A 53,172-nucleotide genomic window follows, 5' to 3' on the forward strand; every position below is an offset into this window, starting at 1 on the left:
CGTTCGAGCGAGGTGCGCTGCCCAGCGTCGACGGCGACTTCGCCCGCGTCGTTGATCGCGCAGCCGAGCGCCTGGGCAAGCGTGACGTTCGGCAGCAGTCCGTAGCCGCACGCGACGCGCTCGCAATCGAGCGTCACGTCGCGCTCGCCGCGCCGGATCGTCACCTGCTCAACGCGCTCGGCGCCGCGGGCTTCGCGCACGATGCTGCCGCTCCAGTAGCGCAGTCCCGCGAAGCCGCGCGTGAGACTGATCGCCTGACGCAGCTTCGCAGGCTCGCGCAGCAGCGACACGCCGAACCGCGCGACCTTCGCCGCCGATGCCTGCTCGACCACCGCGATCACATGCGCGCCGGCCTCTCGCGCGGTGGCAAGCGCCGCCATCAGCAGCGGGCCGCTGCCGGCGATTACGATGCGTTCGCCGCGCACCGGCATGCCGCCTTTGATCAGCGCCTGCAATGCGCCCGCGCCGGTCACGCCGGGCAACGTCCAGCCGGGAAATGGCAGAAGACGCTCGCGCGCGCCGGTCGCAAGAATCAGCCTGTCGTAAGTGATCGACACGCCGCCTTGTTCGGCGGATTCGAGCAGCAAAGCTTGAGCGCCGAGCGGCGCGATCACGCGCGTCGCTGGCCAGTAAGTGAAGTTTCGCTGCGATAGCAACGCCGCGAGCAACGCATGCAGCGGCGCTTGCGGCGGATAGCCGGGCCCCTGGCGCCAGATCTGGCCGCCGGCGCGCGGGTTGTCATCGATCTGCGCGACCGTCGCGCCTGCCTGCGCCGCCGCTCGCGCGGCATTGAGCCCGGCCGGACCACCGCCGATCACCACGATGTCGAAGTGCCGCGTCATGCGTGTACTGTCCCGTTTCGTGTCTGCACGCGCTGGCCGTCGCGGCACAGCGTCTGGCACGCGAGCGCATGCGCGCGACCGTCGATCGTCACGCGGCACTCCTGGCACACGCCCATCCCGCACAGCGCGGCGCGCGGCTCGCCTTTGACCGACAGACGCGAGCCGCGGATACCCGCCATAGCGAGCGCCGCGGCCACGATCGTGCCGGGTTTCACTTCGATGCTGCAACCGTCGACCGTCAATCGGATGCTAGCCGCGTCAGGGTCAGTCATGGGCCACCTGTTCAGCAAAACGGACCGGCAGATAAGGTTCGAACGGAATCGGCGCGGCGTGGCCCGCGATCTGCGCGGCGAGCAGTTTCGCGGTCGCGAGCGAGGTCGTTACGCCAAGCCCTTCGTGACCGACCGCAAGCCACACGCGGGACGTGGAACCAGAGCCAACTTCGGGCGCAAACTCGCCGGCCGGTCCGATCAGCGGCAGGCCGTCCGGCGACGCCGCACGAAACCCCGTCCACGCGCGGATGCCGCTGAGCGTCGGCAACGCCGGCAGATACAGCGCTGCGCGTTGCAGCATCTGCGCGAGCACGGGCATCTCGACGGCGGGATCGGTCGTTTCGAATTGGCGCGACGAGCCAATCAGCAATTGCCCGGTCGGACGCGGCTGCGCGTTGAACGCGACCGACGTGCCGGTCGCGTGATGTGCGCTCTTGATATAGCCGAGTTCGAGGAGTTGATGCTGGATCAGCTCCGGGTAGCGGTCGGTGATGAGCAGATGGCCTTTCTTCGGCTGCATCGGCAGCGACGGCAGCAATTGCGCCGCGCCGAGGCCGTTCGCGACGACCACGTGCGCCGCGCTGATGCACTCGCCGCTCGCCAGCGTCACACCGCCTGCATCGATCGACATGACCTGCGCACCGAGCCGCACGCTGATATTCGCCGCGTGCGGCGATTGGGTGAGCAGCCATTCGGCAGTGGTCGGCGCATACACGATGCTGTCGTGCACGATGCGCAAGCCGCCGGCCATCGATGGTGCGAGCGCCGGTTCGCAGGCGCGCAACCCGGCCGGGTCCACCAGTTGCGCGGCAACGCCTTGGCTTCCAAACGCCGCATGCATTGCGCGCGCGGCTTGCCATTCTTCGTCGTCGGCCGCGACCCACAGTGTGCCGCAGCGCGCGAACGCGTCACGCGCGCGCAGCTGCGGCGCGAGTTCGAGCCACAGCTCGCGCGAGTAGCGGCTCAGTGCGAATTCGGCGGGCGAGTCGTTCATCACGACGATGTGGCCCATGCCGGCCGCCGTCGCGCCGCCGCCGATGCGCTGCGCGTCGAGCACGTCGACGCGCATGCCGAGCGCGGCCAGTTCCGCCGCGCACGCGGCACCGACGATACCCGCTCCGATGATCAGCGCGTCCGGGCTCATGCGGTCCGGATACCCCACGCGAACGGATCGCGCTCATCGAAACACAGACGCCCCTCGGCCATGACGTGCGCGTGACCGGTGATGGTCGGAATCACATGGACGCCGTCGCCCGCGGCGCGATAGCTCGCCTCGAACACGCTGCCGATGATGCTCTCCTGGCGCCACACCGCGCCTTCGGCGAGCTTGCCGTCGGCCGCGAGACACGCGACCTTCGCGCTCGTGCCGGTGCCACACGGCGAGCGGTCGTACGCATTGCCCGGACACAGCACGAAGCTGCGGCTGTCGAGGCCCTTGCGCGAGCCCGGTCCGAACAGCTCGATATGGTCGATCAGCGCGCCGTTCGCGCCGGTGATGTTCTGTGCGATCAGCGCGTCGCGAATCGTCGAGCTGAACGCCGTCAGGCTCGCGATGTTCGCGGCTTCGAGCTCGTGGCCATGCTCGGCGACGAGGAAAAACCAGTTGCCGCCCCAGCCGATGTCGCCGGTCAGCACGCCATAGCCAGGCACGTCGACCTGCACGGCCTTGCGGTGGCGATAAGCGGGCACGTTGCGCACCCCGACTGCGCCGTCTTCGTTCAGCGTCGCCTCGACCACGCCGACCGGCGTTTCAATCCGGTGCCGTCCCGGCCCGATCCGCCCCATGTGCGCGAGCGACACGACGAGCCCGATCGTGCCGTGCCCGCACATGCCGAGATAGCCGACGTTGTTGAAGAAGATCACGCCGGCCGCGCAGCTCGGATCGCCGGGCTCGCAGAGCAGCGCACCGACCACCACGTCCGAGCCGCGCGGTTCGGTGACGATGCCGGCGCGCCAGTCGTCGAAGCGGGTGCGGAAAACGTCGAGCCGTTGCGCGAGCGTGCCGCCGCCCAGGTCCGGGCCACCCGACACCACGAGGCGGGTAGGCTCACCGCCGGTGTGCGAGTCGATGATGTTGAGGGTTTTCATGTCGCCCATGGTAGGAATCGCGGGCGGGTGGGTCTTGGTGCGCGTGCGCGCGGATTGAGACGATTTCGGCATACCGGCACGTTGCGTGATCCGCCGCGCGCGCGGCGCGCGGAACGTCCCGCTATTCGGTATCGGCGTCGACAAACATCACTCCGGACACGGGCACCGAACGCCACTGGCCAGCCCAACGGCCTACAACGCGGATTTCAGCATATACCCGACCGACTGCAAATCTTCACGCCCCGAGCACAGGGTCGCCGACCCGCAGCAACCGGTAGCCACTCCTGTATACAGGTTGCAGCCGGAAACCATTACGCGGCTCGATCGCGAGCGACAGACGCAGCCGCGACACGTGACTGTCGATGGTCCGCGTGTATTCGCGCAGCTCGCGGCCCCACACCGTCGCGAAGATATGGTCGCGCGACATCACGCGATCGATGTTGGAAAAGAGCAGCACCGCGATCCGGTACTGCGTGGGTGACAACGGCACGGGCTTGCCGCGCAGCGCGACGGCCCGGCGGACCGTGTCGAAACGGTAAGGGCCGATCTCGAAGCAGGTCGCGGCGCTGAAGCTCACCAGGTAAGCGCGCCGCAGCAGCGCCGCGACTCGCGCGCGAAACTCGGCGTCCCGCAACGGCAACGCGAGGTATTCGTCGGCACCGCCAGCGAGCGCGCGCACCATGCTTTCCTCCGATCTGTCGTTCGACACGAACATGATCGGCACGTGCTCGCCTGCCACGAGGCGCATCGAGCGCAACAGGTCCGCGCCGGCGGGCCGCGTTTCCTGCCAGTCGAGCACCAGCAGATCCATCGTGGAGTGCACGAGCGATTTCGACATCGCGCGGCCGTCGTCATACGCCGCGCAGAAATGGCCGGCTCTCACCAGCATTGATTCAATGGACCGACGCATGACCGGGTCACGCTGAAGGACAGCAACGCGCATGGAATGAACTCTTGATAAGGACTCGCGGGCCATTCTCCGGGACGCACCCCGATCTCTCCCTTCGGAGCATTCCTAATTTCCGCGCTTTCTTCGCTCAATTGGGCGCTTCCGCGGCACTTCCCCTTTCATCCTGTAAAATCCGCGCCGGCCTCAGTCGTCAGCGCGCCCGCCCTATCCGGACGGCGCGCCCGTGTTCCGTGCTCTACCCAGCGCTTGCCACACTTCTCGTCCGACGACCGCCGTATGTCCACGCGTGACCCGCGTGGCTCCCAATTCAACAAAAGACATGGCAATGCAAGCAACAAATCTGGGTGGAGCGCAGGCTGTCACCCCACGCCCGCTTGGGCACAGCGATTACAAGACACTCGGTCTCGCCGCGCTCGGCGGAGCGCTCGAGTTCTACGACTTCATCATCTTCGTTTTCTTCGCGCCGGCGATCGGCCAGCTGTTCTTCCCGGCGGCGATGCCGGACTGGCTGCGTCAAGTGCAGACCTTCGGCATTTTCGCGGCCGGTTATCTGGCGCGGCCGCTCGGCGGCATCATCATGGCGCACTTCGGCGACCTGTTCGGCCGCAAGCGCATGTTCACGCTGAGCGTGCTGCTGATGTCGGTGCCGACGCTGCTGATGGGCCTGATGCCCACCTACGCGAGCATCGGCGTGCTCGCGCCGGTGCTGCTGCTGCTGTTCCGCGTGATGCAGGGCGCGGCGGTCGGCGGCGAAGTGCCGGGCGCATGGGTGTTCGTGTCCGAGCATGTGCCCGGGCGGCACGTCGGCTATGCGTGCGGCACGCTGACGGCCGGCCTCACGGCCGGCATTCTGCTCGGCTCGCTGATCGCGTCGGCAGTCAATCGCCATTTCACGCCCGCCGATATTTCCGAGTTTGCGTGGCGTATTCCGTTCCTCATCGGCGGCGTGTTCGGCATGTTCTCGGTGTATCTGCGCCGCTGGCTGCACGAGACGCCGGTATTCGCCGAGCTGAAGCAGCGCAAGGCGATCGCCGCGGAAGTGCCGCTGAAGGCCGTACTGCGCGATCACGGCCGCGCGGTGATCGTGTCGATGCTGCTCACGTGGATGCTGTCGGCGGCGATCGTCGTCGTGATCCTGATGACGCCGACGCTGCTGCAAAAGCAATTCCACATCGAGCCGGCCACCGCGCTGCTCGCGAACTGTGTCGCGACGCTGTGCCTGACGATCGGCTGCGTGATGGCGGGCTCGATCGCCGGACGGATTGGCGCGGGTCGCACCATTTTCGTCGGCGGCGTTGCGCTTGCAATCACGTACTACGTGATGTTTCGCCAGTTGGCCGTCGACACGTCCCTGCTCGTACCGCTGTATGCACTGGCCGGGCTGTTCGTCGGCGTGATCGGCGCGATTCCCCTCGTGATGGTCCGCGGATTCCCGCCGGTGGTGCGCTTCTCGGGCATTTCGTTCTCGTACAACGTCGCGTACGCGGTGTTCGGCGGTCTGACGCCGATCGCCGTGTCGCTGATGATGAAGTCGAACCCGCTGGCCGCGCCGCTGTATGTCGCGGCGATCTGCGTGCTGGGCGCGCTGACCACGCTGTTCATCAAGGACGCGCCGCAGGGGCGTTGAGCCGACGCCGGAGCTCGCCTCGTCGATCCGCATCCAGCGCGTCGACGAGGCGCTCCGCGACGGCGCGGCCTTCGGGGCGCCGTCGCTCGCACGGGCGACATCCATACTTCACGCCACACCGAAACGTGGCACGCTGCATCGGGCATACGATGCAGTCATGAACTCATCCACACCCTCCTTTTCGCCCGCCCTCGGCCGCGTTCTCGCGACCGTCAGCGTCGGCTTCGTGGTCACGCAACTCGACGTGACCATCGTCAATATCGCGCTGCCACGAATCGGCGCGGATCTGCACGCGAACGTCGCGGGACTGCAATGGGTCGTCGATGCGTACACGCTCGGGTTCGCCGTACTGATGCTCTCGGCCGGCGCGCTCGGCGACCGCTTCGGCGCGCGGCGCATGTATGCGTGCGGAATCGTGCTGTTCGCGCTCGCGTCGCTGGCCTGCGGGCTCGCGCTCGACGCCCCGATGCTCGTCGCCGCACGCGCGGTGCAAGGCATCGGCGCGGCCGCGATGCTGCCGAATTCGCTCGCGCTGCTCAATCAGTCGTTCGGCCACGAACCGAAGCTGCGGGCGCGCGCGGTCGGCCTGTGGACCGCGTCCGGCGCGATTTCGATCGCGGCCGGGCCGGTGGCCGGCGGTCTGCTGATCGCCGCGTTCGGCTGGCGCAGCATCTTTCTCGTCAATCTGCCGTTCTGCGCGGCGGGCCTGCTGGCGACGCTGCTGTGGATTCCGCATCCGCAAACCGCGCAGCGCGGAGCGCCCGCCGCCGCTTGCGGCAACATCGGCGCGATACCGCGCGGCATCGATCTCGGCGGCCAGTGTCTCGCGATCGTCGCACTGACCGCGTTCGTCGCCGCGGTGATCGAATGGCGGCCGCTCGGGCTTGCGCATCCGCTGGTCGCCGGCGGCTTCGTGCTGGCGCTGCTGGCGGCGGTCGCGTTCGTGTTCGTCGAAGCGCGTGTCGCGAGCCCGATGCTGCCGCTGTCGCTGTTCGGCACGCGCACGTTCAGCGCCGCGGTGCTGTTCGGCATCTGCGTGAACCTGACGTATTACGGCATGGTGTTCGTGCTGAGCCTCTACCTGCAGCGTGTGCGCGGCTACACGCCGCTGCAGGCGGGCCTCGCGTTCCTGCCGCTGACGGGCGGCTTCCTGATCTCGAACGTCGCGAGCGGCTGGGTGATCGGCCGCCTCGGGGTGCGCGTGCCGATGATCCTCGGTGCGATCACGGCCGGTCTCGGCTACGGCCTGCTGCATCTGGTCGATGCCGACACGCCGCTGATTGGCCTGCTGCTGCCGTTTTTGCTGATTCCGTCGGGCATGGGACTCGCGGTGCCCGCGATGACCACGGCGGTGCTCGCATCGACCGAAGCGCGGCGCGCGGGCACAGCGTCGGCGGTATTGAACACGGCGCGCCAGGCCGGCGGCGCAGTGGGCGTGGCGGCGTTCGGTGCGCTCGCGGGCGGCGCCGCCGCGACCGAGATCGTGCCGGGGATGCAGGCGGCGACGGCCATTTCGGTGGGATTGCTGGTGCTGGGTCTCGTGCTTGCGTGTTTCGTGCATCCTGAGCCGCACGCGACGGCATCGTCTGGGCGCGGGGCGAGAGCCGCGAGTAAGTAAATGGCGTGTGTAACGCAGTCGCCTACAGCGACGCCTCCTGAATCGTGCCGGTATCGATTGCACGCTCGATCAGGCCTTCGTCGCGCGCCTTGACGATCGCATCGGCGACCAGTTTCTCCGGGTCCTCGATCTCCGCCTTCAGCGTGCCGATGAATCCGGACGCATCCAGAACCACCAGCGTCTTCGCAGAATCGGCGAGGCTGATGATCACGCGATGCGGCGTCGCCCCTTCGCCGAGACTCGCGCACAGTTGTGTCATCTTGCCGCCGATCATTTGCTCGAAGTTCTGAATCATCATCTGCTCCCTTGATTGGCGCCGACCGGAAACCCTGCTGGTAGCAGGATGCGGGCCGCGCCCTACAGCCCGCCGAGTCCGCTGCGCGGCGCGCGCGCGTTGTCGATGCTCAGACGCCCCGCGCCGGTGACGAACAGCAGCAGAAAACCGCCCGCGATTCCGATGTTCTTCCAGAAATGAATCACCATGTCGTGCTGCAACGCAGGGTCGGTGATATTCCAGAAGTCGTGGCCGAGCACCGCCGTCGCGACCGTATACACCGCCATGATCAGCGCGAGCGGTCGCACCTTGAAGCCGACCACGAGCAGCAGGCCGCCGAGCACCTCGACCGCGGTTGCGATCGGCGCGGCGATCTGCACGAACGGCACGCCCTTCGAATGCAGGTAGCCGACGAAGCCCGCATAGCCCAGCAGCTTCATCACCCCGCTCCACAGGAACAGCACGGAAAGCGCAAGACGGGCGATGAAAATAATGCCGAAATCGACGGGACGCGACATGGGGGGACTCCTGTAATGAATAAGCAGCAGACCCGAATAGACGGGCTCAGTTCCCCGCCTCGCCCCTGAGCATATGTGCAATGGCGACGATTTCCAAGCCCGTTCAGGCTGGTGGATAGGTGGCGACCTCGATCAGGTTGCCGTCCGGGTCGCGGCAATACACCGAGGTCATCTTGCCGCGCGCGCCTTCGCGCTCCACCGGCCCCGCCTCGATCGCTACGCCTTGCGCGAGCCAGTGCGCCTTGACTTCGTCCGGGCTCGCGGTGGTCACGAAGCACAGGTCCGCCGTGCCCGGCACCGCCTCGCGCGACGTGAACCAGGCGACGGTATCGGCCGACGCGGGACGCAGGTTGATCTTCTGGTTGCGGTAGGTCATCGCCACGCGCGTGCCGCTGCGCGACGCGAACTCGGTGCGCCGCATGCCGAGCATCCGCGCGTACCACGCCGCGCTCACTTCGACGTCCGCGACGTTCAGAACGAGATGATCGAGACTGACTAGCTGGAAGCTCATGGTTTTGTGTGCGGTGCGTCCGGCGCGAGCAACACGCCCTTCGTGAACACGAAGCAACCATAGCCGCGCTCTTCGCCTGTCGCGATCACGCAGTATGCGCGGCGCGCACGCTCGTAAAACGCGAAGCGCTCGATCGACACGAAGGGCACCTCGCGCCCCTCGCCCGCATTGACTTCGGCTTGCGCTTCGCGCTGCACCGCGGGAATCGCGTGCGGCTCGCCCACCACTTCCATGCGCGAGGCGGGATGCTCGATGAAGGTGTCGAGCGGCAGCACCGACAGCACCGCGCGGATCGCGCGCGGCGAACTGACGCCGTCGAGGCGCAGCGGCCTGCCGAGCACGGTCTCGCGCGCGACCGCGTCGGCCGGGAAGTTGGCGTCGCAGATCACGAGCTCGTCGCCGTGGCCCATCGAGCGCAGCGCGTGCAGGATATCGGCGTTCAGCAGCGGGTCCAGATTTTTCAGCACGGGGTCTCCTGGTCGTTCGGTTGGGAACATGCCGCGGCGGTGAGGTCGTGCGTGTCACGCAATCATCCGCACGACGATCGATTGTAGCAAGCGCGTCGCGGGTCTTGCGGCGCTGCGCTCGCACCGCATTGCCAGCGCAGCCATCCGACCACGGCGAGCAGTACGAGCCCCGCGCCGCCGAGCACCGGCTCGCGCCAACCGAACAGTGCGATGAACATGAACGCCCGCGCGCCGCCGAGCAGCGCAAAACCGGCGATCGCGCTCGATACCGCATCGAACGCGGCCGCGACGCGCAGCAACGCGAGAGGGACTTGTGCGGGCCTGGCGGCGGCGGGGTCGTGCATGATCGTCTCCGTGAAAAGCGCCTCAGGCGGCGCCGGGTGTTTCGTCGAGGAAACCGGTGACCGCTTGCAAGCGTCCATGCGCATCCACCACGCCGAAGTCCGAGCCCTTCACGATCGCCTCGCCGGCGGGCGTCGTCAGTGCCCACGAGAAGCGCAGACGATTCGCGAAGCCGTCGACGTCGGTCGTGCGGCGAAACGTGTGATGCGGAAAACGCTCGTGCACCGCGCGGATCATCGCGTCGATGCCATCGTGGCCCGCCCCCGCCAGCAGCGGGTCGCGATAGTCGGCGTCGGCGCTCCACGTGGCCGCGATCAACTCGCGACGACGCGCGCCATCGGTTTCGTTCCAGGTATCGAAATAACGGTCGATCAGATCGGTATGTGCATTCATCTCAAACTCCTCGATTGGCAGGACTGAGCACTTCGCGCGTCATACGCATCGCATGCGGCGGGCTCGGAGTGAAGATTGACGGTTCGCGTGCATTGCGTCGATTACGTGAGAGGTAATCAAGCGGATGCAGCGTCTTTCACTGTCGTTCACGCCAAATAGGCCATTCGGCCGAGTCGTCAAGAAACCTTCGCATCGCTAACCTCACGAAGCCTGCCGATGACATCGCGAGGCGGGCAATGCAATGAACAGGAGGACGGTTTGGACCGCTTTATCGAGACACTTTTTTCGCTTGCACGACCGTATCCTCGGGGATACAATCATCCGCAGATCGAAACACCGCGCGTGTACACGATCAACTGCACCGAGGAGTTCGATCGTTTGCTTCACGGCCTCACCGACCTCAAGGCGAAGGCGCAAATTCTCGTGCGAATCCGGCGCGCGGAGCGCGGGCTTTTCGGCGACGCGAAGTTGCTGGAAAACGGCGTGTTCGAGATGCGCATCGATTGCGGCCCGGGTTACAGGGTCTACTACGCGCGCGAGGGGCGCATGATGTATCTGCTGCTGGGCGGAGGTAACAAGTCCACGCAGGAGGCCGATATCAGGCATGCCGGAACAATGTGGGCAACCATCAGAAAGGAACGGTCATGAGCAAGATCAAAACCGCACGCTTCGACGCATCGAAGTACCTCGACAACGACGAAATGGTCGCGGCCTATCTGAACGCCGCGCTCGACCAGGGCGACTCCGATCTCCTGCTCGCCGCCATTGCGGACATCGCCAAAGCACGCGGCATCACGAAGATCGCCGCGGCAGCGGGCCTGGGCCGCGAAAGCCTGTACAAGACACTCGCGCCCGGCTCCAAGCCACGCATGGACACGGTCCTCAAGCTGGCGAGTGCGATCGGCGTCAAATTCACCGCCGTGCCGCTGCGCATTGCCGCCGCCTGAGCCGGGCGCGGCGCTGCCACGGTGTCGCGCGAGTTCGCGTGTGGCGGCCGAGGCCGGCGCAATCGTTGGTGTGAATCGACGGTATCGGCCGCGCGTCGCGTTGGTTGAAATTGGCGGGGCATTACCTCTCAGGTAATCGATTGCTTGCACGCTTTGGCTATCATCGGTGGCATGCACACACTCTCCATCGCACAAACAGCTCCGTCATCCCCGTCGAGAGGCACTCGGGCGGTCGGCGAACTTCTCCGCGAATGGCGGCAACGGCGGCGCATGAGTCAGCTGCTGCTCGCCACGGAGGCCGACATTTCGACGCGCCATCTGAGCTTTGTCGAATCGGGGCGCGCGCTACCGAGCCGGGAAATGGTCATGCATCTCGCCGAGCGTCTCGAGGTGCCATTGCGCGCGCGCAACGCCCTGCTCGTCGCGGCCGGCTACGCGCCGCTGTTTCGCGAACGTCCGCTCTCCGACCCGCAGCTCTCCGCCGCGCGCGAAGCCGTCGAACTGGTGCTCAAGGGACACGAGCCCTACCCGGCCCTCGCGATCGACCGGCATTGGACCATCGTCGCGACCAACAATGCGCTTGCGCCGTTGTTGAGCGGCGCGAGTCCCGAACTGCTGAAGCCGCCGGTCAACGCGCTGCGACTGAGCCTGCATCCGCAAGGCATTGCGACGTCGATCGTCAACTGGCATGCATGGCGCGAGCATGTGCTGGCCCGGCTGCAACGGCAGATCGACGTCAGCGGCGACGACACGCTGAGCGCCCTGCGCGACGAGTTGGCCGGCTATCCCGCGCCGCCTGATGCAGACGCCTCGATGCCGGACGATGCAGTCCTCAACCAGATCGCCGTGCCATTGCGGCTGCGCACGCCGCTTGGCGTGCTGTCGTTTTTCAGCACCACCACGGTGTTCGGCACGCCGGTGGACGTTACGCTGTCGGAACTCGCTATCGAGGCGTTCTTTCCGGCGGATCAGCAAACCGCGGCCGCGCTGCGCGAGTTTGCCGAACACCAGCGCGGCTAGTCCCCCGCAGGCCCGGTCCCCCGACTCACCACGAACAAGTGATATGTCCGTCAATGCCGACACCCTGCTCATACGCCAACTCGGACCCGCCGACCGGGACGCCTATTTCCAGTTTCGTCTGCGCGGGCTGAAGGCGCACCCCGCTTCGTTCGGACAAAGCTACGACGAAGCGCTCGCGAAAGGCGCCGCGCAGCATGACGCGACGTTGCTGGGCTCGGAGGCGGAAGGCTCGTTCCTACTCGGCGCGTATGCATCGGCGGATGCTCCGCTGATCGGCGTCGTCGGTCTGCTGCGCAACCAGGCCCACAAGGAACGGCACAAGGCGAACGTCGTCGGCATGTATGTCGCACAGGAAGCGGCTGGTCGTGGGGTCGGGCGTGCGCTGCTCAGCGAGTTGTTGACGCGCGCCGCACGCGTCGACGGTTTGCGGCAGGTGCAACTGACGGTGGGTAGCCGAAACGACGCGGCGCGCAAACTGTATGAATCGCTCGGCTTTCGCAAATATGGATGCGAAGTCGGCGCGTTGGACGTCGACGGCGAACTCCATGACGAGGATCTGATGGCGAGATTCCTCGCATAGCGGCCCGGACGCATTGACAGCGCCCCCTGAGGCCGATTCCGGTGCCTCGGCAAGGTTGTAAATATCGGCGCCCATTGCAGCAACATATCTGTCAGGCATCCTTCACGGCTCTGGCTCCTCGCCATCCTCAACGGCAATGTAATCGGCACACGTTTGCGATCGCTTTTCGGTCGCGGGGCCGAACGAACCCGCCCGTCCGCCTGCCGACCCGCGCCGAGCCGTTACAAATCCCGCCCTAGTTTGCGCAGTTGTAACTGGGGGCGCATCTTGCCGTTACACCCCTCATCCGTCCCTCGCCCGAGGCGCAAGACGCGTATTTATTACCGTCTATTCCATCGCTTCTATATCCTTTCCAATTCAAAACGAATTTACCGATCGCCGCGCGGTGGCGGATGCGTGGCGCGAACAAGTACGCTCGGTGCCCACCCAGCAAGGGTTTCCATGGATTAGAGGTGACTCTCGAAGGGCTAAAAATTCACTGGGCATCATTCATTACAACGGCGTGAAAAACTTACCGAAAAATGGTGTGGTTTTTTGAGATATTTTTTTGTGAAGGGATTGATTTCTGGTTTTACCCTTCATACAATTCGTCCCAGCTGTTACGAAATGTAACGGCTTGTATCAAATGTTCGCTGTCTGTAGCAGGTAGCAACATGTAGCCGGAGGCAGCGTTTCCGGCGAGGCAGAAAAGACATAACGGCGCAAAGCCGACATAGAAATTCGGGGCTTCGGAAACAGAGAAAATGGACCGTAGCAGCGAGACGCTGGATTCAATCCGCGAGATCAATTTGTCTTACATCATGCTCGCGCAACGCATGTTGCGCGAGGACAAACCGGTCGGAATGTTCCGGCTGGGACTGTCGTCGGAACTGGCTGATTTGCTTGCCGGGCTGTCGCTCGCGCAAATCGTCAAACTGGCCTCTTCCGACCAGCTTTTGTGCTTCTTCCGTTTCAACGACCACGCGATGCTGTCGGCGTTGACGCAAACGACGAAGCACGCCGCAGTTGCACCGACCCACACGGCGATCCTGCTCGCAGGCCAGCCCGCCGAGCAATTTGCCTGATCGAGATGACTGCAATGCTCAAGCGAAGCCTGACCGAAGATGCACAGGAAGTATTTCGCGCGATCGCACTGATCGAGCTCGGCGCCCGCATGCAGGTGCTCGAGAGCGAGCTGACGCTGTCGCGCGACCGTATGATCCGCCTGTATCGCGAGGTCAAGGGCGTATCGCCGCCCAAGGGCATGCTGCCGTTTTCGGCGGACTGGTATATGACGTGGCTCGCGAACATTCACGCGTCGCTGTTCTACAACACGTACCTGTTCCTGAAGAACGAAGCGCGCTGCTCGCATCTCGATGCGCTGACCAAGGGATATCGGTTGTATCTCGAACATTGTCAGCACAGCGAAACCGAGCCGGTGCTCGATCTGACGCGCGCGTGGACGCTCGTGCGTTTCTTCGACGCGGAGATCCTGCAGCTGACCAGGTGCTGCCGCTGTACCGGCAAGTTCGTCGCGCACAAGCACGACCTGCAGCACAACGTCGTATGCGGCGCGTGCCAGCCGCCGTCGCGTGCCGGCAAGACGAAGAAGGCAGCCGCCGCGCGCCGGGAAGCGCTCGGTGCGGCGCAGGCCGCGCAGGCCGCCTGACCGTTCGAGGCGCCCGTCGCGAGACGCGGCCAAGCCGATTCCGATTCAAACCGAAGCTCACGTGGATCCGCGCAGTGATTGAACTGCGCGGATTTTTTTTGCCTGCGCGCCGGGCCAACCGGCGTTCCGAATGAGTCCTCGCCGCCGGTCAGATCAACCGACCAGCCCCACCGTCTGGACCACGAGCCACAGATTCGCGGCACTAATCACAACAAACAGCGTCCACACGAGCAGGCGCGTCGGCAGTGTGTTGGCGAATTCGCCCATCAGCGAACGGTCGCTCGTCATGCGGATCAGCGGATAAAGCGCGAACGGCAGTTGCAGGCTCAGCACGACCTGACTCGCGACGAGCAGTTGACCGACCGCGCCATTGCCGAGCATCCGCACGCCGATCAGCGCCGGAATCAGCGCGAGCGCTCGGGTGATGAAGCGCCGCTGCCAGCACGGAAACTTCATCTTCAGGAAGCCTTCCATGATGACCTGCCCCGCCACCGTGCCAGTGAACGTCGAGCTTTGTCCCGACGCGAGCAGCGTGATCGCGAACAGGACCGCGGCGAAGCCGGTGCCGACAATCGGCGCTAGCAGCCGGTAGGCGTCCTCGATCTGCGTGACCTGGTCGTGGCCCGTCGCATGAAACGCGGCGGCCGCGAGAATCAGGATCGCCATGTTGATCAGCGCCGCGAGCACGAGCGATGCGATCGTGTCGATACGCGACATGCCGATCGCCGAGCGGATGCTGGCCGGATCGCGCTTCACCGCGCGGGTCTGCACGATCGACGAGTGCAGATACAGGTTATGCGGCATCACCGTGGCGCCGAGAATGCCGATTGCGAGGTACATCGGCTCGCGCGAATTCAACGCCTGCCACGACGGAATCAACCCCTGCGCGACCGATGGCCAATGCGGCCTGACGAGCGCAAGCTCGATGATGTAGCCGACGCCGATCGTCGCGATCAGGCCGAGCATGATCGCTTCGAGGTCGCGGAAGTTCTTGCCCTTGAGACCGAGCACGATCAGTGTGTCGAACGCGGTGAGCAACACGCCGGTGGTCAGCGAGCAGTTGAACAGCAGATGAAACGCGAGCGCGCCGCCGAGCACTTCGGCGAGATCGCAGGCGATGATCGACAGCTCCGCGAGCAGCCACCGCGCACGCGCGACGCCCGGCGAATAGCGCGTACTCGACAGTTGCGCGAGGTCGCGCCCGGTCGCGATGCCGAGCCGCATGCTCAGGCATTGCAGCGCCATCGCCGCGAGGCTCGACAGCAGCACGACGAACAGCAGACTGTAGCCGAAGCGCGAACCGGCTTCGATCGCGGTGGCCCAGTTGCCCGGGTCCATATAGCCGATCGATACCAGCAGGCCGGGCCCCGCGAATTGCAGGATCTTCTTCCAGAACGGCGCGCCCGCGGAGACGGCCACCGAACCCTGTACCTCGGCCGGGCAGAACGGCGCTGTGGCGGTTGTAGGTAGTTTGAACAGCAAGCCGGAACTCTCTCGGGAGGAATCGACGCGACGCCTCGGGCGGGCGTCGCAAACGGCCTCAAGTGTACAGAGAAACTTCCGGCAATGTCCCGCTAAGCGCGTAGCGGCCGACGTCGCGCACGCGGTAGTCGAGCGGATCGTGCAGCGTGTGCACGCGCGCGTTGCGCCAGAATCGATCGAGAGCGAGCGGCGCATGAGTCGCGCGCGCGCCGCAGGCGTCGAAGAGTTTTTCGCCGATCTCGAGCGCCGCCCGATGCGCGACGATCTTCGCTTCCGAGGTCGCGAGCGCGACCCGCGCACGGCTCTCGGCATCGAGCGTTGCGCGCTGCTGCCACGCTTCGTCGAGCGCGTTCGCGGCGCGCGCAGCCAGCGCCGCGGCGCTGACCGTCTGGATATGCATCTCGCCGAAGCGCTGGATCAGGTAGGGGTCGTCGGTCGCTTTGGCGACGCCGGACGCGATCCACGGCCGGCCATGTTCGTGCACGTAGGCTCGCGCCTCTTCCAGCGCACCCTGTGCGATCCCGACGAACAGATTGGTCAGCACCTGTTGCGAGATCAGTGTGCGCAAGCTCGCGTGCGGCGTGTCGGGTCGTTCGAGCACCTCGTGCGGCTCGACCCTGACGCGCGCGAACGACACGCTGCCGCTGTCGGTCTGCCGCTGGCCGATCGGGTCCCAGTCGTCGTGAACGGTGATGCCTTCGCGCGTGGTCGGCACCGCCGCGAATAGGGGTTTGCCGGTCGATGGATCGTGAGCGGACACGGTCATCATCTGCGAGCCGCGCGTACCGGAACAGAAGCCTTTCTGGCCGTCGAGCAGGTAGCCGCCGTCGTGCGTCGAAGTAGCGATGAGGCGCGTATCCAGCGGATTCACCGCATTGCCCCACCACCAGCGATGCTCGACGGTGCCGCGCAGATATTTCTCGCGCTGCCGTGAATTGCCCCACAGGTCGATGCTGACCACCTGCAGACAGGTGAAGCCGACCAGATGCGCGAGCGCGCTATCGACGCGCGCCAGTTCACGCACCACGTCGTAAATCGCGGACCAGCGCGCGCCAGCACCGCCGAATTCGCGCGGCACGGCGAGCGTCAGCAGGCCCGCGTCGGCGATCCACTGCTTTTGCTGCGCGGCATGACCGCCTTCGCGATCGCGCTGCGCGGCGCTCGCGCGCAACGCGGCTAGCAGTGTGGTGAGGTCGCGCGCGCAATCCATATGCTGCTGCTCGCTAATCTGCGCGATGCCGTCATGCACGAAAGTCACTGGTTTGCCCTAGGGTCGTCATTGGCTGGATCGGACGATGATAGGGAGCCGCGCGCACGTGGTCTACGAAGCGATTTGCACAAGGAAAGCGCGAAAAACGATTTGCATGAAAAACGCCGGGCGGCGCTTGCGCGGCCCGGCGTGGTTGATGAGGCTGATGAAGCGCTTGCTACAGGGTTAGGTATTCAGCGCTTCGCCACTTGCTGTTGCGCCGAAACGGCTGCAGCTTCAGCCGCGGAACCGGAAGCACCAATCGGCACCGGCACCGCCCCCACCGCCGTACCCCCCGCCGTCAGATCGCCCCAACCGCCGCCGAGCGCGCGAATCAGATTAACAGTTGCAACAGCCTGCGTGCCCGCCAGATGGCTCGCCTGCAATTGCGACTGCAGCACCTGCCGCTCGCCATCGATCACGTCGAGATAGCTGACCGCGCCCTCCGTGTACTGCGTGCGCGACAGATGCGCGGCGCGCTGCGACGCATCGACCGCGTCGTTCTGCTCGCGCATCTGATCGTCGAGCAAACGCAGATCGGCGAGATTGTCTTCGACTTCACGGAACGCCACGAGCACCTGCTGGCGATATTGCGCGACGTCCTCGTCGTACTTCGAACGCGCCTGCGCCAGATTGGCCTTGCGACGGCCGCCGTCGAAGATCGGCATCGTCAGCGCGGTACCCACGGCCGGACCGAGGATGAACGCGCGGCTCGACCACATGAACAGATCGCCGAGTGTCGCCGATTCAAAGCCGAACGCACCGGTGATATCGAGCTTCGGGAAGAACGCCGACTTCGCGAGCCCGACGCGCGCGTTCGCTGCCTGCATCGCGCGCTCGGCTGCCGCGATGTCAGGCCTGCGTTCGAGCAGCGCCGACGGCAAACCGGCCGGCACGCGCACCGTCACCAGCGCGAGCGGCTGTTCCGCGAACGTGAAATCCGCGGGCGGCTTGCCGAGCAGAATCGCGAGGCTATGCTCGGAGGCCGCCCGCTGCCGCGCGACGCCGACTGCATCGGCACGCGCGCTGGCGAGCTCGTTACGCGAACGCGACAGATCCAGCTCGCTGATATCGCCTTCCTTGAAGCGCCGCTGGACGAGCTTCAGCGTGTCCTCGCGCAACGCGACGGTGCGACGGTACAGATCCTGGTCCGTGTCGAGCTCGCGCAACTGGAAGTAGTTCTGCGCGACGTCGGCCTGCAACGACAGCTGCACTGAACGGAACAGCGCTTCGCTCTGCTGCTCGTCCGAGCGCGCCGCGTTCACGTTCGAGCTAACGCGCCCGAAAAGATCCGCTTCATACGACGCGCCGACCTGCGCGCGCCAGATCGTGCCGGTCGTGCCGCCCGCGCTGTCCGGCTGGAATTGCGATGCCGCCGACGCGCGTTCGCGCGTCGGGCCAAAGCCCGCGTCGAGCTTCGGGAACCAGTCGGACTTCGCGGCCTGCGTGACCGCGCGTGCCTGCTGCACGCGCGCGGCCGCGGCCTTCAGGTCCTGGTTCGCGGCGGCGGCCTGCTCTTCGAGCGCGTCGAGTTGCGGGTCGCCGAACACCTTCCACCATTCGCCGCGCAGCGCGTTGTCGGCGGGCTCGGCCGGCTTCCACGTGCCGTTGTTTTGTGTCGCCCCGGCCGAACCAGCCGCCGCGCCCGACGCCGCCGCAGCCGACGTCTTCACCGCGGGCGCTTCCTTGAACGCCGCCGGCGTATCGACATCGGGACGCTTGTACGTCGGCTCCACCGAGCAAGCGGCCAGCAGCGCAATCAGCAAACCGCTCGCGGCGGCGCGGCCCCATCCGCGCAAGGATACAAAGCGAGATTCAAAGCGTTTCATTGTTGTTTTCTCCTCAGGCGTCCGTAACGGGCGCGCCATAGCGCGGCGCATCCTTCTGCGCGACGTGTATCGTCCCGCCCGCGAGCGAACGCAGCACCACATAGAACACCGGCGTCAGCATCAGCCCGAACAGCGTGACGCCCAGCATGCCGAAGAACACCGCGACGCCCATCGCGTGACGCATTTCCGAGCCCGCGCCGCTCGACAGCACCAGCGGCACCACGCCCATGATGAAGGCGATCGACGTCATCAGAATCGGCCGCAGACGCAGACGGCTCGCTTCGATTGCCGCCTGCAGCGGACTGCGTCCATCGTGTTCGAGCTCACGCGCGAACTCGACGATCAGAATCGCGTTCTTCGCCGACAAGCCCACCAGCACCATCAAACCGATCTGCGTGAAGATGTTGTTGTCGCCACCGGTGAGCCATACGCCGGTCAGCGCCGACAGCACGCTCATCGGCACGATCAGGATCACCGCGAGCGGCAGCGTCAGGCTTTCGTACAACGCTGCGAGCACGAGGAACACGAGCAGCACGCTGATCGGGAACACCCACAGGCCCGCGTTGCCGGCGAGGATCTGCTGATACGTGAGGTCGGTCCACTCGAGCTTCACCCCGCGCGGCAGCACTTCGGCAGCCACGCGTTCGGCCGCGGCCTGCGCCTGTCCCGACGAGAAGCCGGGCGCCGGGCCGCCGTTGATGTCGGCCGCCGTGTAGCCGTTGTAGCGCACCACCATCTCCGGCCCATAGGTCGGCGTCACCGTGACGAGCGACGACAACGGCACCATCTCGCCCGCCGCGTTGCGCGTCTTCAGTTGCAGAATGTCGTCGGCGCGCTGACGGAATGGCGCATCCGCCTGCACACGCACCTGATACACGCGGCCGAAGCGGTTGAAGTCGTTCACGTACAGCGAGCCCAGGTAGATCTGCATCGTGTCGAACACGTCCGTGACCGGCACGCCGAGCTGCTTCGCCTTCACGCGATCGAGATCGACGTTCAGTTGCGGCACGTTGATCTGATAGCTGGAGAAGGTCGGCCCGAGTTCGCGCGTTTGCGCCGCGCGCTTCACGAAGGCTTCGGCTGCCTTGTTCAGTTCGGCGTAGCCGACCGCGCCGTGATCCTCGAGCTGCAACTTGAAGCCGCCGAGCGTGCCGAGCCCGAGCACCGGCGGCGGCGGGAACACCGCGACGAACGAGTCCTTGATCGCGCCGTACTGCTGGTTCAATGCACCGGCAATCGCGCCCGCCGACAGCTTCTTGTCGCCGCGCTCCTTGAACGGCTTCAGCGTGACGAACACGATGCCCGCGCTCGAACTATTCGTGAAGCCATTCACCGACAGACCCGGGAACGCCACCGCGCTTTCGACGCCCTGTTGCTTCAGTGCGATCGAACTCATATCGCGGATCACCTTCTCCGTGCGATCGAGCGACGCACCGTTCGGCAACTGCGCGAACGCGATCAGATACTCCTTGTCCTGCGCGGGCACGAAGCCGCCCGGCACGATCCGCACCATCAATACGGTTGCACCGACGAGGATCGCGTACACCGCGAGCATCGCGCCCTTGCGACGCAGCACGCCGGTCACGCCGCGGCCATAGGCTTCCGAACCACGATGAAAGACCTTGTTGAAACGCTTGAAGAAGCCGCCGAGCACACGGTTCATCACCCGCGTCAGCCAGTCTTCCTTCTCGCCGTGGCTGCGCAACAGCAACGCGGACAATGCCGGCGACAGCGTCAGCGAATTGAACGCCGAGATCACCGTCGAGATCGCGATGGTCATCGCGAATTGCTTGTAGAACTGGCCCGTGAGACCCGTCATGAACGCGAGCGGCACGAACACGGCGACGAGCGTCAGCGCAATCGCGATGATCGGCCCGCTCACTTCGCGCATCGCCTTGTAGGTCGCATCGCGCGCACTGAGCCCGCTTTCGATGTTGCGCTCGACGTTCTCCACCACGACGATCGCATCGTCGACGACGATACCGATCGCGAGCACCATGCCGAACAAGGACAACGCATTGATCGAAAAGCCGAATGCCAGCAGCAGCGAGAACGTACCGACGATCGACACCGGCACCGCGATCAACGGAATGATCGACGCGCGCCACGTCTGCAGGAACACGATCACGACGATCACGACCAGCGCGATCGCTTCGAGCAGCGTGTGGATCACCGCCTCGATGCTCGAACGCACGAACTGCGTCGGGTCGTAGACGATCCGGTATTCGACGCCGGCCGGCATGTCTACGGCGAGTTCCTTCATCGCCGCGCGCACTTGCTCCGAAATCGCGAGCGAGTTCGCGCCCGGCGCCTGATTGATGGCGAGCGCAACCGCGGGCTTGTTGTCGAGCAGCGAACGCAGGCCGTATTCCGACGCCGCGAGTTCGATCCGCGCGATATCGCGCAGATAGGTCACCCCGCCATCGGGCGCGGTCTTCACGATGATGTCGCCGAATTCGCTCTCGGTCTTCAATCGGCCGCGCGCATTCACCGACAACTGCAACTGCGTGCCGGGCACCGACGGCGATGCGCCGATCACACCGGCCGCCACCTGGATGTTCTGCTCGCGAATCGCGTTGACGACTTCAGTCGCGGTGAGACCGCGCTGCGCGACCTTCTGCGGATCGAGCCAGATCCGCATCGCGTAGTCGCCCGAGCCCCACAGCTGCACTTCGCCGACGCCCTGAATCCGCGCGAGCCGATCCTTCACGTTCAGCAGCGCGTAATTGCGCAGATACGTCATGTCATAGCGATCGTTCGGCGAGATCAGGTGCACGACCATCGTCAGCGTCGGCGAACTCTTGATCGTCGTCACGCCGAGTCGCTGCACGTCTTCAGGCAGACGCGGCAGCGCCTGATTGACGCGGTTTTGCACGAGCTGCGTCGCGAGGTCGGGATCGGTGCCGAGCTTGAAGGTGACCGTCAGCGTCAGATTGCCGTCGCTATTCGCCTGCGACTGCATGTACAGCATGTTCTCGACGCCATTGATCTGTTCTTCGAGCGGAGCTGCGACCGCCTCGGCGATCACCTTCGGATTCGCGCCAGGATACTGCGCGTGCACCACCACCGAAGGCGGCACGACTTCCGGGTACTCGGAGATGGGCAGCTTGAACAGCGAGATGATGCCCCCAAGCAGGATCAATACCGATAGCACGCCTGCAAAGATCGGGCGATCGATGAAGAATTTGGATATGTTCATTGGAAGCTCTTAACTTTGGAACATGCGCGTTGGAACACGCGGCTCACGAATTGCCTTTCGCGCCGGTGTCCGCCGCCTTGCCGTGCGACTGTGCGAGCGCGGCGCTGTTCGGGTCATCGTCGGTAGTCATCGGCACCATGTGTGCGCGCACCGCGTCGCCGGGGCGCACACGCTGAACGCCGTTGACGACGATGCGGTCGCCCGCCTTCAAACCGTCCTTGACGACGCGCAGATTGCCCTGCATCGAACCCGTCGTGATCTCGCGATAAATCACGTGGTTGCCTTGATCGACGACCAGCACGAACTTCTTGTCCTGGTCGGTGCCGACCGCGGCATCGTCGATCAGTAGCGCCGGATGCGGGGCGCTACCGCCCACCTTGACGCGCGCGTAGAGGCCCGGAATCAGCGCCCCGTCCGCGTTGTCGAACTTCGCACGCACGCGGATGGTGCCCGACGACGTGTCGAGCCGGTTGTCGACCGACTCGATCGTGCCGCTGCGCGAATAGCCGGATTCATCGGCGAGACCGAGTTCCACCGGCACCTTGCCGCCGTCCTTCGCGCGGCTCAGGTATTGCAGATAGGTCTGTTCGTCCGCGTCGAACGATGCGTAGATCGGCGACACCGACACAAGCGTCGTCAGCGGCGCCGAGCTGGCGCCGGCCGACACGACGTTGCCGACCGTGATCTCCGCGCGCGACACGCGGCCCGATACCGGCGCGACGATCTTCGTGTAGCCGAGATTGATGCGCGCCGTTTCGAGCGCGGCTTGCGCGGCCTTCAGGTTCGCGCTCGCCTCGCGCGCGGCGTTCTGCTTCTCGTCGTAGTCGCGCTTGGCGATCGCGTTGTCGACGATCAGCCGTTGCGCGCGTTCCCAGTCGCTCTGCGTGTAACCGGTACGCGCCTGCGCGGCCGCGAGCTGGGCTTCCGCGCGATCGACTTCGGCCGCGTACGGACGCGGATCGATGACGAACAGCGTGTCGCCCTGCTTGACCAGCGCGCCGTCCTTGAAGTTGACCGACACGATCGTGCCTGGCACCTGCGAACGCACGTCCACTTTCTGGACGGCTTCGAGACGGCCCGAATAGGATTGCCAGTCGGTTATCGTCTTCTGCACGACGGTCGCCACGTCGACTTCCGGCACGATGGTCGGCGCGGCCGGCGAGCTTGCATCCACGCGGATCGCGCCGAACGTGCCGAGCCCGGCAAGAACGACGACCACTAGCGCGGCAAGCGCCACGCGGCGGCGGGAAAGAGGAAGGATAGTCATGTGTAGCTCCCGGTATCGTTGATTGAATTTCTGTTTATCGATGAGCGCGCGCATCGAAGCGCCACTGGAAAAAGCGCACCGCTTCCTGCAAAGCGGGCGGATGATCGGCGAGCGCCGCGTGCGACACGCTCGGAAAGCGCACCACCTGGGTCTGTACGCCCGCGTCGATCAGATTGCTTGCATACTTTTCGGCCTCGACATGCAGCACGTCGTTCTGCGCGGTCGCGATCAGCGTGGCCGGTAAGCCGGCGAGCCGCGACGATTCGAGCGGCGCCGCATATGGATGCATGCGCTGCGACGCTTGCGGCAGATACGCGCGATAACATGCGGCGCACTCGCGCGCGGTGATGTCCGAACCGAGCCGCTTCTCGTCGCCAAGCCGCGTCAGGCTCGGGTCGAGCATCGGACCGAACAGCGCCTGCGCGCTGATCTGCACGTCGCCACGATCGCGCGCGATGAACGCGAGACAATTGGCGAGTTGGCCGCCCGCGTCATGCCCCGCCACACCGATCTTTCTGCTATTGCCACCAAACGCTCGCGCCCGCGTCTGCACCCACAGCGCCGCGCGATGCGCATCTTCCGGCGCGGCTGGAAACGGAAACCGCGGCGCGAGCGAATAGCCCACCGACACCACGAGCGCCGGTAAGTGTTCTGCGAAATACCGCGCGGCGAAGTCCGCGCATTCGATCGAACCTTTCGTAAAGCCGCCGCCGTGAAAATAAAGCAATACCGGCAATGCGGTTTTTTTCGTCAGCCGATACAGGCGTAACGTAATGGGCTGAGCGTACCCATCGATACCCACGTCGGTGACTTCAAGTGTTGCGTCATTGGCCTCAGCGTCAGTGTCTTCGGCGGAAACGCCGATGGAAACGGACGGGTACGGCGATTTGAATGCATCCATGTCGAGCCGCGCAAAATGCGCATAGAACTTCAATGGTGCGAATTGTGGGTTCAGCAGACTCGCAAATAAATGCCTATAATCCGGCAACACAATTCGGTGCCTTTGAACAATCCGGTTGCGATTGTTTTTGCGGACTCCATTCCCGCCTGCGCACCTGCCCCTACTGGAGGTTTGCAATGGACCGGCTTCAGGCCATGCAAGTGTTCACACGTGTCGTCGACACCAACAGCTTTACCCGCGCAGCGGAGACGCTCGACCTGCCGCGCGCATCGGTTACTACGATTATTCAGAACCTCGAAGCGTTTCTCGGCACGCGGCTGATGCACCGGACCACCCGCCGTCTGTCGCTGACGCCCGATGGCGCCGCGTACTACGAGCGCTGCGTGCGCATCCTCGCTGACGTCGAAGAGACCGAGGCGAGTTTCCAGAGCGGCAACAAGAAGCCGCACGGCAAGCTGCGCATCGACATGCCGGGCTCGATTGGCCGTCTGCTCGTGATTCCAGCGTTGTGCGAATTCCACACGCGCTATCCGGACATCGATCTGCAACTAGGCCTGACCGACCGGCCCGTCGATCTCCTGCAGGAAGGCGTCGATTGCGTGGTACGCGTCGGCGCGCTGCAGGATTCGTCACTGGTCGCACGCCGCATCGGTCTGTTCGAGGGCGTGACGTGCGCGGCACCCGAGTACATCAAGCGCGCGGGCATACCCGCTTCGCTCGAAGATCTCGAAAATCACAAAGCCGTCAATTACTTCTCGAGCCGCACGGGACGCACGCTAGATTGGGCGTTCCTGGTGAACGGCGACGAGGTGGAGGTGAAGATGAAGAGCATCGTGTCGGTCAACGACGCCGATGCTTACGTGACCTGCGGACTCGAAGGCTTCGGCCTGATTCAGCCGGCGCTCTTCATGGTGCTGCCACATCTGCGCTCGGGCCAGCTCGTCGAAGTACTGCCGGAACTGAAACCTTTGCCGATGCCGATCTCGGCAGTCTATCCGCACAGTCGTCATCTGTCGCCGAAAGTCCGCGTTTTCGTAGACTGGATTGCAGAGCTGTTCGATCGTTGCCCATTGCTCAGCGGACGCGGCAGTCTCGACGCCACCTGCACGAAGCGCACGTTCGAGCAGCGCGAGTCCGCGCCGGCGCTCGACACGCCGGTGATGTCCGAATGGGTCGCCTGAAGTGCGTTAATTGAAACAGTGAATTCCAGCCGCGGCGCCAATGCCGCGGCAACCGTGCAATTGCACTGCTTCTGCAAGGCTCGCTCGCGATTGTTCCTGAATCGCGACAATTCATTTCGCAAAACCGCGATTTATCCGCAACACGTCAACGTCTACATTTCACCCTGTCGCAGCGCAATCACGCTGCCAATGAATCGACAGGAGTGAATCATGAAACGTAATCTGTTGGCAGGCCTCGCCCTGTCGCTGCTCGTCAGCGTTCCGGCATTTGCGGAAGGCGGCGGCGGTATCGGCCGTGCAGGAACCTATGACACGCAACCGGCGCCGAGCGCGAGCACGAAGACGCGCGCCGAGGTCAAGGCCGAACTGGTCGCCGCGTATCGCGACGGCTCGCTGCCCTCGCTGAATCGCACGTCGTATCCGAACAAAGGCCTGATCGGCGAGACGCAGGCCGCGCGCATCGCGTTGCAGGAAGGGACCAACGGCGAAGTGACGCGCGTCGCGAAGGGCCAGTAACGAGTTGGCAGAGGTTGATTCGGAAACCGGCGCGCCTGCCGCACTAGAAGCGCGCGCCTCTTCATCAAGGAGCACATCATGACACCATCGGAACTCGATAACTGGGATACCGATACGCCCGTGTGGACGCCGTATCGCCCGGTACAGCATTGAGCGTTGGCTTTCTGTAGTTCACGGCACTCGCCGTTGTGCGCCCGCGAAGTGGCTTCGCGGGCGCATTTGCATTGAAGCGACAGAAAGCGCAAGCCGTTTTTTGCTGACCTCGGAGCGTTCAGTCGGTGCCGTATTTGGGTGACCGTGGCCCGTACAACAGTCCGTTCGGCGGCCCGGCATGCAGAAGCCGATAGCTCGTCACGCCGGCGATATCGTGTCCCCTGTCCGTCAGCGAATTCGCAATCTGCTTGACTGCAGCCGTGACGAGCATGCCGATCAGGCCACCTCCAGCATAGTTGTCGCCCTCGTTGCTGTTGGCGCTCGCACTACCCTGCCATAGCACGTCACCGGTCTTGAGATCGACCAGTTTGGCGGATGCCGTGACGACTGTCGCACTGTCGAGCACGTGATATACGGTGCCGTACTGCGTGATCTTCGAATACAGGGCCGCGTCGGCACCGAAGATTTCGCGCAGCTTCGCGGGCGAGGTCGCTTCGATCTCCGTCGCGATCGTCAGGCCGTTCTGCCTGAACGTTTCGTCCATCACCGCCACCGGTACCACGTAGTAGCCGGATTCGCCGAGCGGCATCGTCATCTGCGAGAGCATGCTGTTGGTCGCCTGAACATCAGTCGTTTCGTTGATCGGCGGCAGCACGAGGATCGAGCGTGGCCGACTGTTCCTGAAGTCCGTGTAGTCGGCGTGCTTAGCGGGTTGCGCGCACGCGGCCAGCAGTGCGACAGTCGACAGAGCAAACCAGAGTTTGAGGGAAAGAATCTTGGACATGGTGACTAGCTCAGCGCTGTTTCGGTTTCTTCATCAGGAAGTCCATGTAGGTCGAGGATTCCGGAAACAGCTGCTTCTCGGACTCGAATCCCTGCATGGCCTGGGTGTCGTTGCCGACACTCGCGTACAGCATGCCCAGTTGCGCATGAAATCCGGGCGGCGGCGTGTGCCCGTTGCCCCGGATATCCTGGAGGGACTTTTCGAGCGCCTCGATCTGCTCCTGCGGTGCCTTTTCACCCTTGAGATAGTCGTACACGGCCGGCTGGTAGCCGGTCCACTGGTAAAGCGGCGGGGGGCTGTTGGCCGCGCATCCCGAGAGGAGCACGGCTGCCATCGCTACTGGCAAATAGATTCTCCGCATCATGCGGTTATGTTTCATCGTGAATCGCGTCATCATGTTGATTGCTGGTGCGGTTGGACGTGGATCGAACGCAATAGACCAGCACGCATTTACTGTGCGGCCTTGAGCATGCCTGCATCAACCTGCTCGACGAGGTGATTGACGGCCTCCTGGATCGCCAGATCGAGCACCTTGCCGTTCAGTGTGGAGTCGTAGCCGGCGGTGCCGCCGAAACCGATGACTTCACGGTTCGAAAGGCTGAACTCACCCGCGCCCTGGCTCGACGCCGCGACTTCGGATGTCGTCGTATCGACGACGTTCAGGCTGACCTTTGCATAGGCCACCTGACTCTTGCCGCGGCCAAGGATGCCGAACAGCTGCCGGTCGCCGACCTCCTTGCGACCGAATTCCGTGACATCGCCGGTGACGACGAAGCGCGCACCCTTGATCGACTGGGCCTTTTTGAGGAAGCCCGCTTCCTGGCGGATTTCGTCGAGGTTGTCGCGATCGAGCACATTGAAGCGGCCGCTCTGCTGGAGAGACGTGATCAGGATCGTTTTGGCCTGACCACCGAGACGGTCAATGCCGTCCGAGAAGATCCCGCGCATATAGCTCGAGCGGTTGTCGAACTTGCCGACTGAAATGCCGATGGGTTGGCCCACGGCCGGTTTCTGGGCGCTGGCGACGGGCGGTACCGGCAGTGAGCGCGACGACTCCGTTGCACAGCCGCCCAGCGCCACCACGACGGCAACAGCCACGGTTCCAAGCGCATATGATTTTGATGACTTCATTTTGTTTTTCCTCTTTGTTGAAACGACAGAAACCCCGATAGCGTCGGCGGGGAAAATTCAGAATTGCGCGGTTACCTGGAAACCCAATGCGACGCGTGCGGCATCGAATCCGGCCGGCTTGTAGATCGGCGTGCCCGCGAACACGTCATAGCTGTATGCGCCGAAACGCGACGGCACGGAGCCTTTCACGCCAATGGCCGCGCCCGCGAGTTGCGTGCCCGCGAGGTTCGCTGCCGACGGCCCCCACACGTGGCCGTAGTCGAGACCGGCATACAGCACCTGTCCCCACTGCCCGAGCGGGTACTGAAGTTCATTGCGCCAGTAGAAGCCCTTTTCCGCCGCGAGCATCGTCTGGCCACTGAAACCGCGCACCGTGTAGCGGCTGCCGATCGTCAGGTCGTCGACGTAGTTCAACTCGTCATTGGTGAATTGACCGTGTACGGTTCCCACGTAGCGCAGCGACTGGCCTGCCGCCTGGAACGGCACTGAGAGATTGGCGTCGAGCGTCGCCATGTGGAAGCGGTAGGTTGGGCCACCCGGCGTGTCGGACTGTGCGCCGAACCCGCCGGTACCTTGGCGGTAGGCCAGTGTTCCATCGAACTGCGCCGCGCCGAAGTAATGCCGGTTAGTGAGCCCCGCCTCGATGAAGGTGTTGTCGCGCTGCTGCTGCGGGATTTCGGTGCCCTCGATAAAGCTTGCCCCGAAGCGCTTGATCAGCTGGAATTCGACTCCCGACACATCGTTCTGGCTGCGGTGAAAGACACGTTCGAACTTTAGACCGGCCGTCTGCGCATTGCCGCTTGCCACGAAGGTGCCGTTGACCGCCGCGATCTGCTGGTAGTAGGTGTTCGTGTAGCCATACAGCGTGCCGCTCCAGTAGCCCCACGGCACCGAATACGAAGCGTTCCAGCCGTGTGTACCGAAGTCGTGATTGCCGAACTGCAAGTCCTGGTTGTAACCGGCCGAGAGAATGTCGTTCAGGCCGAGCAGGTTATATAGTCCAAGCGTCACATTGCCGATATATCGGCCCGTTTCGTTCGTGCCTGAGTTGTCGGCCGACAGGGCAAGCGACCATGGCTTTGAACGCTTGACAGTAATTGCCACGTCGCTTTCTGCGGGCGCGTCGCCGGGGACGATCTGCATGGTTGCGTCCTGGTTTGGAACACGCTTCATCTGCTCGAGTCCCTGTTCGAGATCACGAAGCTGGAGCAGATCGCCGTCGCGGGCGGAGAAGGCTGTCTTCCAGGTGCCGCGTGTGGACTCGTCCGCGAACTTAAGATGACGGACGACGCCGGGCACGAGGGCGAGTTTTAGCGTGCCCGTTGAAAGATCCTGCGTTGGCAGCATCACGCGCGTGGTGATGTATCCGCGGCTCAGAATCTCTGCCTGCAGGCCCTTTGTGAGCACGTCGAGCCCTTTCTGGCCGACGCATTGGCGCTGGTAGTGATCGAGCCACTCGCGAGCGAACGCGAAGCGGTCCTGCGGCAGCGCGGATGCGCCTTGCGAGCGGACGGCTTCCGGTAGTGTTGCCGGCACGTCGAGCGCGAACGTATCGATGCGGAAACAGGGCGTTTCGGCTGGCAGTTCAGGCCAAGCTTCGTTCACAGGTACCGTTGACCGCACGACCGGTGCGGCGACAGTTGCCGCTCGCTGCCCGGCGTCGTGTTGCTGCTGGACTTGTTGCTGCTGTTCGGCGTTCGCACGGCCCGCGGCCGCCTGTTCGGCGGGGATAGGCGTCTGCGCCGCCGCGTCAAAGGCCACTACGGATGCGAAGAACAGCAGGGAATTTGTGCGCAGGGTCATTGGGAGGTGCGCAAGATTGGCTCGTCTATGCTGCAGCAACGCAATGGCGCTGCGTACGTCCGGATAGCCGGTCCTCGCAGGTCGTGGCTCGTTTTGCGAAACGCGGCGATGAGGGATCGACCGGTGAAGACCCTGAGGTTGAAGTACGCCGGATGCGCCTCTTTGCGCTCGAAGAATCGCGGGTGCAGTCGCCGGTGGATGTGTGCGGCGCTCCAGCGCGCGAACGGATAAAGAACGATCGCCAGCGGACACACGACGACCGCCTTCTTGACCCGGTCCGCGGTAGCAAAGACTAGCCCCGCTCCGCGCGCTGCCATCACATAGCCAAGGGTGTAAACGTCGATGGGTGATATATGGCCCTTGTCGAAGGTCGATCTTTCATCGCCGATCAATTGCGCCGAGGGCTTGAATTGATAGAAGTACCCGCACATCAACAGAACGATGCGGGACCACAGGCACGAAACATTTGGGGTGCTGATATAGATCAGGCCGCCGGCTTTTGTCACACGTACCAGCTCGGAAAGCAGTTGCCGCTGCCGAAGCACGTGCTCGATGCCTTCCATGCATACCGTGACATCAAATGTTTCACTCGGGAAGGGAAGAGGTTCCTCCATGTTGACCTTCCCGAACTCGGGGTGCGCCTCGTTCAGGTCTGCACAGGTGACGTCGTATCCGAGAACGCGCAGGCGCTCCCCAAACAGGCCGTTTCCCGCAGGTAGGTCGAGAATCCTCGAGCCTGGCGCAGCGCGCTTCACGATATCGTCGTGAATCATGCGCATGTACGCCGTGTACCCTGACACGTGGCTGAAACGTGGTCTACTCATTTGTGGTTTACTCATTGTTGATTGTGCATGGAGGTACAACCCGCAAAACTGTCCACCGATAAAATCATGCGCTCTCGCATGCGCCTCCCCAAAAAACAAAGGGCGGCTTCTGGGCGTGGACTACGAAAGAAAGGGAAGACGCTATGTAACCGGCAACGGCACGACATACGCATAAACTGCATTGATTATTTGAACGCCGAAGAAATTTTTAAATTAATTTCGCCACTATTTTCATTAGCAGCGCCCAAACAATTGATCGTGATCGTGTCGAGTCCCGCATTGCCCCGTGTAGTGGTCGAGCCATTTGCGCGCGAACGCGAAGCGGTCCTGCGGTAGCGCGGATGCGCCCTGCGAGCGAACGGCTTCCGGCACTGTTGCAGGCACGTCGAGCGCGAACGTATCGATGCGGAAACAGGGCGTTTCGGTTGGCAATGCAGGCCAGCCTTCCCTCGGAGGTACAGTCGAGCGCACCGAGGGAGCAGCAACGGTTGCCTCGCGTTGCTGGACATCCCGTTGCTGCTGCATCTGGCGGTTCTGCTCGGCGTCGGCGCGTGCCGCTGCTGCTTTGTCAGCGGGCGTCGGGGCCTGTTGTGCGTGGACAGCCTGCCCCGCGAGCGAGGCAGAGGCTATCAATGGCAGAAGCGATAGCCTCTTGCTGATGTTCATCGTTCTTCAATTCCTGATGCTGATAATTATTGCTGTGCGGACATTCGCCAATGGCGCGCAGTTGCCGGTTGAAGCGATCCCCCTTTGCGCCTCGAGCTTGCCCACGGTACTGCCCGATCGTCTCAGCGATGTGGGCGACTCGCCGTGGGGGAAAAGAAATAAATACCAAGCGCAACAACGATGAGAATCGTCAGCATCACGAACAATAGATTTCGCCAACCTCTGCGAGTTGTTGGAAGGTCGCCTATGCCTCCACCTGTACCACCACTGAAAATTTCGAGAGCAACAAGAAGCAAAACGGCGATGACCATCGTCGCCTTCGCGATCGTACCGAAGAACAATTCGGCGAAGCGGTAGGGCCACGTAGAGCGGCGCGGACCTACCGGGGGACGGCGAAATTCTGGACCCGTGATATTTCCACAACAATGCGGCCGATTCCTTTAGTCACATCAACCCTTAAACCACGGTCGTGCCCCGACGCTCCGCCGATCGATCCTCCGATAGGACCGAAGTTATTGGGATTAGGCAAATTCCAATCACTACCGGACCATGATCCAGTTGACGCCCAATTCGGCGTATTAATTGGTCGGATTAAGGACAGAGTTGACCCCGGACTCACCAAGTTCACCGACTCCATAACCTAAACTGGACAGCAGGCCGCTGGTCAACGCCGATCCCGCAATGCTGTCGCTCTTGCCGTATATCGCATTGTTGAGCTCCGTCCCGGCCGCCCGTCGGCGGCGTTCACACCCATATTCCACAGCAGCCCGCCATATACACCCGCCATGCCAGTACCAAGCTGGTCGCCACATCCACCGGATTGGCCGTCCTATTCTGGAGATACTGCGAACCCGCATTATTGTTTAGGAATTTCGCACTTTCAGCCAGGTTATGAGTGTGAAGCCTGCCGCTATGACGAGCGCAATCCGGATGATCGTAATAATGTCATTCCATCCAACAGAGTAGTGCAAATCATTAAATTTGGCATATGTATAGCTGCCTCCCACCCATGCAATTAAGCAGGCAACAAACCAGATGCAGGAAGTGCAGAAGAACAACGTAACCAATCGACCGATCATTTTTTGTTTCCCGCCTGCTGCGCTCCATTAATCGCACCTTGCACAATTTCCTGCAGAGTTCCCCCGGTGAAGCCACCACCAATGACAGCAGTATTGTTAGGGTTGAAGAGATTGTATCCGCTCCCTGACCATACTCCGCTACCAGCCCAAGAGCCAGCGTTATTGATCGTCGGCCTCATTATTGAGTTAATCGTATTTGCCGTAATCGAACCGGCGCTATAGCCAACTGTGCTAAACACACTGCACGCGAGGCCGGCGCCAATGACGCTGTCATTCTTCCCTTGCAGGATGTCATTAAGCGCTGTTGTCGTGGCGCCACCAAACGCATTGACGCCTACATTCCACAACAGACCGCCATACGAACCCGCTAGACCCGCGCCGAACTCATCCCGAGCGCCGCGCCACCGTCCAGCAACTCATGCGCTGGCGACCTTCACCGAAACCCGGCAGGCCCTGGCGAACGCCCACCTTCTCTCCCTGGCTTCGCATCGTCGGCATGTGGCTTGAACACGCCGGCTTCGAACCCGGCCAGCGCGTAAAGATCGAGGTACAGTACGGCCGCCTCGTCACTACCCCAGACTGAACGACTCCATAAATAACAGACCACCCCGGCGCAAGGCCGGGACTGTCGCTTCAGCTAAAGAAGATGTTCTTTACGATCACGTAGACGATAAAGCCCATCATGGCCGTGAAGGCGCACCACCAGACGATTTTTTGCGTCCGAGTTTTTGGCGTTGATGTAATCGACGGTCCCATAGCGCTACCACCTGATTCCAGTCTTACCTTGATCGTTAGAGAAGCCCCAGCCCACTGATGCAGGGTTATCGGTCTTGCCTACGTTTGTACCCGCACCGAAACCGATGACAGTCGCAGTTCCATTTCCAGGCGACACCATAATGCCGCCGCCCAAACCACCGTATAGAGCAGAGCCACCGCCAGCATATCCCCCGGCGAAGTTATTCGTCTGCCCAAGGCTGACTGATGTTGTGTTCAGATAGCCAGCGGAAACATTAACACCAGCGCCTACGGAATTTGGAATGCCAAGATTCACACCATATCCAAAGAACGAATTGCCGTCCCGCGTAAATGTTCCCCACACACTGCCCACGAAGTAATCCACCTGGAAGTTCACAAAGTCAGGCAACCGGAACAGGCCCGGATTCGAACCAGTCGTCGTTGCCTGATACGTCAGGCCGCTGCCCTGTGCACCATTCACAATGTACGCCTGCAAATTGGGATCGCCCGCTCCAAGGCTCTGCGCCCACACCTGCTGTCCAGCCTGGTTCACGCCGTACGGCGTCCAGTTCGTTCCATCGTTGGGCGGATCCCCGACCGCCACCCGCACACCGCCCGATTCCGCCTGGCCGTTTGCCGTCAGGTTCATCTGCGCCATCTGGTCGTCGATCTGCTGCGCGGTGTACTTGCCGCCGCTTTCATCGGCCAGCCTGTCTGCAAGCGTCTCTTCCTTCGAATGCAACTGCCGGTTGTACAGATCCGCATTGGCTGCCGTGGCCGCCCCTGCCGAAACTCCCACGAGCGCACCACCCGCCGACGCCAGCACGTTCGATGCCAGGTTGCCCAGCAGCGTCGAGCCAGTACTCTCCGCGATTCCCTTGGACAGGCTGTTCAGTTGCGGCGCCAGCGCTGCCGATAGCCCGGCGCCCGCAGCACCCTGCAGGGCTGTTCCGAGACTGCCGCCACCCAGCCCACCGATCAACGCACCCCCAACAATGTGAAGGGCTACCCGGTTGGTCCCACCCTCATCCCACGCGGCCTCTCGGGCCGCGTCACCGGCTTTCTGCGCCGCCTCCAGCTTCGATTCAGCATACGCGCCAATACCCTGCGCGACCACCTGGCCTGCCGCCTGCGCCGCCGCCATCGTGTCCGCCTGCTGAGAGAGGATAGCGTTCACGTCCGGCGTTTTCGAGACCGTCCCGTTGGTATTCGTTGTATCTCGGCTCAGGCTTGCCACATCCTGCGTCTGCTTCGCGCCGTCCGTGATGTTGATCGCACCCGCGCTGACCGCACTGCGCGTGGTGGCGCTTTCGTCGCCATTCTCGTTCTGCGCGATCATCGGCGTAACGCCCGGTGTGCCAGTCACAGAACCGGGGCCAACCGCCTTGCCGGTGTTGCCACCGAAGCCCACGCCCGCGCTGATCCCGTTGCTGTTGGCGCTGTAGTGCGACTGGTCCTGGATGTCGCTGAACGTGAGCGTGCCGGTCGTCAGGCTGTTGTTCGACGCGTCGGCCGTGCTCGATATCACACCGCCCGTCAGGTCCGTGTTGCCCTTGACGTTGATGTTGAACCCGCCATCTCCCGCATTGATGCCCGCCTGCTCGTTGACACCTGCATAGTTTGAATCGGCATGTCCGTTCTGCGCGCTGAAGCTGGCGCTGCCGCCGCCCTGGCTGATTGTGAACCCGCCGCCCGTGCTGCTCTGGTGCGCGGCGCTGTTCGTCACGCCCTGCACGCTCACGCTATTCAGGTTGCCGCCCACGTCGGCCGCGATCTGCCTGCCATTGATCTGCGAGCCGATCACGTTCGTGTCGCCGCCCGATATCACCGTGACGCTGTTCGCGCCGTTCACATGCGACGCGTTCTGGATCGACGCGTCGCTGTTCGCGTCGCCATGCGCGTTCGACATCGCAGCCGAAACGCCAAAGCCGCCGCCCAGCGTGTACTGCACGCCAACGCTTGCACTGCTGGAGCTGTTCGAGCTACGCGTCGAATCGGTGTCGGTCGTATTGATGACGTTCACCTGGTTTTTCGCCGCCAGAATGACATCGTTCGCGCTGACGTTCGAGCCGGCGATAGTCAGGTCGCCATTCGTTGCCACGAATCCCGCCGTGCCGCCTGCCTGCACGCTGGAGCCGCGCTGCATCGTCTGGTCTTCCGACGACTGGCTTTCGCTTTTGCTCGATCCGATGCTGACCTTGATGCCGATGTCGGGCTTGCCACCATCGGCCAGGGTTTTCGCCCCCATACCCGCTATCGCCACATCGCCCGCCGCCGCAATGCTGTGCAAAGCGGCGGCGCGGTCATTGCCCGTGCTGGCCGAATTCTTCGCTGCCTGACTTTCCGAATACGCGTTGTTGCCCGCATCGCCGACCGAACCCGCCAGACCAATCGTGAAGCCGCTGCTGCTGGTCTTCTGCGTCTGCGCCTGGTGCGAGGTATCGGTGGCCGCATCGATGATGACGTTGGCGGCCGTGCCCGTAAAATTCTGGCCCGCGATCAGATCACTGCCCGTGACATGCAGGGTGTTGCCCGCCTGGATTGACAGGTTGCCGCTCAGTGAGCCGACCGCGCTCGCGCTGTTCGTGGCGCTCGACGCCTCGTCAGTCGTCGCGAGCTTGCTGGTGCCGACCGTGACGGAAAGTCCGCTCGTTCCCAAGCCCGTGTGCTTCTCCTGATAGCTGCTGGACGACTGCAGGATGTCCTGTGACGTGGTGATGTTCACGTCATGCGCGGCAGCGAGCGATACATCGTTCGTGCCGACGATCGTGCTGCCCTGAACCGTCAGATCGTGTCCCGACTGGATGTTGACCGTATCGCCCGATACGAGACTGCCCACAGCGATACTGGCGCGCGTGTCCTGCATGGTGTCGGTCGTCGTGCTGCTGACGAAACTGCCGCGCTTCGACTCGACCGCCTGGTAGCTGTCGTGCTCCTCGCGGGCCTCATTGATGGTGACGTTACCGGATGCCGCGATCGTGGCCGTGCCCGCGCCGCTATCCACGCCGTTCGTCCTGCCGGCGGTCAGACTCGAGCCGGTGAGCGTCACATTGCCCTTGCCAGCATCCGTGCTGACCGCGCCGAGCGTCGCATTGCCGCCCGCAGTAAAAGTCGTGCCGAGCGCGTGTTCGTCGTACGTGTGATCGACTTCCTTGCGGGAACTGCCGTCCGTCGCGACGTTGTTATAGGTCGCGGTGTTCGTAACCGTGGTCGCCGTCAGATTGCCGCCCGCGACGACCGCCATGTCACCGCCCGCCGTCACCGTTGCACCCCTGAAGGTTGCGTCGTTGCCGCTCTGCATCGCGAGGTCGCCACCGGCCGATATCGCGCTCGTCTGGTTCGTTGTGCCGCTCGCCTCCCAATGATGCTGGTCGTTCAGCGTCACCGATTGCGTAGTCGTGGACTGCACGGTGTCAACATTGATGTCGTGACCGGCGCTGATAGACGCATCGCCACCTGCGTTGATGTGCGCGCCGTGCACCGTCAGATCATTGCCTGCGGCAATGACCATGTCACCGGTCGACGCGATGAAGCCCTGCGCGCCTAGCAGCGTCTGGCCGACCTTGCTGTCACCGGCGGCCGAACTGATTCCGGTCGCGTCGACCAGCGTCGTGTTGACGATGTCGTGGCCCGCCAGCACCGCGACGCGGTTGCCGCTGATGAGACCCGATGCATTGACCACGTCGTTGGTCGCCGACACGACCGTCGTACCGTCCATGCCGCTGCTCGCGATCGTGCCCGCCCGGTTCACGATATTGGTGCCCGTGACGACCGTCTGCGTACCGCCCCTGATCGTGCCGCTGTTGTTCACGCTGCCCGTCGCGTGCAATTCGACATCGTCAGCGGCAATGAGCGCGCCCGTAGGCTGCAGATCGTCGGCATGCGTCTGCGCCAGATAGACCTGCGGAACCAGCACCGATTGCGTCGTGCCATCCGGCAGCGTGACTGTCTGGCTGACCAGCCACACGATATCGCTCGTCAGCGCATCCATCTGTGCCCCGCTCAGCGCGACGCCAACGGCCAGGCCAAATTGCTGCGCGACATTCACGCCCGCCGTCATCAGCGCCGTGTATTCGTCGAGGTTGCTGCTGTAGCCTTGCAGGTAGACGCGACCGGTGAGTTGCGTAATCTGGTTTTGTACCAGCTGTGCCTCGTAGAGTCCGTCGCCGAGGCGCTTTTCCACACTCTGAGGATTCAGGCCCAATGCGCCAAGCATGTAGTCGCTGCTGATGAACTTCGTGTAGCTCGTGAAGCGCGGATCGGTCTCGACGAGGTAGGGGGCATTCGGTGCCGTATGTAGCGAATACAGGCCGCTCGTCGGCAGCGTGACATGCAGCGATCCTGAACTGTCCGCGACCGTTTGTGGCACATTCGCTTTCTGGGCCGCCAGCGCCTGGGTGGCGCCGAGCGTGCCGCCCGTCGCTCCGGTTGCCGAGTTCGCCGCCGCGACGTTGGTGTTGTTGATGTCCGTGCCACTGATAACCACCGCCCTGTTCGCGATGATTGTGCCGCCCGTTCCACCGATCGCCACCGGCGCGAACACGACGGACGGTTCCACCACCTGGCCCACGTCCTGCGTGATGTTCTGGTTCCATGCGTACGTCGATACGATGTCCTGATGCTGGTACTGGTACAGCGTCTGCCCGGTGTTGTTCACCTGGGTGCCGCCGTAGTTGCCGCTGCCCGACGGATCGAGCGAGCCGTCCTGCGTGGTACTGCCAATCTGGATCGAGCCACCCGCCGCAATCGCACTGTAGCTGTTGTTCAGCGTGCCGATGTTCGCGAGCGTCATGTCGCCGCCCGCAAGCAGTTGGCCCTGCTGTGCCTGCGCGCCCGTTACCTGATCCTGCTGCGTGGTGGTCGTCGTATCGCGTGCGTACTCGACGCGCTGGTAGCCCTTGTGTCCGTCGCTGCGGGTTGCGTACTCGGTTGACGGCAGGTAGTTGATATTCGGGTTGTAGTCGTCCCAGTAGTTGACGGTGATCGTGCCGTCGCCGTTGGTCGTGATCGAGTTGTACCAGATCGTCTGCTGCGTGCCATTGACGTTCACAACGAGCACATTGTCCGTCGGATTGGGGCCCGCCGTTTGTGAAATGATCTGCGAAGCGGAGAACGTCGTGTCGATCGGCGCAATGTAGCCGTTATCCCACATCGACTGCGAGCAGTAACCGCTCACGGCATTGCCCGTTGCACAGGCCATGTATTTGCCGCGCTTGGTCTGGTGGACCGTCTCGACGTCGGTCGTCACGGTCTGAACCGTCGGCGCGGGCCGCGAGTTGGTCAGCGTCTGTGCGGCGATTTGGAGGTTGCCCTGTGCCTGGATCGTCGACTGGTCGTTCGTGACCGTGCTCGAGCGGTTGGACAGCAGGCCGTTTGCGTCGCGCGTGCCATCCGCTGCGAGGTTCACGTCTGCGAGGCTGAAGACGTTCGCGCCGCCTGTGTTCGATATATCGCCGGGCGAATAGAGGTTCACTTGCGCCGCCGCGGCAATGATCGCGGCGGCGCCGGTATTCGCGATGGACTGGCTGCCGGTCAGCGTCACCGTATTGCCGATGATGGTCGCCGTATTGGTCAGCGTCGCGCTGTTCGTCGTGACCGTATCGCCCTCGATGCGGCCTTCGTTGGTGATTGCGTTCGTTGCATTGACGGTCGTGCTGGCCGAGTTCAGGTCTGCGCCCGCCTGGTTGTCGACGTTCGCCGCATTCACCGTCAGCACATTCACCGCGCCCAGCGTGCCCTGGTTTGTGAGCTTGCCCGCGACAGTGAAGCTCAGATTGCGGTTGGCCTGCATCTGGTTGGCAGCATGGTTCACGTAGTCGCCATTGACCGTCACCGCGCCATCCCGACCCACGATGATCGTGCCGTCGCCCGCCAGCCGGTTCGTCGTGAGCGTCAGGTTCTGATCGCTGCCGATCGCGCCGTTCTGATTCGTGAGGGTGCCGGTCGTGATGACGACGCCGCCACCGCTGCCCTGGTCGTTGCCGATCCTGCCCGAGGTATTGTCCAGCGACGCGGTATCGAGACTGACCACGCCATTGCCATGGATCGAGCCGTTCACATTGGAAACCGCCGCGCCTGCGCCGTTGAGCGTCAGGTCGTTCGCGCCCGATAGCGTACCGTCCGAATTGTCCACGGACTGCGATTCGTAAACGGTCAGGTTGTTGCCCGCGACGATCTGGCCACCCTGGGTATTCGACAGCGACGCGCCTGAGACCATGACATCGCCGTTCCCGCCGATGACCCCTGCGCCCGCTACGCCGCTCCCATTGCTGTTCCTGATCGATTCAGCGCTGACCGTCGTTGCGCCCGTACCGGTATTGGCGATGCGGCCCGAAGAATTGTCGAGCGATGCGCCGGCAATCTCCAGGGTAGCCGACCTGCCGTTCGTGCCGATCTGCCCACCCGCATTGGTGAGCGCACCTTGTGCGGAGACAAATGCATCACCATCCGACTGGATGAGTCCCGCCGCGTTGTTCAGTGTGCCGCCTGACTGCGCGGCCAGTGCGCCGCCCGCGACCAGCGAACCGCCGCCATTGTCGATGCTGCCGCCCGACACCGACACGTCGCCATTGCCACCAATCAGGCCGCTTGCTGTGTTCAACAGTGCACCCGACGCAGTGACGGTAGTCGCACCCGTACCAGCGTTGGAAATGCTCCCACCGTCGTTCGCTACCGTCTGTGCGTTGATGCCTAACGTGTCGTTCGCCTGCACGGTGCCGCCGGCGTTGCTGAACGCCCCGGTGTCCGCAATCGATACGTCGCGCGCGCTGATCTGCCCACCCGCACTGTTGTCCAGCGAGCCAACCCTGAATGCCGCCGACGACTGCGCCGCCAGCGTGCCGCCCCGGTTCGATACCGCTCCTGCCTGCATGTCGAGCGAGCCATTGGTGGCAAGCGTGCCGCCATTGTTCGACAGCGAGCCTGTCTGCACGGACAGCGTGCCGGCGCCCGAACTGGTGATCGTGCCGTCGTCGTTGAGGATCGTGGCAGGGCTCAGCACCAGATCGGCGCTGTTCGTCTGCAATGAGCCGCGGGTGTTGTCCAGCGTGCCGGAGACGGCAACCGTAATCGGCCCCGTGCCAGTCTGCGTGATCGTGCCGCGGCGGTTCGTGAGGTTGCCTGCACGGATCGCGAGTTGCGGCGCGTTGAAGGTGCCGGCGCTGTTGTCGAGCGTGCCTGCCGCATTTGCCGTAATGGACGAGCCTGCGCCGGTGATTGCGTTGACGAGGCTCAGGTTACCGTCCCTCGCTGTCAGCGCGAGCGCCGTACCTGCCCACGTCTGCGCATTGGCCAGATCGAGCGACACGCCGTAAAGCGTCACGGTGCCGGAGGCGGCGTTCTGGCCCGTAGCGGACAGCAGCCCCGCCGAGGTCACCGACAGATTGCCACTGGTGCCGAGACTGCCGTCAGGACTGACGCCCGCGCCGAGCAATCCCGTCGACGCGACGCTGCCCGCCGTGGCCATGAGGTCTTGCTGCGCCGCAAGTGTTCCGGAATTCGTTAGCGCGCCTGTCGCGCCGATCGTGGCATTCCGCTGCCCGTAGATCGTGCCGCTATTCGCGACGCTCGCCGCACTGATGCCGATGCTCCCGCTTGCGTTCATCGTGCCGGACTGCACGAGCTGGCCCGAACTCGTCAGTGTGAGGTCGCCCGCCTGCGCGGCAATCGTGCCTGCATTGGCCACACCGACACCCTTCTCTGTACCGACCAGCTTGATACGGTTCGCGTACATGCCGCCGAGCTGCGATACGTCGATGGACACGCCCGGCGCGGCTCCGCTGCCCGTGATGGGCGTCGCGTTCAGGCTCGCGTAATCGACGCTGTTCGCACCCGAGACTACGTTCAGCGTACTGGCGTAAATCGCTGCATTCGCCTGCACCGCGCGTGCGATGAGGTCCACCTGATCGATATTCGTGGCGTTCAGACCCGTGCCCTGAACCGTGATCGTGCCGCCAGTAACGTTGAACCCGGTTAGGTTGCCACTGCCGTCGATCAGCGGATTGCCGGTCGTGAGGATGCCGCGCGAGGTATTGATGAAACCGCCGCCGTCCACGACCAGCCCCGATGAATTGGCGATCACGACAGCCGCCGCTTTCCGGCCCGCGACCTCGACATAACCGCGCAGCAGCGACGGATTATTGCTATTGACCTGATTGACGATAATTTTCGCGGCGTCGTTCGGCCCGAAATTCGGATTGCCGTTAATCTGCCCCGCCAATTGCGTACCCGTTATAACGGGAGAATTGTTGAGAATCGCGCCATTCTTCTGGACGTCGAACTGTGAATAAGTGTTGAGAGAAACACCCGCACCGGACGGTTTATTGATATTAACCTGCGGCAGGCCGTTTGCCGTGCTGACTACGCCAGGCGCATGTGTACCTGATGGGACAATCTGCGCGTCCGAAAGCGCGGGCGCGAGTCCGCACAGCACCAGCACGGCAAAGGCCACATGACGCATTGAAAAGAGTGTGAAAGACTGTAACGCAACCGATAAGCCGGTTTCACCGCGACTGGAGTTCCCGTGACCGATCGCAGTTTCTGCAACGGCAGTGAGCATACCTCGAAGCGTGCTGAAAACAAGTCGATAACAACGGTTATTCATTGCTTATACCTGTGATACCCGATGAAGTCCTGCGCAATGCAACGGCATCAAAAGGTTATCAAGGAGAGCAAATGGCGACTACGAGACAATTCTGAATTATTCTGAATTTGTCGATATTTAACGATCGTAGTTATCCACCGCTTTTTCAGAAAGTCCAACGCTTCATCAAATCCACGCCTTTTGCAAACTTTTCTTAACTGTCGTTCACATCACTCGCCATTTGCTTTGAAGCGATCGAAAGCGGCCGCGGCCCGCGACGACGCGCTTGCGGTCGTTTCCCTATAATCGAAGGTCTTTCCCTCGCAGCGGGTTTGTGCGCTTCACCATAGGAGAGCAACACGATGGATTATGTGAAACTCGGCCGCACCGGCCTCGATGTATCGCGTCTCTGTCTCGGCTGTATGAGCTATGGCGTGCCCTCGCGCGGCACGCACACCTGGACGCTCGACGACGAAGCCGCGCGGCCATTCATCAAGCAGGCACTCGATCACGGCATCAACTTCTTCGATACCGCCAACGTCTATTCGGACGGCACCAGCGAGGAAATCGTCGGCCGTGCGCTGAAGGACTTTGCGAAACGCGATGAGATCGTGCTCGCCACCAAGGTCAATAGCCGCATGCATCCGGGTCCGAACGGCGCGGGGCTGTCACGCAAGGCGATCATGGCGGAGATCGATCACAGCCTGCGGCGGCTCGGTACCGACTATGTCGACCTGTATCAGATTCATCGCTGGGACTACGGCACGCCGATCGAAGAAACGATGGAAGCGCTGCACGACGTCGTGAAGGCCGGGAAGGCGCGCTATATCGGCGCGTCGTCGATGTACGCATGGCAGTTCGCCAAGGCGCTGCAGGTGGCCGAGCGCAATGGCTGGACCCGCTTCGTGACGATGCAGAACTATGTGAACCTGCTGTATCGCGAGGAAGAGCGCGAAATGCTGCCGCTGTGCGAGAGCGAAGGCATCGGCGTGATTCCGTGGAGTCCGCTTGCACGCGGACGCTTGACGCGCGACTGGGACACCGAGAGCGCGCGCTCGGAAACCGATGAATTCGGCCGCACGCTGTACGCGCAGACGCAGGAAGCGGATCGGCGTATCGTCGAGCGGGTCAGCGAGATCGCGAAAGAGCGCGGCGTGCCGCGCGCGCAGGTCGCGCTAGCGTGGGTGCTGCAGAAGAAGCCGATTACCGCGCCGATCGTCGGTGCAACCAAGCTGCATCATCTCGACGATGCGGTCGCGGCGCTGTCGTTGAAGCTCAGCGGCGAAGAGATTCAGCGGCTCGAAGAATTGTATGTGCCGCATGCGGTGGCAGGGTTCAAATAAGCGCTTTCACGCGTACTGAAATCCAGTTAGCACAGGCGGAATGGCCCGCGATTGCGGTGCGGGTCGTTGCGCCCCCTCTTCGTTAACTACGCGGCACATCCGGTTCGAAGAACACCCAGCGCACCTGAGGAAACGTGGCCTGCAAGTCGGCCTCGATAACATTGATCGCATCGACCATCGCGCGGCCGCTCGCATAGTCGATCATTTCCGCCTGCACCGCCACCACCACGTGACGTCCCCACTGCAGCGTGATCATATTGATGATGCTGCGAATCTCGGGACGCGCGCGCAGATGCGCGTCGATGGCGCCGCGCACTTCCGGGCTCGCCGATTCACCGACGATCATCGACTTCACTTCACGCGCGACGAGCCACGCGATCGTCATCAGCAAGAGACCGACTCCCACCGAGCCGAGCGCGTCATACAGGGGGTTGCCGGTCATCATCGTCAATAGCACCGCGACGAAGGCGATCGCGAGACCGAACAGCGCGGCGATATCTTCGCCGGCTACGACCAGCAGGTCCGATTCGCGCGTCTCGCGAAACCACTGCCACAGATTCTTGTCCGGATACGTCTTGCGAATCTCCTTGATTGCGCCCCACAGCGATAGCGCTTCGAGCACCACCGACACACCGAGCACCGCCAACGCGACGAACGCGTACTGCAACGGCTCGCGGGCAATGAGCCGATGCACGCCCTCATACACCGAAAACGCGCCGCCGACGAAAAACAGCAGCAACGCAACCAGCAGCGAATAGAAGTTGATTTCGCGGCCGCTGCCCATCGGATGCAAAGGGCTTACCGGCTTGCGCGCTTCGCGCAGCCCGAAAAGCAGCAGCAGTTGATTGCCGCAGTCGGCGGTGGAGTGAATCGCTTCGGCGAACATCGAGCCGGAGCCGGTGAACGACGCCGCGGCGAACTTGCAGACGGCGATGCCGAGGTTGGCGGCGAGCGCGTAGAAAATGGCTTTCGGCGATTCTTCTTTCATCTGCGGGCGGGCGTCCGTGAGTGGGCTGGGTATTGTTGGCGATTGCACGACCGAAGCGATCGGCAAGCACTCGGTATTATGGATGACAACGACACACCAGGCCGCGGGAATCGGACCTGATGGGTCACCGTGCCGCCAGCACCCGAAGCGCCCTTTCCACCATTCGCGCGGATCACGCCCGCTCGAGCGCCGCCATCTCCCGCACGACCACCAGCAGCACCGAAAGACTCGCGCCACCCGTCGCACGCAAATCGGTCAGCAGACGCGTATAACGCTCGAGCTGCGCCGCGCGTTTCTCGCGCCACGTTTGCACCAGCGAATCGGGCGCCGACGCATCGGTCGCGCCAGCCAATGCGCTCGTGGTCAGCGCGCGCTTGAGGCGGGCGAGTTCGGCGAGCGCCGATGCGCGCGCGAGCATGTCCCAATGCGTCGGCGCCGGCAACGAAGCGGCGCGCTCGCTGATCCAGCTGTAGTTCAGGAGCGTGCCGAGCGCGAAGTAGACGCCCGCGACCTGTTCGAGATTGCGCTCGCACGTCGACGCGACTTCGGCGATATCGAGCAGCGCGGCCGACACCTCGCCGCTCGCGATCCGCACCGCGAGCTCGCTATCGACACCCGCATCGACGAACGCCCGCTGCCGCTCCGACAACGCTTCGAGATCTGCGGCCGGCAACAGCGCCGGCCATTGCGGCGCGAGACGCTGCGCGGCATCGCGACAGCGTGCGAGCAGGCCGCTCACGTCGCCGTTGGCTGCGCCCGTTTGCAGATGCCGCAGGAACCACAGCGCCGAACGTTCGACGAGCCGCGCGACCTCCGCGAACATGCGCGCCTGCACGTCATCGGCGACGCGGTTGTCGAGCGCGTCGATGCTGCGCCAGATCTGATCGAGATCGAACACGTCGCGCGCCATGATGCACGCGCGCACGATGTCGCCGGGCTGCGCATCGGTCTCCTCCATCAGCCGATGCACGAACTCGCAGCCGACGCGATTCACGAGCGCATTGGTCAGATGCGTCGCGAGGATTTCGCGGCGCAGCGGATGGCGCTGCATCGGTTCGCGGAAACGCTGCCGCAGCGGCTTCGGAAAGTACTCGATCAGCATGTCGCTGACGAGCGGGTCCTCCGGCATCGACGATTCGAGCAGCGCGTCATAGAGCCACATCTTGCTGTACGCGAGCAGCACCGCGCGCTCGGGTGTCGTCAGTCCCTGCTTCGCGGCCGCACGCTCGGCGACGTCTTCGTCGGTCGGCAAAAACTCGATCACGCGATTGAGCCGCCCCGCCTTCTCCAGATAGCGCATCAAACGCGTTTCGGCATCGAGCAGCTCGACGCCAAAGCGGCCAGCGATCGACAAGGCCTGCGTCTGGTAGTAGTTGTCCGTCAGCACGAGCAGACCGACTTCATCGGTCATTTCTGCAAGCAGCGCATTGCGCTGCTTCTCCGTCATCTCGCCATCGGCGACGACGAGACCCAGCAGAATCTTGATGTTGACCTCGTGATCCGAGCAATCGACACCGGCCGAATTATCGATCGCATCGGTATTGATGCGGCCGCCGTGCTGCGCGAACTCGATGCGGCCGAGTTGCGTCAAGCCGAGATTGCCGCCCTCGGCCACGACCTTACAGCGCAGGTCGGCACCGTTCACGCGGATCGCGTCGTTCGCACGATCGCCCGCCTGCTGGTTGGTTTCGCGGCTCGCCTTCACGTAGGTGCCGATGCCGCCGTTATAAAGCAGATCGACCGGCGCCTGCAGAATCACCCGCATCAGCTCGGCCGGCGAGAGCGCCGCCGCGCTGGTGCCGAGCGCCGCCTGCACCGCCGGCGACAGCGGAATCGTCTTCGCGCTGCGTGGGAACACGCCGCCGCCTGCCGAGATCAGCGACGGATCGTAATCCGCCCAGCTGGAGCGGTCGAGCATGAAGAGCCGCGCACGCTCCGCCATGCTCGCGGCGGGATCGGGATTCGGATCGAGGAAGATATGGCGGTGATCGAACGCAGCGAGCAGCTTGATATGCGGAGACAGCAGCATGCCGTTGCCGAACACGTCGCCCGACATGTCGCCGACACCGACCACCGTGAAGTCCTGGCTCTGCGTGTCGACGCCCATTTCGCGGAAGTGCCGCTTGACCGACTCCCACGCGCCGCGCGCGGTGATGCCCATTTTCTTGTGGTCATAGCCGACCGAGCCGCCCGACGCGAACGCGTCGTCGAGCCAGAATCCGTATTCATGCGAGATTGCATTCGCGTAGTCGGAGAACGTGGCCGTGCCCTTGTCGGCGGCGACGACCAGATACGGGTCGTCGGGATCGTGGCGCACCACATCAGGCGGTGGCACGACGTCGGTGCCCGCCAGATTGTCGGTTACGTCGAGCAAGCCGCGCAGGAAGGTCTGATAGCACGCGACGCCTTCGCGCATCCACGCATCGCGCTCGCTCTGCGGCGGCGGATTCTTGACGACGAAGCCGCCCTTCGAGCCGACCGGCACGATCACGACGTTCTTCACCATCTGCGCCTTCATCAGGCCAAGCACTTCCGTGCGGAAATCCTCGCGCCGATCCGACCAGCGCAGGCCGCCGCGCGCGACGCGCCCGCCTCGCAGATGCACGCCCTCGACGCGCGGCGAATAGACCCATATCTCGAACATCGGCTTCGGCTCGGGCAGGCCGGGCACCTGCGCGGGATCGAACTTGAACGACAGATACGGCTTCGGTTGCCCCTGAGCGTCGTGGCGGTAGTAGTTGGTGCGCTTGGTCGCCTTGATCACGCCGAGGAACTGCCGCAGGATGCGGTCTTCGTCGAGATTCGGCACCTGGTCGAGCGCGCTGTCGATCGACTCCAGACAGGCGTTGACGCGGGCTTCGCGTACCGCGCCGAGCGCCGGATCGAAGCGCGCGACGAACAGGTCTACGAGCATGCGCGCAATCGCCGGATTGCCGGTCACCGCGCGTTCGATATACGCATCGCTGAACGTCGAACCGACCTGGCGCAAGTACTTCGCGTACGCGCGCAGAATCGTCACCTCGCGCGCATTGAGCTGCGCACGCAACACGAGGCGGTTGAAGTCGTCGCTTTCGATCGTGCCGGTCCACACCTGCTCGAACGCCTGTTCGAACAGATCCTTGACCCGCTCGATGTCGAACTCGGCATCGTCCGCAAGTTCGAGGCCGAAGTCGTGGATCCACGCGGGCATCGCGCCCGGCGCCTCGATCAGATAAGGCCGCTCTTCGTCGACGCGCACGCCCAGATGTTCGAGCATCGGCAAGCTGCGCGACAGCGCGATCGGCATGCCCGCGCGATACACCTTGAAGCGGAACGCCCGCGGTCCCGATTCGATCGGCCGGTACAGGTTCATTGCGAGGCGCTCGCTGCCTTGCACGCGCTCGATCAGTTCGATATCGCGCACCGCCGTGCGCGCCGGATAGTCGTCGCGATAGCCGGCCGGAAACGAGTCAGTGTAGTGCTGCAGCAAACGGTTGCCCTGCTCTTCGCCGTACGCGTCGAGCAATGCGTCGGCCAGATCGTCCTGCCAGCGTCGCGCGACCTGCACGAGGCGCGCTTCGAGCTCGCGCGTATCGACGCTCGGCATGCCGCCCGCTTTCGCATGGACGACGAAATGAATTCGCGCGAGTGTCGACTCCGACAGCAGCGGCGTGAATTCGACGTTCTCACCATTGAATGCGTCGGCGAGCAGATTCGCGATGCGTTGCCGCAGATCGGTGTTGTACTTGTCGCGCGACACGAACACGAGGCACGACACGAAGCGATCGAAGCGATCGCGCCGCACGAACAGCCGCGTGCGCTGATGCTCCTGCAAACGCAGCACGCCGAGGGTGGTGTCGTACAACTGGTCTTCGTCTGCCTGGAACAGTTCGTCGCGCGGATAAGTTTCGAGCACCGTGACCAGCGATTTCGCCAGATGACCTTTCGGCAGGAATGCGGCGCGTCTGACGATATTCGCGCATTTGCGCCGCACGATCGGAATCTCCGCGGCCGACACGAAATAAGCGGTCGACGTATACAGGCCGATGAAGCGCCGTTCGCCCGTCACCCTGCCATCGGCGCCGCTCAGCTTGATGCCGACATAGTCGAGATAGCCGGGCCGGTGCACCGTGGCGCGCGAATTGGCCTTGGTCAGGAAGATCGGCGACGAGCCGGAGATGATCTCTGCAGCCGCCGGCGGCAACGGCGTGACTTCCGGCGCGCCGCCCGCCCCCTGCGCATCGCGCAGAATGCCGAGACCGGAGCCCGCCACCGCCCGCAAACCATAGCCGCCATCGAGCTGCACCAGTTCGTAATCGCGCTGGCCGAGGAACGTGAAATGATCGGCGATCATCCATTCGACGAACGCGCGCGCTTCGACGCCCTCGGGGCCGGTCTCGCGCGCCTTCATATCCTGAATCGTCTGCTTCGCGCGTTCGATGATCTTCGGCCAGTCCTCGACCGCCGCGCGCACGTCGCCGAGCACCCGGGCGATATCGTCGCGCAACGCGTCGAGCTTTGCGGCATCGCCACAACGATCGACTTCGAAATGGATGCACGAGGTCAGATGCGAGCGCGTATCGCCGGCTTCTTCGGCGCCCTGGCTCACTCGTGTGATGCTGCCGTCCGCCGCGCGCCAGACTCGGAACACCGGATGCACGACCGAATGCAGCGCGAGCCGATGGCGGTTGACCGTCATCGAGACCGAATCGACGAGGAACGGCATGTCGTCGTTGACGATCTCGATCACCGTGTGATCGGAATGCCAGCCATGCTGTTCGAGGATCGGGTTATATACGCGCAGCCGCTGCTCGCCCGGCACGAAGCGCTGCGCGGTCTGCCAGTGGGCGAGCGCCGCGCCGTAGAGATCGGCGATCGAACGGCTTTGCAGATCGCCTGCGTCGACGAAATCGTAGTAATGCCGCAGGAAGGGTTCGACGATATTGAAGGTCGGTTCCGGCAACCGCCCCCGCGCAAATTCGACGACATCGTTCAGCAGGTGCGTGACGGCTTCTTCGTTCTTTGCTTGCATGATCGACTCCCCTGGCTGGCGGCAATGGTGAGTATCGCGTGATTCGCAGGCAACGTCTGACTTGGAATTATGCGCCTGCCGTGTGCGATGCGTCCGTTTCGCGCAGTCAGGTAATACCCGCTGACGGGTCGTCGAAGAATCGTCACAGTTGGGTTGGCAGGGGTCGCGTCGCTGCGGCGCGGCAATGCCACGCGGGGCTCAACGCGCGGGCTTGGCCGGTGCGGGTCCCGGCGCGGCCGCATTGCTGTCGTCGGCGCGCTGAGTGAGCCACGCGCGAATCTGCGCGGCGGTCCACGCGGGATCGTCATGCGGCAAGTCGTGGCCGGCCCACGGATGCTCGCGATGCGGCGCGCCCCACGCCGCGGCGAGCTTCGTCGAACAGACCGGATTGACGAGCCCATCTGCCGCCGACGACAAAATCAGCAGTGCACACCCCGGCGCGGCGGGCGCCGCGCTAAAGCGGGCGGCCGCCCACAATTGCCGCAGCGCATTCGCGCGACTCACCGGTGCGCTGCGGCGGATGTTGGTCCAAGCGGCGAGATCCGCGCCCAAGGTGTCGAGGTTGTTGCACGTGAGGCGATGGATACCGCTCTCGGCATCGGTTGCATCACCCCAATGCGCGGCGACGCCGAGCAGACCCGGCCACGCCGAGGGCCGCAGCCGCTCGTGCATGCGGCTGAATGGCCGCATGCTCGTATTGATCAGCACGAGCCGTTCGATTTCGCCGGGATGCCGCTGTGCCCAGTCGGTCGCGACCATGCCGCCGAGCGACATCGCGATTATGTTGTAGGGGCCCAGCACGCCCGTTTGGAGCGCCGCCTGCCGCACGAAGGCGACGATGCCCGCGACGCTCGCGGGCGCGCGCCGCCGCACATATTCACCGTTGCCGGGCAGATCGAGCAGCAGCAAACGGACGCCGGTCGCGGTCGTTGCGTTGGGGGTGGCGGCGTCCGGGCTCTGGCCCAGGGTTTCGCGCAACGCCGCCGGCAAGCGCCCCCAATGCCGCGTTTCGCGCGTCAGTCCGCGCAGCAGGATCCATGTGCTCATTCGCGTTCCGGCCTGTACCAGTGATCGAGCGCGCTTTGCAGCAACTGCTCGCGATGGTTGCCTTGCGGCAGCCAGCGCCGCGACGAAAACGCCGCGCGCGCGAGGAAGTCGAACAGGTTCGCATGGCGCCGCAGCACGCGCGCGGTGCGATGCTCCATGACCGGATTGAACATGCCCTGCCGCGAAAACAACTGGCGCGGGTTCTTCTTGATCCACAGCCACGAGCCGAGTTCGAGCGTCATCGGCAGGAAGATGTTCGGCACCGGCGTGCGGTCGTACGCGTAGTCCCACAGATCGCCGTGCAGCAGATACTGATGGCTTTGCGGCTCGAACGTGTAGCCGTGATGCGGATGCGCGTGTTCGAACATGCTCTTCAGCATGTACATTTCGGGAAGATGCGGCATCTGCTGACGGGTTCGCGCGTACGGAAACCAGATGCTGTCGCTCCAGCCGTAGCCGGAATGGCAATCGAGCGCGATGCTCAGCGGCCGCGCGGCGAGTTGCGTTTCGACCACGTGCAGCAGTGCGGCCGCCTCGACCTCCATCGGCTCGCCCGCGCGGCCGCGATACCACGGTAGCCACGCGCCGACGCGCTGACCGCCCGCAAGCAGAGGCACACGCGCGTCGGCGTCTTGCGGTGCGTTGCGCATCAGGTCGACGCCGCGCGGATTGGCGCGCGTCGCTGCCCACATGCCGCCGGGATTCGCGATCGGTAAAAAGATCAGCCGGATGGACTGCAATTCACGCACCAGCAGTTCGTCCCATTCGAGCCGCGCGAGCAGCGAGCGCATATAGTCGAGCACGAGTTGCGAACCGATTCGCTCGAGCCCGTGAATGCCGCCGAAAAAGCCAATGGCCGGCGCGAGCGGATCGGATGAACCGATGCTCGCGGTGTAGATGGAAAAGCGCCGGCTGCGTACCTCCGTCTCGCAGATCGCGCGTATTTCGAAGCTCGCCCTGCCCTGGTCGAGGATTGACTTGAGATCTTCATATTCGGCAAAACTGTCCGGAAGGAAGCTCAAAGGTGTCGGCATGACGGCGTGACCGGGGTGTCGGGATTTTTAAGGGCGGCCGGAAAAGACGCACTATAGCCTGGCTGTGTGTCAGTACGCGCGGGCGTCCAGCGCATTGGCAGTTGCGCAAGATCGAGTCTGGCGCCGCGGCGATGAGTGGTCAGGTGTCGCGGATGGGTGGGTCGTGCCGCGATTTTTAGAAAGAGATGGGCAGACGCAAACGGTAGACGCAGATGGCGAACGCTTTGGATTCGTCGACATCGACACCAAGCGTGTCGGGAAACGAAAATCGTTGAACAATCGCGCACCATTCCAGCGCGCTTGTCGGGACTCGGGAGACACGGTCAGACGGTGAGAGCCCGGTCGAAGCGGCGGAGCATTCGAGTTCTCGCTAGATCGCCGATCGCAGGATGGAATTAAGGCAGGTCCTGATCCGCTAACCGATGGCAGTCGCGAACGAAGGTCGCGACAAGGTTGTCGAGCATGGAAAGATGCGGTTCTGACAGGGATTCAATCGCTTTGCGGCCGGTGCGCAGCGGCCATGCCGTTTCGCGCGCTGTTGCGCGCCCCATGACGAGCAGCAAGACGTCGAGGTCCAGTGCTCTGGCGATGGCGCACAACGTACTGATCTTCGGGTCACACATTTCGCCGCGTTCCAGCGCGCAGATGGTGAGTTCGCGAGATTCGCGCGTCGGGCGAGTTCGCGTTGTGACAGGCCGAGCTCATGACGGCGATTCACGACAATCTCTTTCAGTGCGATTTCTCTTACGCTTTATTGATTGCGTAATCTTTGCAGCAAGGCAGCCGCGCCGGTTACTGGTGATCTCGCCATCAATCACGAACAGTCCGCGCAGTACGAGCGGACCAGCAAGCTCGCGAGCTTCCAGCCATCCGGCGCGGCAGACGCACAACCCCTGCCGCGGTTGAACGATGTTGAACTGAGCTGGATGGGGCCGAACGGCTTCGTGCTGACTGGCATCGAGTTCATCGGCGACAAATGAAAGCCCCGCCGAAGCGGGGGTAGTTCCCTACTTGATAACTTTTATGGAACAGACGGATCAAGCCGGTAATCGCGAAGAGGTGTTGCAGTTGCTGGAGAAGATCGCGACGGAACGGCACAAGTGGCATCGTGGGGGAGCACCGCACGGCGTCAATCGGTGGATGCACGCGTAACCGCGAAAGGCCCGCTCTGCCGGGCCTTTCGCATGAAAAACCCGGCTGAAGCGGGGTTCAACACGTAGCAGCAATGTTTAGTCCTTTAATACTTCCTGCAATTCCTTGACTCTATCTTGAGTGATATTTGCCATACACTCCCAAAAGTAAATATAGCGCTCGGCAGCCTCACCCATCATGTAGGTTTCGGTGTAGCACTCGTTATCGCGGTACTGTGCCCAAGAGTCTTGTGACTTCAAAAAGTAAGGTAGAGCTAAGGGTTCGCCTTCTGCTTTAAGTGACCTGTCATTGCCTCCAATCTTGATTTTGGCCGATCCCAGGATTTTATCGAGTGCACGGGCCGCATGATCGAACTTGCGGTGCGAGCACTGCGCCAAGTCGTCATTGGTTGCATGCTCCCCAGTGTCACACATATGCGCCACATCGGTGGCTCTATGACCTGAAAAATACTGATCCGGTGACTTGAAATAGTGATAATCGAATTTTCCAGAATACACGGTCTTAGCGGGTGCAATGATCGGAGCGATCATGAACGCGACTATTAGGCTAGTGCGATGAATCATAGACCCCTGCCTCAAACATTTCCGCCTCACGGTGCCGACGCCGTAGTAACCCTCTAAGTGGTTGACCCTTAACCGTCGCGTACTGCCTCATCCTATCACCCACTTTGTTGTAATCACCGGTATTAACGAAATCGAGCAGACTGTCGCCATGATGCTGAAGGTTGTACATAAAGCACACAAGTGCATCGTATTCAAATTGAAACAGTGGAAGCCGAATTTTTCTATTGATCGTATTCTCCGCCCACTTGACGTCCTCCTTAAGTAGCGTCTCGGCCTGTGCTTCGCTTATTCCGTTCTGAAATGGCTTTTCCGATGCGGCGCCGGATATTTTTCCCAAATGAACAAGGTGCCCATATCCAACTGTTGCATTCCCGGTTTTACTGCCGTCCTTGTCGTACATGGTCGCGCTGAACTGTTCCCAACCTTTAGAGGGTGTTAGGCACTTTTGCTAAGGGTTGCAAAGTGAACAAGCATAAGCACGGAGAAGACGACGAAGTGCAAGCCAGCCAGAGTTTCGGGCAATCGCTCGTAGTCTCGTGCGAGTCGGCGGAAGCGGTTGAGCCAGCCGAAGCTGCGCTCAACCACCCAGCGGCGCGG

Annotated in this window: 46 protein-coding genes and 1 pseudogene; 14 read left to right on the forward strand and 33 right to left on the reverse strand. The window is 63.3% G+C overall.

Annotated features, from left to right (window positions below):
* From AB3X96_RS38135 to AB3X96_RS38155, 5 genes are all read right to left on the reverse strand, one after another.
* Positions 1-842, reverse strand: an 842-nt coding sequence (locus tag AB3X96_RS38135) for an FAD-dependent oxidoreductase (protein ID WP_368593814.1), incomplete at its 3' end; no start/stop codon positions are given.
* Positions 839-1,114, reverse strand: coding sequence for a (2Fe-2S)-binding protein (locus AB3X96_RS38140; protein WP_368593815.1), 276 nt, complete (start codon positions 1,112-1,114; stop codon positions 839-841). The genes AB3X96_RS38140 and AB3X96_RS38135, both read right to left, overlap by 4 nt.
* The gene (locus tag AB3X96_RS38145) at positions 1,107-2,258 is read right to left on the reverse strand and encodes an NAD(P)/FAD-dependent oxidoreductase (protein WP_368593816.1); all 1,152 of its coding nucleotides are present in this window, start codon (positions 2,256-2,258) and stop codon (positions 1,107-1,109) included. Before AB3X96_RS38145 ends, AB3X96_RS38140 begins: the two co-directional genes overlap by 8 nt.
* The gene (locus AB3X96_RS38150) at positions 2,255-3,211 is read right to left on the reverse strand and encodes a 4-hydroxyproline epimerase (RefSeq protein ID WP_368593817.1); all 957 of its coding nucleotides are present in this window, start codon (positions 3,209-3,211) and stop codon (positions 2,255-2,257) included. Before AB3X96_RS38150 ends, AB3X96_RS38145 begins: the two co-directional genes overlap by 4 nt.
* Before the next feature lie 226 nt (positions 3,212-3,437).
* A complete protein-coding gene (locus AB3X96_RS38155; RefSeq protein WP_368593818.1) occupies positions 3,438-4,145 on the reverse strand; it encodes a response regulator transcription factor in 708 nt (235 codons plus the stop codon).
* A 292-nt stretch (positions 4,146-4,437) separates the two neighbouring features.
* On the opposite strand from AB3X96_RS38155, the gene AB3X96_RS38160 reads away from it, so the two are divergent.
* Positions 4,438-5,739: an MFS transporter gene (locus AB3X96_RS38160; RefSeq protein ID WP_368593819.1), complete on the forward strand. Its 1,302-nt coding sequence runs from the start codon at positions 4,438-4,440 to the stop codon at positions 5,737-5,739.
* A 157-nt stretch (positions 5,740-5,896) separates the two neighbouring features.
* Positions 5,897-7,357 (forward strand): MFS transporter, encoded by a 1,461-nt coding sequence (locus AB3X96_RS38165; protein ID WP_368593820.1) that lies wholly within the window; start codon positions 5,897-5,899, stop codon positions 7,355-7,357.
* Between the two features lie 22 nt (positions 7,358-7,379).
* On the opposite strand, the gene AB3X96_RS38170 is transcribed toward AB3X96_RS38165, so the two are convergent.
* The 6 genes from AB3X96_RS38170 to AB3X96_RS38195 all read right to left on the reverse strand — a co-directional run bounded on the left by AB3X96_RS38170 (position 7,380) and on the right by AB3X96_RS38195 (position 9,862).
* Positions 7,380-7,652, reverse strand: a complete 273-nt coding sequence (locus AB3X96_RS38170; RefSeq protein WP_176106542.1) for a hypothetical protein — start codon at positions 7,650-7,652, stop codon at positions 7,380-7,382.
* Positions 7,653-7,714: 62 nt separating this feature from the next.
* Complete coding sequence (locus AB3X96_RS38175) at positions 7,715-8,149, reverse strand: DoxX family protein (RefSeq protein WP_018434221.1); 435 nt, start codon at positions 8,147-8,149, stop codon at positions 7,715-7,717.
* A gap of 103 nt (positions 8,150-8,252) precedes the next feature.
* Positions 8,253-8,660, reverse strand: coding sequence for a VOC family protein (locus tag AB3X96_RS38180; protein ID WP_368593821.1), 408 nt, complete (start codon positions 8,658-8,660; stop codon positions 8,253-8,255).
* Complete coding sequence (locus AB3X96_RS38185) at positions 8,657-9,127, reverse strand: RbsD/FucU family protein (RefSeq protein ID WP_368593822.1); 471 nt, start codon at positions 9,125-9,127, stop codon at positions 8,657-8,659. Before AB3X96_RS38185 ends, AB3X96_RS38180 begins: the two co-directional genes overlap by 4 nt.
* A 62-nt stretch (positions 9,128-9,189) precedes the next feature.
* Positions 9,190-9,471 carry a hypothetical protein gene (locus tag AB3X96_RS38190; protein WP_368593823.1) on the reverse strand — a complete coding sequence of 94 codons (282 nt, stop codon included), beginning with the start codon at positions 9,469-9,471 and terminating at the stop codon, positions 9,190-9,192.
* A 22-nt stretch (positions 9,472-9,493) separates the two neighbouring features.
* Entirely contained in the window at positions 9,494-9,862 is a 369-nt protein-coding gene (locus tag AB3X96_RS38195) for a nuclear transport factor 2 family protein (RefSeq protein WP_176379337.1), read from the reverse strand.
* 258 nt (positions 9,863-10,120) lie between these two features.
* Here AB3X96_RS38195 and AB3X96_RS38200 point away from each other — a divergent pair, with 258 nt between their 5' ends.
* The 6 genes from AB3X96_RS38200 (at position 10,121) to flhC (ending at position 14,057) form a co-directional block, all read left to right on the forward strand.
* Positions 10,121-10,510: a type II toxin-antitoxin system RelE/ParE family toxin gene (locus AB3X96_RS38200; protein WP_368593824.1), complete on the forward strand. Its 390-nt coding sequence runs from the start codon at positions 10,121-10,123 to the stop codon at positions 10,508-10,510.
* Complete coding sequence (locus tag AB3X96_RS38205) at positions 10,507-10,809, forward strand: addiction module antidote protein (RefSeq protein ID WP_176106547.1); 303 nt, start codon at positions 10,507-10,509, stop codon at positions 10,807-10,809. The genes AB3X96_RS38200 and AB3X96_RS38205 overlap by 4 nt, the downstream gene beginning before the upstream one ends.
* Before the next feature lie 171 nt (positions 10,810-10,980).
* A complete protein-coding gene (locus tag AB3X96_RS38210) occupies positions 10,981-11,829 on the forward strand; it encodes a helix-turn-helix domain-containing protein (RefSeq protein WP_368593825.1) in 849 nt (282 codons plus the stop codon).
* 43 nt (positions 11,830-11,872) lie between these two features.
* A complete protein-coding gene (locus tag AB3X96_RS38215; protein WP_368593826.1) occupies positions 11,873-12,409 on the forward strand; it encodes a GNAT family N-acetyltransferase in 537 nt (178 codons plus the stop codon).
* Positions 12,410-13,152: 743 nt separating this feature from the next.
* Positions 13,153-13,473 (forward strand): flagellar transcriptional regulator FlhD, encoded by a 321-nt coding sequence (flhD, locus tag AB3X96_RS38220; protein ID WP_018434215.1) that lies wholly within the window; start codon positions 13,153-13,155, stop codon positions 13,471-13,473.
* A gap of 14 nt (positions 13,474-13,487) precedes the next feature.
* Positions 13,488-14,057, forward strand: coding sequence for a flagellar transcriptional regulator FlhC (flhC, locus tag AB3X96_RS38225; protein WP_368593827.1), 570 nt, complete (start codon positions 13,488-13,490; stop codon positions 14,055-14,057).
* Between the two features lie 153 nt (positions 14,058-14,210).
* Here flhC and AB3X96_RS38230 read toward each other — a convergent pair whose 3' ends face one another.
* From AB3X96_RS38230 to AB3X96_RS38255, 6 genes are all read right to left on the reverse strand, one after another.
* On the reverse strand, positions 14,211-15,539 hold the full coding sequence (locus tag AB3X96_RS38230; RefSeq protein ID WP_368593828.1) for an Nramp family divalent metal transporter: 1,329 nt from the start codon (positions 15,537-15,539) through the stop codon (positions 14,211-14,213).
* A 58-nt stretch (positions 15,540-15,597) separates the two neighbouring features.
* Complete coding sequence (locus AB3X96_RS38235; protein WP_368593849.1) at positions 15,598-16,749, reverse strand: acyl-CoA dehydrogenase family protein; 1,152 nt, start codon at positions 16,747-16,749, stop codon at positions 15,598-15,600.
* A gap of 233 nt (positions 16,750-16,982) precedes the next feature.
* Positions 16,983-18,617, reverse strand: a complete 1,635-nt coding sequence (locus tag AB3X96_RS38240) for an efflux transporter outer membrane subunit (protein ID WP_368593829.1) — start codon at positions 18,615-18,617, stop codon at positions 16,983-16,985.
* A 13-nt stretch (positions 18,618-18,630) separates the two neighbouring features.
* Positions 18,631-21,816: an efflux RND transporter permease subunit gene (locus AB3X96_RS38245; RefSeq protein ID WP_368593830.1), complete on the reverse strand. Its 3,186-nt coding sequence runs from the start codon at positions 21,814-21,816 to the stop codon at positions 18,631-18,633.
* Positions 21,817-21,859: 43 nt separating this feature from the next.
* Entirely contained in the window at positions 21,860-23,083 is a 1,224-nt protein-coding gene (locus tag AB3X96_RS38250) for an efflux RND transporter periplasmic adaptor subunit (RefSeq protein WP_176106554.1), read from the reverse strand.
* A gap of 34 nt (positions 23,084-23,117) precedes the next feature.
* On the reverse strand, positions 23,118-23,984 hold the full coding sequence (locus AB3X96_RS38255) for an alpha/beta hydrolase (protein ID WP_176379329.1): 867 nt from the start codon (positions 23,982-23,984) through the stop codon (positions 23,118-23,120).
* 176 nt (positions 23,985-24,160) lie between these two features.
* Here AB3X96_RS38255 and AB3X96_RS38260 point away from each other — a divergent pair, with 176 nt between their 5' ends.
* A complete protein-coding gene (locus AB3X96_RS38260) occupies positions 24,161-25,165 on the forward strand; it encodes a LysR family transcriptional regulator (protein WP_368593831.1) in 1,005 nt (334 codons plus the stop codon).
* Between the two features lie 210 nt (positions 25,166-25,375).
* On the forward strand, positions 25,376-25,681 hold the full coding sequence (locus AB3X96_RS38265) for a DUF4148 domain-containing protein (RefSeq protein WP_368593832.1): 306 nt from the start codon (positions 25,376-25,378) through the stop codon (positions 25,679-25,681).
* Between the two features lie 271 nt (positions 25,682-25,952).
* Here AB3X96_RS38265 and AB3X96_RS38270 read toward each other — a convergent pair whose 3' ends face one another.
* From AB3X96_RS38270 to AB3X96_RS38295, 6 genes and pseudogenes are all read right to left on the reverse strand, one after another.
* Positions 25,953-26,618, reverse strand: coding sequence for a DUF799 domain-containing protein (locus tag AB3X96_RS38270; protein WP_368593833.1), 666 nt, complete (start codon positions 26,616-26,618; stop codon positions 25,953-25,955).
* Positions 26,619-26,628: 10 nt separating this feature from the next.
* Positions 26,629-26,982, reverse strand: a complete 354-nt coding sequence (locus AB3X96_RS38275) for a DUF4810 domain-containing protein (protein ID WP_368593850.1) — start codon at positions 26,980-26,982, stop codon at positions 26,629-26,631.
* Between the two features lie 86 nt (positions 26,983-27,068).
* The gene (locus AB3X96_RS38280) at positions 27,069-27,749 is read right to left on the reverse strand and encodes a CsgG/HfaB family protein (RefSeq protein ID WP_368593834.1); all 681 of its coding nucleotides are present in this window, start codon (positions 27,747-27,749) and stop codon (positions 27,069-27,071) included.
* A 57-nt stretch (positions 27,750-27,806) separates the two neighbouring features.
* Positions 27,807-29,552, reverse strand: a complete 1,746-nt coding sequence (locus AB3X96_RS38285) for a ShlB/FhaC/HecB family hemolysin secretion/activation protein (RefSeq protein WP_368593835.1) — start codon at positions 29,550-29,552, stop codon at positions 27,807-27,809.
* Entirely contained in the window at positions 29,549-30,325 is a 777-nt protein-coding gene (locus tag AB3X96_RS38290; RefSeq protein WP_368593836.1) for a class I SAM-dependent methyltransferase, read from the reverse strand. Before AB3X96_RS38290 ends, AB3X96_RS38285 begins: the two co-directional genes overlap by 4 nt.
* 327 nt (positions 30,326-30,652) lie before the next feature.
* A pseudogene (locus AB3X96_RS38295) lies at positions 30,653-31,042 on the reverse strand (ShlB/FhaC/HecB family hemolysin secretion/activation protein); the annotation flags it as partial.
* On the opposite strand from AB3X96_RS38295, the gene AB3X96_RS38300 reads away from it, so the two are divergent.
* Complete coding sequence (locus AB3X96_RS38300) at positions 31,029-31,226, forward strand: hypothetical protein (RefSeq protein WP_368593837.1); 198 nt, start codon at positions 31,029-31,031, stop codon at positions 31,224-31,226. The pseudogene AB3X96_RS38295 and the gene AB3X96_RS38300 sit on opposite strands and share 14 nt — an antisense overlap.
* Before the next feature lie 891 nt (positions 31,227-32,117).
* On the opposite strand, the gene AB3X96_RS38305 is transcribed toward AB3X96_RS38300, so the two are convergent.
* The gene (locus AB3X96_RS38305; RefSeq protein ID WP_368593838.1) at positions 32,118-32,468 is read right to left on the reverse strand and encodes a hypothetical protein; all 351 of its coding nucleotides are present in this window, start codon (positions 32,466-32,468) and stop codon (positions 32,118-32,120) included.
* A gap of 71 nt (positions 32,469-32,539) precedes the next feature.
* Between AB3X96_RS38305 and AB3X96_RS38310 the strand changes: the two genes are divergently transcribed.
* Positions 32,540-32,704 carry a SymE family type I addiction module toxin gene (locus tag AB3X96_RS38310; RefSeq protein WP_368593839.1) on the forward strand — a complete coding sequence of 55 codons (165 nt, stop codon included), beginning with the start codon at positions 32,540-32,542 and terminating at the stop codon, positions 32,702-32,704.
* A gap of 177 nt (positions 32,705-32,881) precedes the next feature.
* On the opposite strand, the gene AB3X96_RS38315 is transcribed toward AB3X96_RS38310, so the two are convergent.
* Positions 32,882-41,458: a hemagglutinin repeat-containing protein gene (locus AB3X96_RS38315; protein WP_368593840.1), complete on the reverse strand. Its 8,577-nt coding sequence runs from the start codon at positions 41,456-41,458 to the stop codon at positions 32,882-32,884.
* A 341-nt stretch (positions 41,459-41,799) separates the two neighbouring features.
* Between AB3X96_RS38315 and AB3X96_RS38320 the strand changes: the two genes are divergently transcribed.
* Positions 41,800-42,780 (forward strand): aldo/keto reductase, encoded by a 981-nt coding sequence (locus tag AB3X96_RS38320; protein ID WP_152851549.1) that lies wholly within the window; start codon positions 41,800-41,802, stop codon positions 42,778-42,780.
* Positions 42,781-42,862: 82 nt separating this feature from the next.
* Here the strand turns inward: AB3X96_RS38320 and AB3X96_RS38325 are convergent, their stop codons facing one another.
* The 5 genes from AB3X96_RS38325 to AB3X96_RS38345 all read right to left on the reverse strand — a co-directional run bounded on the left by AB3X96_RS38325 (position 42,863) and on the right by AB3X96_RS38345 (position 51,483).
* Positions 42,863-43,768, reverse strand: coding sequence for a cation diffusion facilitator family transporter (locus tag AB3X96_RS38325; RefSeq protein ID WP_368593841.1), 906 nt, complete (start codon positions 43,766-43,768; stop codon positions 42,863-42,865).
* A gap of 172 nt (positions 43,769-43,940) precedes the next feature.
* The gene (locus tag AB3X96_RS38330) at positions 43,941-48,779 is read right to left on the reverse strand and encodes an NAD-glutamate dehydrogenase (RefSeq protein ID WP_368593842.1); all 4,839 of its coding nucleotides are present in this window, start codon (positions 48,777-48,779) and stop codon (positions 43,941-43,943) included.
* 198 nt (positions 48,780-48,977) lie between these two features.
* A complete protein-coding gene (locus tag AB3X96_RS38335; RefSeq protein WP_368593843.1) occupies positions 48,978-49,826 on the reverse strand; it encodes an alpha/beta fold hydrolase in 849 nt (282 codons plus the stop codon).
* Positions 49,823-50,860 (reverse strand): M14 family zinc carboxypeptidase, encoded by a 1,038-nt coding sequence (locus AB3X96_RS38340; protein WP_368593844.1) that lies wholly within the window; start codon positions 50,858-50,860, stop codon positions 49,823-49,825. Before AB3X96_RS38340 ends, AB3X96_RS38335 begins: the two co-directional genes overlap by 4 nt.
* 395 nt (positions 50,861-51,255) lie before the next feature.
* A complete protein-coding gene (locus tag AB3X96_RS38345) occupies positions 51,256-51,483 on the reverse strand; it encodes a hypothetical protein (protein ID WP_368593845.1) in 228 nt (75 codons plus the stop codon).
* A gap of 135 nt (positions 51,484-51,618) precedes the next feature.
* Between AB3X96_RS38345 and AB3X96_RS38350 the strand changes: the two genes are divergently transcribed.
* Entirely contained in the window at positions 51,619-51,840 is a 222-nt protein-coding gene (locus tag AB3X96_RS38350) for a hypothetical protein (RefSeq protein WP_368593846.1), read from the forward strand.
* A 249-nt stretch (positions 51,841-52,089) separates the two neighbouring features.
* Here the strand turns inward: AB3X96_RS38350 and AB3X96_RS38355 are convergent, their stop codons facing one another.
* From AB3X96_RS38355 to AB3X96_RS38365, 3 genes are all read right to left on the reverse strand, one after another.
* Positions 52,090-52,542, reverse strand: a complete 453-nt coding sequence (locus tag AB3X96_RS38355; RefSeq protein WP_368593847.1) for a lysozyme inhibitor LprI family protein — start codon at positions 52,540-52,542, stop codon at positions 52,090-52,092.
* Positions 52,543-52,558: 16 nt separating this feature from the next.
* Entirely contained in the window at positions 52,559-52,975 is a 417-nt protein-coding gene (locus tag AB3X96_RS38360; protein ID WP_368593848.1) for a lysozyme, read from the reverse strand.
* Between the two features lie 35 nt (positions 52,976-53,010).
* Positions 53,011-53,172 (reverse strand): transposase (locus AB3X96_RS38365; protein ID WP_368593851.1); only part of this gene is annotated, 162 nt, incomplete at its 5' end.

This window comes from Paraburkholderia sp. BR13439 (genome assembly GCF_040948805.1).
GTDB lineage: Bacteria > Pseudomonadota > Gammaproteobacteria > Burkholderiales > Burkholderiaceae > Paraburkholderia > Paraburkholderia youngii.

Bases quoted from the DNA above. Each gene is read 5' to 3' on its own strand.
- AB3X96_RS38140 (WP_368593815.1), bottom strand. From the start codon at position 1,114: ATGACTGACCCTGACGCGGCTAGCATCCGATTGACGGTCGACGGTTGC.
- AB3X96_RS38145 (WP_368593816.1), bottom strand. From the start codon at position 2,258: ATGAGCCCGGACGCGCTGATCATCGGAGCGGGTATCGTCGGTGCCGCG.
- AB3X96_RS38150 (WP_368593817.1), bottom strand. From the start codon at position 3,211: ATGGGCGACATGAAAACCCTCAACATCATCGACTCGCACACCGGCGGT.
- AB3X96_RS38155 (WP_368593818.1), bottom strand. From the start codon at position 4,145: ATGCGCGTTGCTGTCCTTCAGCGTGACCCGGTCATGCGTCGGTCCATT.
- AB3X96_RS38160 (WP_368593819.1), top strand. From the start codon at position 4,438: ATGCAAGCAACAAATCTGGGTGGAGCGCAGGCTGTCACCCCACGCCCG.
- AB3X96_RS38165 (WP_368593820.1), top strand. From the start codon at position 5,897: ATGAACTCATCCACACCCTCCTTTTCGCCCGCCCTCGGCCGCGTTCTC.
- AB3X96_RS38170 (WP_176106542.1), bottom strand. From the start codon at position 7,652: ATGATTCAGAACTTCGAGCAAATGATCGGCGGCAAGATGACACAACTG.
- AB3X96_RS38175 (WP_018434221.1), bottom strand. From the start codon at position 8,149: ATGTCGCGTCCCGTCGATTTCGGCATTATTTTCATCGCCCGTCTTGCG.
- AB3X96_RS38180 (WP_368593821.1), bottom strand. From the start codon at position 8,660: ATGAGCTTCCAGCTAGTCAGTCTCGATCATCTCGTTCTGAACGTCGCG.
- AB3X96_RS38190 (WP_368593823.1), bottom strand. From the start codon at position 9,471: ATGCACGACCCCGCCGCCGCCAGGCCCGCACAAGTCCCTCTCGCGTTG.
- AB3X96_RS38195 (WP_176379337.1), bottom strand. From the start codon at position 9,862: ATGAATGCACATACCGATCTGATCGACCGTTATTTCGATACCTGGAAC.
- AB3X96_RS38205 (WP_176106547.1), top strand. From the start codon at position 10,507: ATGAGCAAGATCAAAACCGCACGCTTCGACGCATCGAAGTACCTCGAC.
- AB3X96_RS38210 (WP_368593825.1), top strand. From the start codon at position 10,981: ATGCACACACTCTCCATCGCACAAACAGCTCCGTCATCCCCGTCGAGA.
- AB3X96_RS38215 (WP_368593826.1), top strand. From the start codon at position 11,873: ATGTCCGTCAATGCCGACACCCTGCTCATACGCCAACTCGGACCCGCC.
- flhD (WP_018434215.1), top strand. From the start codon at position 13,153: ATGGACCGTAGCAGCGAGACGCTGGATTCAATCCGCGAGATCAATTTG.
- flhC (WP_368593827.1), top strand. From the start codon at position 13,488: ATGCTCAAGCGAAGCCTGACCGAAGATGCACAGGAAGTATTTCGCGCG.
- AB3X96_RS38235 (WP_368593849.1), bottom strand. From the start codon at position 16,749: ATGGATTGCGCGCGCGACCTCACCACACTGCTAGCCGCGTTGCGCGCG.
- AB3X96_RS38240 (WP_368593829.1), bottom strand. From the start codon at position 18,617: ATGAAACGCTTTGAATCTCGCTTTGTATCCTTGCGCGGATGGGGCCGC.
- AB3X96_RS38245 (WP_368593830.1), bottom strand. From the start codon at position 21,816: ATGAACATATCCAAATTCTTCATCGATCGCCCGATCTTTGCAGGCGTG.
- AB3X96_RS38250 (WP_176106554.1), bottom strand. From the start codon at position 23,083: ATGACTATCCTTCCTCTTTCCCGCCGCCGCGTGGCGCTTGCCGCGCTA.
- AB3X96_RS38255 (WP_176379329.1), bottom strand. From the start codon at position 23,984: ATGGATGCATTCAAATCGCCGTACCCGTCCGTTTCCATCGGCGTTTCC.
- AB3X96_RS38260 (WP_368593831.1), top strand. From the start codon at position 24,161: ATGGACCGGCTTCAGGCCATGCAAGTGTTCACACGTGTCGTCGACACC.
- AB3X96_RS38265 (WP_368593832.1), top strand. From the start codon at position 25,376: ATGAAACGTAATCTGTTGGCAGGCCTCGCCCTGTCGCTGCTCGTCAGC.
- AB3X96_RS38270 (WP_368593833.1), bottom strand. From the start codon at position 26,618: ATGTCCAAGATTCTTTCCCTCAAACTCTGGTTTGCTCTGTCGACTGTC.
- AB3X96_RS38275 (WP_368593850.1), bottom strand. From the start codon at position 26,982: ATGATGCGGAGAATCTATTTGCCAGTAGCGATGGCAGCCGTGCTCCTC.
- AB3X96_RS38280 (WP_368593834.1), bottom strand. From the start codon at position 27,749: ATGAAGTCATCAAAATCATATGCGCTTGGAACCGTGGCTGTTGCCGTC.
- AB3X96_RS38285 (WP_368593835.1), bottom strand. From the start codon at position 29,552: ATGACCCTGCGCACAAATTCCCTGCTGTTCTTCGCATCCGTAGTGGCC.
- AB3X96_RS38290 (WP_368593836.1), bottom strand. From the start codon at position 30,325: ATGATTCACGACGATATCGTGAAGCGCGCTGCGCCAGGCTCGAGGATT.
- AB3X96_RS38310 (WP_368593839.1), top strand. From the start codon at position 32,540: ATGCGCTGGCGACCTTCACCGAAACCCGGCAGGCCCTGGCGAACGCCC.
- AB3X96_RS38315 (WP_368593840.1), bottom strand. From the start codon at position 41,458: ATGAATAACCGTTGTTATCGACTTGTTTTCAGCACGCTTCGAGGTATG.
- AB3X96_RS38320 (WP_152851549.1), top strand. From the start codon at position 41,800: ATGGATTATGTGAAACTCGGCCGCACCGGCCTCGATGTATCGCGTCTC.
- AB3X96_RS38325 (WP_368593841.1), bottom strand. From the start codon at position 43,768: ATGAAAGAAGAATCGCCGAAAGCCATTTTCTACGCGCTCGCCGCCAAC.
- AB3X96_RS38330 (WP_368593842.1), bottom strand. From the start codon at position 48,779: ATGCAAGCAAAGAACGAAGAAGCCGTCACGCACCTGCTGAACGATGTC.
- AB3X96_RS38335 (WP_368593843.1), bottom strand. From the start codon at position 49,826: ATGAGCACATGGATCCTGCTGCGCGGACTGACGCGCGAAACGCGGCAT.
- AB3X96_RS38340 (WP_368593844.1), bottom strand. From the start codon at position 50,860: ATGCCGACACCTTTGAGCTTCCTTCCGGACAGTTTTGCCGAATATGAA.
- AB3X96_RS38345 (WP_368593845.1), bottom strand. From the start codon at position 51,483: ATGTGTGACCCGAAGATCAGTACGTTGTGCGCCATCGCCAGAGCACTG.
- AB3X96_RS38355 (WP_368593847.1), bottom strand. From the start codon at position 52,542: ATGATCGCTCCGATCATTGCACCCGCTAAGACCGTGTATTCTGGAAAA.
- AB3X96_RS38360 (WP_368593848.1), bottom strand. From the start codon at position 52,975: ATGTACGACAAGGACGGCAGTAAAACCGGGAATGCAACAGTTGGATAT.